Source organism: Sulfurimonas sp. HSL-1656 (assembly GCF_039645585.1).
GTDB lineage: Bacteria > Campylobacterota > Campylobacteria > Campylobacterales > Sulfurimonadaceae > Thiomicrolovo > Thiomicrolovo subterrani.
Genome location: NZ_CP147915.1, coordinates 2,497,160 through 2,553,909, shown reverse-complemented (window position 1 = coordinate 2,553,909; position 56,750 = coordinate 2,497,160). Strand labels below are relative to the sequence as shown.

The following is a 56,750-nucleotide window of genomic DNA, read 5'->3' as shown; positions in this document are numbered from 1 at the left end:
GAGTGCCGTTTCTACGGCCCGGCCGAAGATGAAGCGGCGGCGAAAGCGGCCTTCCCGAGAGATGTCGAGCCTGAATGCATCAAGTGCCTCGAAGAGAAGGGTTACAAGATCACCGAATGAGACCTGACGAACGCTTCCACGGCATCGACGACGACTTCCGTTCGCCGTTTGCCCGCGACCGCGACCGCATCATCCATTCGGGCAGTTTCCGAAAGCTCGAGTACAAGACCCAGGTCTTTCTGAACCAGGAGGGGGACTTTTTCCGGACCCGCCTCACCCATTCGCTCGAAGTGAGCCAGATCGCCCGCTCCATTACGGCGGACCTGGGGCTGCGCGAACCGCTGGCTGAAGCGATCGCCCTGGCGCATGACCTGGGTCACACCCCTTTCGGGCATGTCGGCGGCGATACCCTCGATGAGTCTCTGAAAGCCGACGGGCACCCCAACGGCTTTGAGCACAACTTCCAGAGTTTCCGGGTCGTGACGGCACTGGAAAAGCGTTACAAAACCTTCGACGGTCTCAACCTCACCTTCGCGACGCTGGAGGGGATTCTCAAACACTCCTACCCCTACAAGAAACGATTCCTGCCGGCTTGGGTCGAGGAGGCCTTCGATCTCACGCTTCACCCCTCCGTCGAGGCGATGATCGTCGACCGCGCCGACGAGATCGCCTATATGAGCCACGATATCGACGACGGCGTGCACTCGGGACTGATCTCGTATGATACGCTCCGCGAAAGCCCGCTGATCGCGGAAATCCTGCAGAAGGTGTATGATGAGGGGATCGACGAGCGCAACGACGAGATGTTCCGCTACCGCTTCAGTTCCCACTTCATCAACCACCTCGTCTACTCGATGCTGGCCTACTCGCAGCCCCGCGTGGCGGCGCTCCAATCGGTCCGCCTCCCCTCTTCAGAGCCCCTGCCGATCGGCTTCGAGCCGGCGCTGGAGACGGAGATCAAAAAGCTTAAAAAGCTGCTCTACCGCCATCTCTACCAGCACAAAACCATCCTGCGCCATATGTTTGCGGGGAAACAGGCGATCCGCGGGCTCTACACGGCGCTGATGTCGGAACCCAAGATGATGCCGGAGTATTTTTTCGCGCAGCTCGATACCCGCACGCGCCACCGGGTCGTCGCCGACTATATCGCGTCGATGAGCGACCGTTTCGCGATGAAGCTCTACAATGAACTTTACGGACGCATCTGAACGGTCAAACCCGTTTCTAACTCCTTTTTAGGTATAATCGCGAAAAATTTTCGGCGTTTTCTTCGCCTCAGAAGGACTTTCCTTTGCAAAAAATCAGAAACATTGCCGTCATCGCACACGTCGACCACGGTAAAACGACACTCGTTGACGGGCTGCTGTCACAGTCGGGCACTTTCTCTTCCCACGAGCAAGTCGATGAACGTGCGATGGACTCCAACGCCCTTGAAAAAGAGCGCGGGATCACCATTCTCTCTAAAAACACGGCAATCCGCTACAAAGATCACAAGATCAACATCATCGACACCCCGGGCCACGCCGACTTCGGCGGCGAGGTCGAGCGTGTCCTCAAAATGGTCGACGGCGTCCTGCTGCTCGTCGATGCGTACGAAGGTGTCATGCCGCAGACGAAATTCGTCGTCAAGAAGATGATCGCCCTGGGCAAGAAGCCCATTGTCGTCATCAACAAGATCGACAAACCGGCAGCAGAGCCTGACCGTGTCGTCGACGAGGTATTCGACCTCTTCGTCGCGATGGAAGCCAGCGAAGAGCAGCTGGAGTTCCCGATCGTTTACGCTGCAGCGCGCGACGGGATCGCGAAAATGGACATGAGCGACGAGGACGGCAACTTCGAGTGCCTTTTCGAAGCGATCGTCAACGAGATCCCCGAGCCGGAAGGCGACGCGGGCAACCCGGCGCAGGCACAGGTCTTTACCCTGGACTACGACAACTACGTCGGTAAGATCGGTATCGCGCGTATCTTCAACGGAACGATCAAGAAGGGCGACAACGTCATGCTCGCCAAAGCTGACGGCGAGATGGTCAAAGGGCGTCTGAGCAAGCTGATCGGTTTCCACGGTCTGAGCCGTATGGAGATCAATGAAGCCGAAGCGGGTGATATTATCGCCTTCGCCGGTTTTGAAACCGTCGACGTCGGCGACTCCGTCGTCGACCCGTCCAACCCGATGCCGCTGGACCCGATGCATATCGAAGAGCCGACGCTCTCCGTCGTCTTCTCCGTCAATGACTCGCCGCTGGCGGGTACTGAGGGGAAACACGTCACGTCCAACAAGATCAAAGACCGCCTCGAGGCGGAGATGCAGACGAACGTCGCGATGCGTCTGGAGACGATCGGCGAAGGGAAGTTCAAGGTTTCCGGCCGCGGTGAACTGCAGATCACCGTTCTGGCAGAGAACATGCGCCGCGAGGGTTACGAGTTCGGTATCGGTCGTCCGGAAGTCATCGTCAAAGAGATCGAAGGGGTCAAATGCGAGCCGTTCGAGCACCTGGTCATCGATACACCGGATGACTTTACCGGAACCATCATCGAGCGCCTCGGCAAACGCAAGGCGGAGATGAAGTCGATGGTGCCGATGGGCGAAGGGTATACGCGTATCGAGTTCGAGATCCCTGCGCGCGGCCTGATCGGCTTCCGCGGCATGTTCCTCACCGATACGAAAGGGGAGGGGGTCATGAACCACTCTTTCCTGGAGTTCCGCCCTTATTCCGGTACGGTCGAAAGCCGCCAGTACGGCGCGCTGATCTCCATGGAGGGCGGTACGGCGATGGCCTACTCGCTCTTCAACCTCCAGGACCGCGGCGTCCTCTTCATCGAACCGCAGGACAAGGTCTACGAAGGGATGATTATCGGCGAACACTCCCGCTCCAACGACCTGACCGTCAACCCGATCAAGGGCAAGGCGCAGTCCAACGTCCGCTCTTCCGGTGCCGACGAAGCGATCAAACTCGTTCCGCCGCGCGATATGAACCTCGAAAAAGCGCTGGAGTGGATCGAAGACGACGAGCTGCTCGAAGTCACGCCGGAGAATGTCCGTATCCGCAAGCGCTACCTGACGGAAAACGAGCGCAAGCGCAACGACCGCAGCAAAAAATAACCGTTTTTCCATACTTTCGCCCGGGCGTCACGCTTCCGGGCACCCCTCGATTTTTTCCGCGCAATCTCCACTGTTTTAAAGCATTTCAAACCTCACTTTCGCCATAATCATTCACTTAACAATGACGAGGAATCAGCAGCATGCAGCGCAAACAGATCTATAATCCGGATTCACACGAACACGTCAATGACCGCCGTATTTTCGGGGGTAATCCCACGGGTATTTTCGAGCTCAACAATATCAAATACCAGTGGGCGTACAACCTTTGGGAGATGATGCTCAACAATACATGGTTCCCCAAAGAGGTCGATATGACGCGTGACGCCATCGATTACAAGAATCTGACCGATGCGGAGAAGACGGCCTACGACAAGGCGCTGTCGCAGCTGATCTTTATGGATTCCCTGCAGACGAACAACCTGATCGACAACGTCAACCCCTACGTGACCGCTCCGGAAGTGAACCTGATCCTCGTGCGCCAGTCCTTCGAAGAGGCACTGCATTCGCAGAGCTACGCCGTCATGGTCGACTCCATCTCGAAAAACAGCGCGGAGATCTACGAACTGTGGCGCCGCGACATGATGCTCAAATCGAAAAACGACGCGATCGCCGCCATTTACCAGCGTCTGGCGAAGGAACCGACGGAGCGTAACTTCGTCCTGGCCTGTTTTGCGAACCAGATCCTGGAAGGCATCTACTTCTACAGCGGATTCACCTACATCTACACCCTGGCGCGTTCGGGCAAGATGCTGGGGTCGGCGCAGATGATCCGCTTTATCCAGCGTGACGAGGTGACGCACCTGGTGCTCTTCCAGAACCTTATCAACACGCTCAAGCGCGAACGTCCGGACCTCTTTACGGCGGATCTGAAAGAGGAAGTGTACGAGATGTTCAAAAAGGCCGTCGAACTCGAGACGGCATGGGGCAAATATATCACGCAGGGGCAGATCCTGGGTCTTACCGACGGCATCGTCGAGCAGTACATCCAGTACCTGGCCGACGAACGCCTCACCAAGGTCGGTTTCGAGAAGCTCTACAACGTTACGCACCCTATCAAGTGGGTCGACGACTTCTCCAAGTTCAACGACCAGAAAACGAACTTCTTCGAAGGCAACGTCACCAACTACTCCAAAGGCAGCCTCAGCTTTGACGACTTCTAAGCCGCGTCCCCTCTGCACCCTGACTTTCGGGACGCAGGGACGCCCCTACGATGAAAACCTTGCCACGCTACTCTCCCTGATCGACGACACGCCCGAGAACGCCATCGTACTGGCTCCGGAGGTCTGTCTGACCAATTTCGATTACGATACCTTCGACAGGGCCGCCGACTTCGCGATCGTCGCGGATGAAAAGCTGCGCGAAAAGAGCCGGAGCCGGACGCTGATCATTACGATGATCGTGCGGCGGGAAGAGGGTGTTTTCAACGTCGCCCGGGTCTACCACGGCGGCGCGCTGCTGCATGAGCAGGCGAAAGCGAAACTCTTTACCATCGGCGAGGAGGAGCAGTGGTTCGCTGCCGGCCCTTCGGAGGCAATCGTGCCTTTCGAGGTGGACGGCATCCGCATCGGCATACTGATCTGCTTCGAACTGCGCTTCACGGCGCTCTGGGAGCAGCTGCGCGGCGCGGAGATCATCTGCGTACCGGCCCAGTGGGGGCGGCTGCGCGCCGCGCACTACGACATCCTCGGCCGGGCGCTGGCCGTCGCTAACGAGTGCTACGTGCTGCAAAGCGACACTTCCAACGACGACACGACGGGCCAGAGCGGCATCATCACCCCTTTCGGCGAATGCGCGCGCAACGGCGGCGATGCCCTCCTGGTACAGCCCTATGAGCCTGCCGAGGTGAAAAAGATGCGCCGCTATCTTGATACGGGAATACGATGATGAATGCCATTGCCGCCATGCGCAATAAAAAACTCGCCGAAGCGATCCGCGCAAGGATCGAAATCAGTGACGGGGTGTTTGACGCCATCGCATCGACGAACCGCGAGGTCTACGTCCCCAACGGCTTCAAACAGCACGCTTTCAAGCTCGATGCACTGCCGATCGGGGCGGCGCAGTGGATCAGCTCCCCTCTGACCGTGGCGAAGATGACCGAATACCTGCAGTGCGACGGCGCCGACCGTGTCCTGGAAATTGGCTGCGGCAGCGGCTACCAGGCCGCGGTGCTTTCACACCGTTTCCGCGGCGTCTTTACGATCGAGCGGATCGACTCGCTGATGCGCGAGGCGAAAAAGCGTTTTCGGGACGAGGGGATTACGAACATCCATACCCGTACCGATGACGGCCAGCTGGGCTGGCCCGCCTATGCCCCCTTCGACCGTATCCTCTTTTCCGCCTCTGCAGACCATATCCCGCAGGCCATTATCGACCAGCTCGCCCCCCGCGGCGTCCTGGTCGCGCCGATGGAGCGCGACGGGGGGCAGGTTATCGTCCGCTATGTTAAAATAGGCGATCAGCTTATTGAAGAGGAGCTTGAAGTGTGTTCTTTTGTACCGGTACTTGACGGGGTTCAGAAATGAAAATCGGCAAGGTATGGAATGAGAAATTTTCACGGGAGGGGTTCTTGTACGGTACCCAGCCCAACGTCTACCTCAAAGAGGTGATGGATGCACTTCCCAGGGGCGCGCGGATCCTTTTCCTCGGCGAAGGGGAGGGCAGAAACGCCTGTTACGCGGCGGAAAACGGTCTTGAAGCCCACGCTATCGACGCTTCCGAGGTCGGGCTGGAGAAGCTGCAGGAGATGGCGCGGAGCAGGGGGGTCACGGTCGAGGTGAGCCATCTGGACCTTGCGCACTGGGAACCGGAGGAGACCTACGACGCGGTGCTCTGCTCCTACCTGCACCTCGAGGAGCCGCTGCGCACGGCGGTGTTCGTCAAAGCGCTTTCCATTGTCAACAGGGGCGGTGTCTTTGCCGGTGAATTTTTTGCGACTTCGCAGATTGAGCGAGATTCGGGCGGCCCGAAAGCGCTGGAACTGCTTTACGAGCTCAAAAGCTTCGAGAAGCTCAAGCGCCCCTGGTTCGACGTTGAAATGCTCGAAGCATGCAGTGTCGAACTGGATGAAGGGAAGGGGCACCAGGGGCTCGCGGATGTCATCCGTGTCTCTTTCCGCCGCAACAGCGACCCGCGCTTCAAGATCACGCTGCCGGAGCTGACGCTCAGTGCCCTGCTGGCACGCTCGACGGCTGCCTACGGGGCGCGGCCCATCCTGCGGAACGTCGACGGAAGCCAGACCCTGACTTATGCCGAGTTCGGGGAAGCGGTCGACGCGCTTAAAACACGTCTGGCGGCTGCGGGCATCAACCGCGGCGACCGCGTTGCGCTCTGCAGCGAGAACATGCCAAACTGGGGTGTCGTCTACTTTGCCGCCACGACGCTCGGAGCGGTCATCGTCCCCATCCTGCCGGATTTCCACGACAACGAGGTACGCCACATCATCGCCCATTCGCAGAGCAGGGCCGTCTTCGTTTCGGCCAAGAAGCGCGAAGCCCTCGACGAAGGTATCCTTGCTTCGATCGCGATGCTGGTCCTGACCGAGGATCTCAGCGACGACCCCACCTTCGCGAAACGGAGCCCTACGATCCTCGAGAAGGTCAAAGAGGGGGTAAAGGGCTCCAGGCATGCCGATCTCCTTTATAAGCCCTCTGAGGACGATCTGGCGGCGATTATCTACACCTCCGGTACGACGGGGAGCAGTAAAGGGGTCATGCTGACGCACCGCGCGCTGGCGTACGAGGCGCTCGTATCGCAAAGTGTCGTCGAAGTGGTCTCTGATGACCGTTTCCTCTCTATTTTGCCGCTGGCGCATACCTATGAGTGTTCCGTCGGCTTCCTGCTGCCGATGGCCAACGGTGCGAGCGTCTACTACCTCTCCAAGGTTCCGACGCCGAAGATCCTGATCGATGCGATGGCGCAGGTCAAACCGACGGTGATCCTTTCCGTCCCGCTCGTCATCGAAAAGATCTTCAAAAACCGTATCCTGCCGAACTTCCACAAGAATGCCCTCATGCGCACCCTCTATGCCGTGCCGTTCATCCGCAGGGCGCTGCACAAGATCGCCGGCAAAAAGCTCCTGGAGACCTTCGGCGGCGAACTGCGCATCTTCGGGGTCGGCGGGGCGCCGCTCTCGCCGATGGTGGAGCATTTCCTTGCCGATGCCGGCTTCCCGTACGCCATCGGTTACGGTCTGACGGAGACGGCACCGCTGCTGGCGGCGGGCGCACCCTTTAAGACGAAACTGGGGGCGATCGGACCTGCTGTCACCTCGGTCGATCTGCGCATCGTCGATCCGAATGACAAAGGGGTAGGGACCGTCTGGGCCAAGGGGCCGAACGTGATGCTCGGGTATTACAAGGACCCGGTTAAAACGGCGGAGGTCCTGCACGAAGACGGCTGGTTCAATACGGAGGACCTCGGCTACCTTGATCCGGACGGCTACCTCTTCCTCAGCGGGCGTTCCAAAAACGTTATTCTCGGCCCCAGCGGCGAGAATATCTACCCGGAGCAGATCGAAGCGAAGATCATGGAGGATGAGCTGGTCGAGGACGCCCTCGTCTATGATGTGGAAAAGCAGCTTGTAGCCCGTATTCACCTCAATTATGAGAAACTCGACGAGCATATGGATATCACGAAGCTCTCCGAGACGGAACAGCATATTGAGATCGAAAAACTGCTCGAGCGCATCAAAACAGAGACAAATGAAAGCGTTTCCAAGTTCTCCAAGATCGCACGGGTGATCGAGCAGCGCGAACCCTTCGTCAAAACCCCGACGAAGAAGATCAAACGCTACCTCTACACGAACGGCTAACGGTGCGTTCCATCCTGTTTGTCTGTCTCGGCAATATCTGCCGCTCGCCGCTGGCCGAGGCCATCCTCCGCGAAAAGGCGGCGGAAAAGGGGATGGATCTTCGGGTCGATTCCGCCGGCACGGGGTCATGGCATATCGGGGAGCCTCCCTGTGACCACTCCGTGAGGATTGCAAAGCAGCACGGACTGGATATCGGTGCCTACCGTGCGCGGCAGGTCTGCCTGGACGATGCGGCGGTTTTTGACGTCATCGTGGGGCTGGATGCGAAGAACGTTGCCGACCTGGAGCGCATGGGGATGGCTAACGTCTACAAACTCGGCGATTTCGGTTTCGGGGGTGCGGATGTGCCGGATCCCTATTTTTTCCCCGGCTTCGAAGGGTTTGAAAAAGTCTTCTCGATGATCGAGCGCTGCTGCAGCGGGCTGCTGACGCAGCTGGAAACAGATTTGGCCTGAATCCTAACAAATACTAATCTTTCACTATTATCTTTTTATTATCTAATCCGTTATACCATTAAAGTTCGGCCTAAAAAAATGCTCCCACAATTCGACACTGTTTTGACGTCTCAAACGGTATGAAACTGTTTGTTTTACCGCCGGAGATGTGCCGTGTTGTGAACCAGACAGGGACACTCTGAAACCCTCATTGACATGTCACGTACTGCAAAGAGAGGAGAGACGAAATGACGCATGTCTATCTGAACGCCAACGTCATCAAGGATGCACTTAAAGCCCGCGAGATCACTGAACGCGAGGCCAAGGAAATGACCAGCAGACTCAAAGGCTGTGAAGTCAAACGGAGCCGGGAAGGGCGCCGTCGCGAAAGAAAGGTGATCTCCTGATCACCCGCTGAAGGGTGCCTCTTCGTATTTCAAAGAGGTGCCGATCACATAGAGGGGAGCGCTTTTGAGCGCTTCCATACCCCCATAACGGCCAACGGCCAATCCCCACTGACTATTTTCAAACACCACCGTGATCCCTTCATCCGTATCGATAAAACCCAGCTGTTTGTCGTCTACCAGTTTGGCATCGTTCATGCCGCTGATTTCGAAAACAATGTCGATCCAGTCGTAACCGCGGTGTTTGTCCTGGACGGAGAGGGTGAGGGTGGCTGTGGTGGGGCCGTTAAGGGCGAGGGAACGCAGCATGGCCCCTTCGCCGTCAATGATGCGCTCCAGAAGAGTAGCGGCAGCCGAAGGGGTCGAAAGGGGCTTCACTGGCAGCCCACGCATTCCATGGAGCGGTCTTCGACGTCGTTTGTCGCTTCGGGCGACTGTGAGCGCAGGTAGTAGGTCGATTTGATCCCCAGGCGCCAGGCGAGCATGTAGATCTCGTTGAGGTACTTCCCGCTTGCTTTGTCGAGGGTGATAAAGATGTTGAGGCTCTGCCCCTGGTCGATCCACTTCTGGCGGATCGCAGCTGCTTTGACGAGGATGGTCTGGTCGAGGTCATACGCAGGTGTATAGAAGGACCATGTCTCCGGGCTCAGGTTCGGCGCACAGACCGGGATGAGGCCGGAGAGGTTCTCTTCGTACCATTTGCGTTTGTAGACCGGTTCGATCGTCTGCGTCGTGCCCGTGAGGATGGAGATGGAGGAGGTCGGGGCGATCGCCATCAGGTATCCGTTGCGCATTCCCTGTGTTTTGATTGTTTCACGCAGGCTCTCCCAGTCGTAGGCAGAGGCAAACAGCCCGCCGCGGTCGACGAGGTTGAGGACTTCGGCGTTGGCGTGGTCCATCGGCAGAATGCCGCGGCTCCATTTGGAACCTTCGAACTCGGGGTAGCTTCCCTTTTCGACAGAGAGGTTGGATGACGCCTTGATGGCGTTATAGCTCACGGCTTCCATCACTTCGTCGATCTTGTCGAAGTGTTCCTGGCTTCCCCAGCTCACTCCCGCTTCGGCGAGCATCTGCGCTTCGCCCATAACGCCAAGGCCGATGGAGCGGCTGCGGGCGTTAGTGCGTTTGACCTTTTCCAGCGGGTAGAAGTTGAGGTCGATAACGTTATCCAGCGCACGGACGGCGATCGGGACGATACGGTCGATGTCCTCCTTGGTGTTGACGCGTGAGAGGTTGACAGAGGCGAGGTTACAAACAGCCGTCGCACCGTCGACTTTCTCTTTTTCAACGATGTAGATCTGCTGTCCGCCGATGCTGTCGAGTGCCGTGACCTTCTTGGCCGGTTTCTCGATACCGCTGTCGACCTTGACGAGCTCATCCTCTTCGTAGGTGAGGCACTCACCGTTTTCAAACTTGAGTTTGATCAGGTAGTGGTTCGGCTGGGTGTTCTGGAAGATCTCCGTACAGAGGTTGGAGCTGCGGATGATGCCGTAGTGATCGTTCGGGTTAGCCTTGTTAGCGTTGTCCTTGAAACAGAGGAAAGGGCTGCCGGTTTCGAAATAGCTCGTGAGGATCCGTTTCCAGAGGTCCTTGGCTTTGTGGCGCTCTTTGAGGACGCTCTCGTCCTGCTCGAGTTCAAGATAACGTTTTTCAAACGCCTCGCCGTGGAGTTCGGAGAGCTCTTTGCATTCGAGCGGGTCGAACGTCGTCCAGATGCCGTCCTCCTGGACGCGCTTCATAAAGAGGTTGTTGATCCAGAGCGCCGGGAAGAGGTCGTGCGCGCGGCGGCGCTCTTCGCCGGAGTTTTTCTTCAGGTCGAGGAAGTCGATGATATCCATGTGCCACGGTTCCAGGTAGACGGCAATGGCCCCTTTGCGGGTCCCGAGCTGGTCGACGGCAATGGCGATGTCGTTGGTGATCTTCAAAAACGGTACAGTACCGCCGGCGGCATTCTTGTGGCCGTCGATATACGAACCCATGGAGCGGACCTGTGTCCAGTCCCAGCCGATCCCGCCGCCGAACTTGGAGAGCAGGGCCATCTCTTTGTAGCTGTCGAAGATCCCCTCGATGTTATCCGGTGTCGAACCGATATAACAGGAGCTGAGCTGGTGGCGTGTCGTCCGTGCGTTGGAGAGGGTAGGGGTCGCCATCATGACCTCGAACTTGGAGATCATGTCGTAGAACTTCTTCGCCCACTCCTGCGGATTCTCCTCGTTCTGTGCAAGGAACATCGAGACGGCCATGAACATGTGCTGCGGCAGCTCGATCGGGTCGCCGTTGCGGTCCTTGATCAGGTAGCGGTCGTAGAGGGTACGGATACCGAGGTAGGTGAACTGCAGGTCACGCTCGGGATCGATGTAGGCATCGAGGTCGTCGAGGTCGTACTTGCTGCGAAGCCCCAGCAGGATGCGCCCCTCTTTTTCCCCTTTTTCAAAATACTTTTCCAGTTTGCAGTAACCGGTAAAACCGTTGACGCGGTGGTAAAGGTCAAACAGAAACAGGCGGGCGGCGACAAACGTCCAGTTCGGTGCATCGATATCGATCTTGTCGACAGCGGTTTTGATCAGGGTCTCCTGAATCTCCCGTGACGTGGTGCCGTCGCGGAACTGGATCTGTGCGTCGACTTCGAGTTCGCTCTGGCTAACATTGGTCAGCCCGTTGACCGCTGCGGAAGTGTACTTCTGGATTTTCGTGATATCAAGCGGTTCTCTGCGTCCGTTTCGTTTGAGGATCGTGATCATTATTTGCCTTTACAGAAAGTTCATGTTTTGTATGCAAATGATAGAAAAGAGGGGAAGGCTCTTCCTACACTGTTTTATATGGATTCCTTATCGACCCTCTTGCAATAAAGAGCCAGGAAGATAAGGAAATTATATTCGAATTAGATTGTTATTTGCTAAAGACCCGTGCAAAAATTTTATCCACGTTTTTCGTATAGTAATCGTAGTTAAAACATTCGCGGATCTGCTCTTCGCTCAGACTTTTTCTCAGCTCTTCGTCACCGAGCAGGTACTGCAGATAGAGGCTCTCGCCTTTCTCGTTCAGTGCCGGTTTGCCCTGCTGCAGACCTTCCCATACTTTCATTGCGTTGCGCTGGACGATGCGGTAGGCATCTTCGCGGCTCACACCCTGTTTGGGGAGTTCGAGCAGGACGCGCTGGGAGAAGACGAGGCCGCCCGTGAGGTTCAGGTTTCTCATCATGTTCTCCGGGTAGACGACCATGTTAGCGATGACGTTATTCATACGGTGCAGCATGAAGTCGGAGGTGATGAAAGCGTCCGGCAGCCAGAAGCGCTCGGTCGAGCTGTGGGAGATGTCGCGCTCATGCCAGAGCGAGACGTTCTCCATCGCCGGGATGGAGTAGGCGCGGATCATGCGTGCCAGACCGGTGATGTTTTCGGTCAGAATAGGGTTGCGCTTGTGCGGCATGGCGGATGAACCTTTCTGCCCCTTGGCGAAGAACTCTTCGACTTCGTACACTTCCGTGCGCTGCCAGTGGCGGACCTGAACGGCAAACTTTTCGATGCTGCTCGCCATCAGGGCGAGGGAGGTCGCCAGGCGGGCGTAACGGTCGCGCTGGATCACCTGGTTGGATGCCGGTGCCGGCTGGAGGCCGAGCTCTTCACAGGTGTACTCTTCGAGCTCCAGTGGGGCATGGGCGAAGTTACCCATGGCACCGGAGACCTGGCCGACGGAGATGACCTCCATCGTCTCTTCGAGGTTTTTGAGGTGGCGGTGCATTTCGTCGTACCAGACGGCCAGGACGAGACCGAAGGTGATCGGTTCGCCGTGGATACCGTGGGAGCGTCCGACCATGAGGGTCATCTTGTGCTCTTCGGCGCGTTTCTTGATGGACTCCATGACCATTTTGACGTCGTCGATGATCAGGGCAAGGGAGTCTTTCATCTGCAGGGCTACGGCCGTGTCGATCGTATCGGAGGAGGTCATGCCGTAGTGGAACCAGCGGCTTTCGTCCCCGAGCGTTTCCGAAACGGAAGTGGTAAAGGCGATCAGGTCATGACGCGTCACCTTTTCGATCTCATCAATGCGCTCGACGCTGAAGCCGGCGTTCTCTACGATTTTCTTCGCATCCTCATCGGGAATAAGGCCCAGCTTGTTCCAAGCTTTTACGACAGCTTTTTCCACATCGAGCCAGGCCTGATATTTTGCCTGCATCGTCCATTTGGATGCCATCTCTTCTCTGGCATAGCGTTCAACCATTCTCGCTCCTCATCTGCGCGGATTTACCAGCCGGAAGCGTCGGAAAAGACACATCGTTCCTGTGATAAAATGCCGCTTTTATATAAAGTAGATAATAGCCAAGCGTCACTAATAAAGGGTTTAATTTTGCCATTCGTTCTCAAAGATTTCGTTGCCCCAAAACGCATGAAGGCTTTCCTCTTTTTAATACGCGAACTCGGCTTTACGCAGCGGGATGCGCAGCGCTATATTGCGAAGGGGCGCATCTTTATCGACGGCGAGCTGATGCGGGATCCCGCCGGCGATATCGAGGGTTTGTTTCAGTGTGTTATGTTTGAACCGGTCTCCCGTGGACTCGACCCCGTTTTTCAAACGAAGTCGTTTGCGCTGTTTGACAAACCGAGCGGTGTGCTTGTCCATCCGCAGAACCGCCATACCCCCTACAGTATGGTGGATGAAATACGCCATCGGTACGGTCCGCACGCTAACATCACGCACCGTATCGACCAGGAGACGAGCGGCCTGTTATTGGCCGCGAAGGATAAAGAGAGCGAGCGCACCCTAAAACTGATGTTTGAAAACCGTGAGATGGACAAACGCTATCTGGCCCTGGTGCACGGCCGGATGGAAGCGGACGTCGTCATCGACGCCCCGCTGATCCGCCAGCCGGATGACTCTGCACTGGTGCGCATGATCGTCAAAGTGCATGTGGAAGGGAAGCCTTCACGGACGGATATCAAAATCCTGCGCTATTTCCCTGAGCAGGATATGACCCTTGTCGAGGCGAAACCGCTGACAGGCAGACAGCACCAGATCCGGGTCCATTTGTTTCACGTGAAACATCCGATCGTCGGTGATCCTATCTACGGACAAAATGAAGAGGACGTCGTCCGTTTCCTGGACAAGGGGATCAGCGACGAAGAGCGGATAGGGAAGAGTGGGGCAAAACGTCTTTTGCTTCATGCAAACCGTCTGGCATTTACCTTTGAAGGTGTGCGCTACGATCTTATGTCGAAGACGGATTTTATTTCTGAGGCGTTTGAAGCGATGCAGTGAGTGAATGTTTCACGTGAAACATTCACTCAGTATCGATATAGCGTTTGCGTTTACTCTCTTTGATCTTGGCAACATCGACCAGAATATAGCTGTCGATACAGTTGTTGAATTCCGCATCAATCCCAAAATCCATAAAAGTGATCCCGTCTTCTTCGCAGAGTTCCGCATACTGTTTATAGAGGGTCGGTACGGTGACGTTGAAGGCCCGCAGGTACTCCTTGAGGCGGCGGAAGTCCTCGGCATAGTTGTCGCCGCAGAAGCGCGCGTTTTCATCCTCCAGGGCAAGGGCAGAGAGCCGGTAGGGGGTGCGTGCGGTCACCAGGGTGTCCCGGCTGCCGAAGTAGTGTCCGTAGAAGTGGACCAGTGCCTCTTTTGCGGCTGAGGGGTAGCTGCCGCTGATACTGACCGGCCCGATCATGTACCTGATGTGGGGGTGGTGTTTCAGGTAGGCGCCGATGCCCTGCCAGAGATAGTCCAGCGCACGGCTTCCCCAGTATTTCGGCTGGATGAAACTGCGCCCGAGCTCGATGGCATTTTCCAGGTAGGGGTCGAATGCTTCACCGAGGCTGCAGAGCTCGTTGAGGTAGAGGGCATCCTTGCTGCCCCAGGAGAGGATCCATTCACAGTCGGCAATACGGTAGGCCCCGACGAGTTCCAGGGCATCATCATCCCAGAGAATGAGGTGGCGGTAGTATTCGTCGTAGCGGTCGAGGTCGCGTTTGCGGCCGCTCCCTTCCCCGACTTTACGGAAGCTGTACTCTCGCAGGCGGCCGACTTCATTGAGCAGGGTCGGTGCCTCCTCGAAGTCGGCGAGGTAGATATGCTTGTTGTCCGAGGTCGAACCGATCCGCTGGGCGCGTTTGAGCTCCTCTTTGATCAGGTGGCGCGGTTCGGGGTGGGCGATGCACTGCTGGGTCGGGTAGAGCGGTTTACGCCCCTTGGCGACCCTGTAGAGGTGTTTGCGCATCAGCTTTGCGTGGCGCTTGTAGCTCAGCGGCATATCGTTGATGGTATCGATACCGATCATTTCACCGACGGTGAACTCGACGACGCTGTTGCGTGCGGAGAACATCTCCTTGGCGAGCAGCATGGTGGCCAGCGGGCGGTAGAGCCAGGAGGCACCGTAGAAGAGGGCGGAGTTGCGCGCCTTGATATGGATGGGGAGGATGGGGCTCTGTGTCCGCTTGGCGAACTTCATGAAGCCGCTTTTCCACTTGCTGTCGACGATACCGTTGAGGTAGGCGCGGGAGACTTCGCCCGCGGGGAAAAAGATGACGGCCTCTTCGTTGCGCAGCGCCTCGTCTACCTTTTTCATACTCTCCTTGGTCAGACGCCCGTTAAAGGTATCGACGGCGATCAGAAGGTCGTTGATCTGGTCAAAGGCGGCAAGGACTTTGTTCGCGATGATCTTGACCTTCTTGTCGTGACGGATACTGCTGACCATTTTGATCAATGTGAAGGCATCCATGGCTCCCATGGGGTGGTTGGCCACGATGATCACTTTTCCGATCGCCGGAATGTTCTGGATCTGGTGGTGGTCCGTTTTGTATGAAATATTCAGATGCTCGAGCGCCGCGTCGATGAATGCAAGGTTTTTCACTTTGCGGTGGTCGGTAAGAAAATGGTTGATCTTCTCTTCCTGAAGCAGCAGCTTCAAAAATGAGAGCGCCGGTTTCCGCACCGCCGTAGGATAGTGGAAGAAGCGCGGGTATTCTTGATGAAGTGTGCCTTCGATATTCAGCATGGGATGCTCCATAGCGGCACCTACACTGCACTGATGCGCTGCAGCGGCAATGCCGGAATTTTATGGAAAGCAGTATAGGTCTCTGAAATTACACGGCCATTACATTTTCGCTACGATGCTGTTACATCTAAAAGAGGAACGTAAAATATTCATAAGAAAATCAAATATGAAAATGTGATGTTGTTTCAAGTTATTCACGGCTTTGAACAATGTGTGAATAAAGCAACAAGACAGGCGTTTTTAAAAAGGGGTGTGGAGGTAAAAAAGAGGGGGATGTGCAAGGGGGACGAGCATCAGCTGCTCAGTCTTTTCCCTTCCCAGTACTCGTTGAGTTCGCGGCGGACCCGGGCAAGGATCTCTTCACGTGACTCGTTGTTGTCGAAGGCAAGCATTTTCGCCAGTTCAGAGGCTGAACGGCGTTCCGTATAGGTGCGCTCGATATAGTTGATCGCATTCGGATTAAAACGGTTGGCAGCTTCCATCGCTACTCTTTTGTTGAATGCAATAGTATCTGGGTAAGCATTGTTGATAAGAACGAGATATCCAATCGCTTTCATAGTACTACTTTCCGGCGGTAATTCTACAATACAGCTACAGACGGTAAAACATGTTGGGGGGAACCGTCGACATGCAGTCTGTTAGGAAACACAAAATCGCTGAATTTCATGAATTCTTATACTGCTGTATGTATTGTAAGTGCAATAGTAACAAAAAGGGAGGAAAAAATCTAGGGTTTTTTAAATTTTTTTTTGCTAGGCATTTTGCCAGATGTGGAGCCTCGTCATCACAGATACGATATAATTGCCTATCAAAAAAAAACAGAACGAGGGTGTAAAATATGTATAAAATCGTCAGTATGGGCCTTGTGACGGTTATTGGGTCGGTTTTGACGCTGTCGGCAGGGGAGGACACGGTCCACTGCGAAGTGCTCGATGACGGCGTCGAAAAGATCCAGTGTACATTTGTAACACCACGAAAAGATCGGGAACGCGAGGTCGTTTTCCACTGGCATTCGGACGAATTCCCGCAGGATGACCGTGAACACACCATTATGCTGCCGGCCCGCAACGGCTCGGTCTACGACTATCGTTACCTTTGGGGGCGTGCAGAGGGGATGTGGACGGTCACGGCTACCCTGACCGAAGAGGACGGAAGCGAGCGCGAAGCTTCCCGGCGTTTTTCACTGCAGGGCGGGAAGCTTGCCGAAGCGGCGCACTAGAAAAGTGCGTTATTTTTTTTCGTTTTTGACGACCCAGACGATGCCGCCGAGTCCGACAAGGACGACGCCGATCAAAAAAACGATCTGCACAATATCCAATCCTGTCATATCTTCACCTTCTCTTCATTTGTTTTCTCTTTGAGCTGCCCGCAGGCCGCGCTGATGTCGATCCCTTTCGAGTCGCGGATAGTACAGAGCTGTCCGTGGTCGATCAGGTACTGCTGGAACTTCACCATATCTTCGCGCTCGGGGCGCTGGTAGTCGCTGCCGGGGTAGGGGTTGAAGTAGATCAGGTTGACCTTTGCCTTGATGCCGTGCAGCAGCTTAATGAGCTTCTTCGCCGAGGCGATGTCGTCGTTTTTTCCCTTGATGACGAGGTATTCGAACATGACGCGTTTGCGCGTATCGATGGGGAAGCGGCGCACGGCATCCATGATGGAGGCGATATTGTACGCCTTGTTCATCGGGATGAGCTCCGTTCGCAGCTCGTCGTCGACGGCGTGGAGACTGATGGCAATGTGCACGCCGAGGTCCATCTGCCCCAGTTTGTCGATGCGGGTGCTGATGCCGCTGGTGGAGACTGTCTGGCGCTTGCCCGAGATAGAGAGACCGTCTTCGTCCTTTAGGATGCGGATCGCCTTGGCGAGGTTGTCGAGGTTGTCCAGCGGTTCCCCCATTCCCATATAGACAATGTTGACTCGGCGGTTCGCCGCATGGTCGTTGTCCTTTTTGACGGAGAGGACCTGGGCGACGATCTCGCCGGGGGTAAGGTCGCGGGTGAAGCCCCCCTTGGCCGTCAGACAGAAGCTGCAGCCGACCTTGCATCCGACCTGGGTGGAGACGCAGACCGTGTGTTTGGCCTCCTGGGCGAGGGAGCCGTCGTCGTTGTACTGGGCCTCTTTCATCTTCAGCCAGACGGTTTCGACCGTTTTGCCGTCGGGAAGTTCGAAGAGGTACTTGATCGTCCCGTCGGCGGACTCTTCCTTGCGCAGGATCTTGAGCGGGTTGAGAAGGTAGCGCTCGTTCAGCTCTTCGCGCAGTGCCTTGGGGATATTGGCCATCTCGTCGAAACTGTCGACGAAGCTGTGGTAGATCCAGCCGTAGATCTGCTTGGCGCGGAAGGCGGGCTTGACGGCCTGGGCAAGCTCCTCTTTGGTGAGGTCCATGATGGTCGGTTTCGGTGTGCTCATGCTGTCAACTCCTTGATACGGCGTTTGACATGGTCGCCCAGCAGTGCCTTGGCCTGTTCATGGTTCGCGACAAAATCGCTATGGGCGTCGGCGTTGCAGTAGTTGGTGACGCAGAAGACGCCGCCGGCGGGGATGCCGAACTCCTGCGCGACGCGCAGCACGGCGAAGAACTCCATGTTTTCAATGCCGATACCGAAGCGCAGAAAGCCTTTGGCAAGTTCGGGGTCGGTCGTGATATAGTTGCTGGAGTTGACGATGATCTCTTTGGTCCCCTCCGTATTGGTCGAGACGACATTGTCGATGGGGGTATAGGCTTTGTTCTGCAAAAAGGCGAGTTCGATGTTCGCGGCCGTTTTCGATTCGACGATATCGAAGATTTTCTGCTCACCGTAACTGCCGGCCGTCCCGACAAAAAGCAGGAACTCCGGCTTGTCGAAGAGGCAGAGGCGGGTGATGTTCATGGTGGTCTCGATCAGACCGACACCCATCGGGGTCGCAAAGTCGAAGGTCTCGTTATTACCGGCACAGATGATCATTGCGCTTGCATCCCTTATGAATGTGAATTTTTTTCAAGGGTATAGCCGACATCGTCGGCGATCGTATCGATCCGAACCCTCATCTCATCCAGAGCGTCGTTCAAACCCCTGTTATAAAAATAAACGCCTATCTCTTCGGCAAAAAAGTCCAGCAGAAACTCCGCGTCGAAGCCGCCGATCTCCTGGTCGAGTTCACGTGCAAAATAGGCTTTCATCTTTTCGACCATAACCGCCTTCTCTTCCGGGGAGAAGGTAATGATCTCGGACATCTCAGAGCCGTACCGGGATGCCGTTATCCTGGAGATAGTGTTTGAGCTCCATGATGTCGATCTCTTTGAAGTGGAAGATACTTGCCGCCAGGGCCGCGTCCGCACCGTGCTCGAAGGCCTCTTTGATATGGCCCATCGTCCCCGCACCGCCGCTGGCGATGACCGGCACGTTGACGAGGGAGCTGATCTGCTCGGTGATGGGGATGTCGAAGCCCGCCTTGGTACCGTCGGTGTCCATGGAGGTGAGGAGGATCTCTCCGGCACCCCGGTCGACGGCCTCTTTGGCCCATTCTACGGCGTCGATGCCCGTATCGATCCGGCCGCCGTTGAGGTAGACGTGGTAGCGGTCGCCCGTCTTTTTCACGTCGATCGCGACGACGATGCACTGCGAACCGAACCGCTTGGCCCCTTCGTTGATGAGGTCGGGGCGTTTGACTGCGGCGGAGTTGACGCTCACCTTGTCACAGCCGACGTTGAGCAGCTTGTAGATGTCGTCGAGTTTCCGGATCCCCCCGCCGACGGTCAGCGGGATGAAGACCTCTTTGGCGACCTGTTCGACGATATGGACGATGGTGTCACGCTCTTCGTGCGACGCGGTGATGTCGAGGAAGGTCAGTTCGTCCGCCCCCTCTTCGTTGTAGCGTTTGGCGATCTCCACCGGGTCGCCCGCGTCTTTGAGTCCGACGAAGTTGACCCCTTTGACGACGCGGCCGTCCTTGACGTCGAGGCAGGGGATGATACGTTTGGCGAAATAGTCCATGCGTTCGCTTTCATAAAAGGTATAAAATTATAGGGTAATGCATCTTAATGTGAATGGCTATTCGCTGTTTGTGCTACCATTAGAGGAGCAATTAATATTTATAAAGAGGGTGCCGTGGCGCGTGTGAGCAAAGCAGAACGTAAAGAGAACATTATTTCAACGGCACTGAAGCTGTTTGCGGAGAAGGGTTTTTATGTGACGACCATCCCCGATATCGCCGCGAAAGTCGGGATGAGCGTGGGGAACTTTTACAACTACTTCAGCTCGAAGGATATCCTGGCCAAGGAGCTGATTCTCTATATTTCCGAGTATCTTGGCAAACACATCCGCGAGATCAACGAAGGAGAGGGCAGCGCAAAGGACAAGATCAGCGCGATCGTGACGTTCTATTTCACGATGGCGACCGAACGCCCGGAGATGATCGAGTATTTCCTGCGGATCTACCTCTCTAACCGCGAGGTATTCGGAGAGTCGTGCGAAGGGATGGTTTGCGTCTCGCCTTTTATTACGGAGATGATGATCTTCTTTGACGACGGCGTCGCCGGGGGCGAACTCCGCGACCAGGACTTCTTCAGCGCTTTCGGTCTCTTTATGGGCTACCTCGGGGGGATGGTCTTCCTTTTCGGCGAAAAGATCCTCCCCGAGCCGTTGAGCCACTACGAGGCCTCCATCGCGGAGAATATCTACCGTGCCCTCAAGACTGTATAAGCCGACGCTGATCTGGCTGCAGGGCGTCACCTGCAACGGCAACACCCACTCCTTTTTGAACCTCCCCTATCTGCCGCAGCTCCTGGAACGTTTCGAGGTGCTCTACCACCCGCTGCTTCCCTGTACCCAGAGCCTGGCGGAGACCGCACACTGCAAACGCGGCTGTGACGTCCTCGTGTTTGAAGGCGCATTCGACCCGGAGATGGAGCGGGCCGGGACGACATTGAAACAGCTGGTGGGGCATTATGCCGGCGAGGCCGGTCACGTCATCGCGGCGGGCAGCTGCGCCAGTTTCGGCGGCATCTTCAAAGCATCGGCGCCGAACCGCAACAGCGGCCTGGCCTTTGCGGGGGAGCAACCCGACGGTCCCCTGCGCGGCAGGGTCGGCAAAGTGATCAACCTCTCGGGCTGCCCCGTGCACCCCGAATGGCTGGGGTATGCACTGATGAGTATCGCGGATGGCCGCCCCGTCGCCGTCGACCAGCTGGGGCGGCCGACGGCGCTCTACCGCCACATGGCACACGACGGGTGTCTGCGCAACGAGTATTTCGAATGGAAAGTGGATGTGGAGCAGTTCGGGCGAAAGGAGGGGTGTCTCTTCTACGAGCACGGCTGCCGCGGCCCGCTGACCCATGCGTCGTGCAATCGCACCCTCTGGAACGGCGTCAGTTCGAAAATGCGCGTCGGCACGCCCTGTTTCGGCTGTACCGAGCCCGATTTCCCGCGCCGCAACCTCTTTGAGACGAAGACGAATATGTCGATTCCCGAAGAGGTGCCGGTCGGGGTCTCCAAGCGGGCCTACCTGACGATGACGGGCATCGCCAAGAGTTTCAAGATCAAACGGCTGGAGGAGCGGCTTATCGATGATGACTAAGGCACTGATTGAACACATCGAGGGGGAGGCTTCCCTCTATTTTGATACCCGCGGGGATAAAGTCACCTGGGCCGAAATCGCTTTCCCGCACTTTCGGGGGATGGAGCGTATGCTGGAAGGGCGGAAGGCGACGGATGCGCTGGTGCTCACGCCGCGCGTCTGCGGCATCTGCGGACACGCCCACCTGATGGCGACCGTCCGGGCCATCGAGGCGGCGTACGCGGAGGCGGGCCATCCGGTCGAGCTGACGCGCAAGGCGCAAAGCCTCCGGGAGCTGACGCTGGTGCTCGAGATGATCCAGAACCACTTCAAATGGCTCTACCTCGTCATCCTGCCCGAACTCGAAAAACTGGGTGTCGAAGGCCTCGCACCGGCGCCGCTCAAGGGGGCATTCGCGGCGGCGCAGGCGACGAAGATCCTGGCGCTCTTCGCCGGGCAGTGGCCCCACAGCTCCTACATGATCCCCGGCGGCGTCACCTGCGACCCGACCCACCTGGAACGCATCCAGGCGGCAGGGCTGCTCGACGAGCTGATCGCCTTCTTCGAGAAAGAGACGGCCGGGATCGACCTGGACACGCTGCTGACTTTTGCCTCCTGCCGGGAATTCAACCCACTGCAGAGCGATCTCGGGCGCCTGGAGAAGGGGCTGATCGCTGCGGGGATGCATAAAAAGGGAATGGCATACGACCGCTTCGTCGTCCTGGGAGAACACGGCTTTACGGTGCGCGCGCGCCTGAAGCACACGCGCCCGATGAAAGCGGATGCATCCCAGGTAGCGACCGAAGCGGCGGTCTGCCGCGATGAGACAAGTTATGCCCGCAATGTCCGTTACGGGAAACATTTTTACGAAGTCGGGCCGCTTGCCCGGGCGATTTCGGCCGATAACGCCCTGATCAAAAACATGCACCGGCGCTACAAGGACAGCGTCTACACGCGTGTAATGGCCAGGGTTTACGAAACGGCCCTGCTGCTGCAGCGCGCGCGAAAGCTTCTGGAGCATCTGGAGCTCTCCGAGCCCTCCTACATACCGCCCGTGCCGCTGGAACGCATCACCGCGGCGGGGGAGGGCATCGTTGAGGCGCCGCGCGGACCCCTGATCCACCGGATGCGCCTGGAGCGGGGGATCGTTGCCGATTACAGTATCATCACCCCTACGCAGTGGAACCTCGGCAGTTCCGTGATGTCCGATCCCGCACCGGCGCAGAAGGCGATGGTCGGCGCCGCGGATATCGCCGAAGCGACCTTCATTTTCCGCAGTTTTGATGTCTGTTCGGTCTGTACGACGCACTGAGCTTCGAACAGGCGACGCACCGCGGCACTTCCAATAATTAAATCACATGTATATTATAAAAATAGATAATATAAACTGAAATTCCTCCATTTTTGACTCTCTAAACAATAGTAACCATAGTAGAATACTATAGTATGAAATTCATACAAAAAAATCCCTCTCAAAGCCCTGCTTTTCGGACTTCTTGACACGTGCCATTCCTCTTGATTTTGAAAGTAAAAGAGAGCTTCTTGACACTGAATGAATATTCATTTATAGTTTTTTCGTTCCAAACGGTTTTCCCGAAACGGATGCATTGACAGCGTCCTTCGGAAACGGAATCCGAATGACATTATGCGACCGGTCCGGCAGCGCTACTGCCCCGGTCGAAGAAAGGAGATTGGAATGAAGGTTTATGCAACGACACCCTACGGCAGCGATGCGAATCAGACCCGAGTACGGGCGGCCATCGTTGCGGCGGCCGTGTCCGCTTACCTGCATACCGGTAATGCGGCATGGCTTTTCCTGACGGCATTTGATTATGCCCTGCTGCTGCATGTTACGCAGTGGACAAGCCCGTTCGCGCTGGGTGCGCGCGCTGCAACGCGATTCATTCGCTTTGCGCGACGCGGGGCCGACGCGGCGGAAAAACGTTTCGCCGACGGAATCAAGTTCGGCGTGATCCTGGGAACGCTCGGTACGGACCTGGCGGGTTACACCAACGCCGCAGGACTGCTCGCCGGCGGGTTCGCGATCTGGACGGCGGCCGAAGCGGTGGATGACAGCTGTATGGGGTGCGCCCTCTACCGCTGGCTGAAACGGCATGAGATCGAGGTCGTGGCGCTGTAGGCCCGAACAACAACCCGTATTTCAAGGAGACGGCATGCATTACGCAAACAATGTGACGGAACTGATCGGCAACACGCCGCTGGTGAAGCTGAATAACGCTTCGGACGAAACGGAAACGACGCTGCTGGGCAAGTGTGAGTTCATGAACCCTTCCGGGTCGGTCAAGGACCGGATCGGGAAGAACATGATCACGCGGGCGCTGGAGAGCGGCCTTTTGAACAAACAGAGTGTGATCATCGAGCCGACCAGCGGCAATACGGGGATCGCGCTCGCGTCGATCGCGGCGGGGCTGGGGCTGAAGCTGATCCTCACGATGCCGAGTTCCATGAGCATCGAGCGCCGGAAACTGCTCCTAGCACTCGGGGCGGAGCTCGAACTGACCGACCCCGCTGCCGGAATGGCCGGCGCGGTGGCACGGGCCAACGAGCTTGCGGCCGCGATCGAGAACGGGGTGGTGCTACAGCAGTTTGAGAACCCGGCCAATCCGGTCGCGCATATGGTGACGACGGCGGAGGAAATCTGGCGGGATACGGCCGGGAAGATCGATATCTTCGTCGCCGCCGTCGGCACCGGCGGTACGATCACCGGGGTGGGGTCGATCCTCAAGGCATACAACCCGAACATCGAGATCATCGCGGTGGAGCCCGAGGACTCGGCGGTCCTCTCCGGCGGCAAGCCGGGGCCGCACAAAATCCAGGGGATCGGGGCGGGCTTCGTGCCCAAGGTACTCGACACCTGGGCCTACGGCGAGGTAGTGACCGTGGGCAACGACGAGGCCATGGCGTCGTCGCGGAAGCTGGCACGTGACGAAGGGCTGCTCGTGGGCATCTCTTCGGGCGCGAACGTGCTCGCCGCCCGCAGGGTGGCGGCCCGGCGGGAGAACCGGGGAAAGACGATCGTGACGATGCTGTGCGATACGGGCGAGCGCTACCTCTCAACGCCGCTGTACGACATTGCGGAAGCCGAGTAACGGCGATAACAACAGAAGGGCCGTATACGGCGGCCCCACGAAAAGTGTGGTGACATTATGCAAGAAAAAGCCTATCGGAGTGCGGTGAAAACCCTCTCCTGGCGCGCCGTCGGCACCCTGGACACGATGGTGATCTCGTTCCTGATTACGGGCAGCCTGGCAATGGCCGCCTCCATCGGTTCGATCGAGGTCTTCACGAAAATGGTCCTGTACTACCTGCACGAGCGGGCCTGGACAAGAGTCCGCATCGGTCTGCACCGGCCGACCGGCGACGATTATCAGATTTAGGAGACGGCATGCAAAAGCACATTGAAACATTGAACCGCCGTCTGGCGGGAAGCAGCGCCGATGAGGTGCTGGCGTATTTCGCGCAGCAGTACGGCGGACGGATCGCGCTGGCCTCGAGTTTCGGGGCGGAGGACCAGGTCCTGACGCATCTGCTGCAGCCGCACCGGGAGCAGATCGGGGTTTTTACGATCGACACGGGCCGGCTGCCGTATGAGACCTACGACGTCATGGACAGAACGAACCAAAAGTACGGGGTGAACATCGACGTCTATTTCCCCGACCCTTCCGATGTGGAGGCGCTCTACAAAGCGCAGGGAATCAACGGCTTTTACGACAGCGTCGACAACCGTAAACGCTGCTGCCATGCCCGGAAGATCGCGCCGCTGAGACGCGCGCTTCGGGGTATGGAGGTCTGGATCACGGGGCTGCGGCGGGAGCAGTCCCCGACCCGCGAATCGATGCGCCTGGTCGAACACGACGAGGCCAACGGCCTGCTGAAACTCAACCCGCTCATCGAGTGGAGCGAGGCGGAAGTGTGGGCACATATCCACGCCAACGGCGTGCCCTACAACCGGCTGCACGACCACGGGTACCCGAGTATCGGCTGTGCGCCGTGTACCCGGGCCGTCGTCCCGGGCGACGATATCCGCTCGGGACGCTGGTGGTGGGAGTCACCCGAACACAAAGAGTGCGGACTGCACCGAAAGGAGTAAACAATGATTGACAGACAACGTCGCACCCATCTGAGGAAACTGGAGGCGGAGGCGATCCACATCATGCGCGAAGTCGCGGCCGAGTTCGACAACCCGGCCATGCTCTACAGCATCGGGAAGGACTCTTCGGTGATGCTGCACCTGGCGCTCAAGGCGTTCTACCCGGCCAAGCTGCCTTTCCCGCTGCTGCATGTGGATACGACCTGGAAGTTCAGGGAGATGATCGCGTTCCGCGACAGCCGGATCGACGCGCTGGGGCTGGAGCTGCTGGTCCACGTCAACGAAGAGGGCGTTGCCCGCGGCATCGGTCCCTTTACCCACGGCAGCGCGGTACATACGGACGTGATGAAGACCGAGGGGCTGAAGCAGGCGCTTGAGAAGTACGGGTTTGATGCCGTCTTCGGCGGCGCACGCCGCGACGAGGAGAAGAGCCGCGCGAAGGAGCGGATCTACTCCTTCCGCGATGCGAACCACCGCTGGGACCCGAAAAACCAGCGTCCCGAGCTGTGGAACGTCTACAACGGCAGTATCCGCAGGGGCGAGAGCATCCGGGTCTTCCCGCTGTCGAACTGGACGGAGCTGGATATCTGGCAGTACATCTACCTTGAACAGATCCCGATCGTCCCGCTCTATTTTGCGAAGGAGCGCCCCGTCGTGGAGCGCGACGGCGTGAAAATCATGGTCGACGACGACCGGATGCCGCTGCAGGAGGGGGAAGAACCCCGCCTCGAGAGCGTGCGATTCCGGACGCTCGGCTGCTACCCGCTGACCGGCGCGGTCGCTTCGACGGCGACGACGCTGCCGGAGATCATTCAGGAGATGCTGCTGGCGAAGACCAGCGAACGCCAGGGGCGGGTGATCGACAGCGATCAGGCCGGTTCCATGGAGAAGAAGAAAATGGAAGGATATTTCTAATGGAAGCACAAGAGAGACTGATAGCCTCGGACATCGAGCGCTACCTGCATGAACACGAAAACAAGGAGCTGCTCCGGTTCATCACCTGCGGCAGCGTGGATGACGGGAAAAGCACCCTCATCGGCCGGTTGCTGCACGATACGAAGATGATCTTCGAAGACCAGCTCGCGGCGATCACGAAGGAGAGCCGCAAGTCCGGAACGACGGGCGAGCGGGTCGACCTGGCCCTGCTCGTCGACGGTCTGCAGAGCGAACGCGAGCAGGGGATTACCATCGACGTCGCGTACCGCTATTTTGCCACCGACAAGCGCAAGTTCATCATTGCGGACACCCCGGGGCACGAGCAGTACACGCGGAACATGGCGACGGGCGCGTCGACCGCCGACCTGGCGATTATCCTGATCGACGCCCGTTACGGCATCCAGACGCAGACGCGGCGCCATTCATTCATTGTACGGCTGCTGGGGATCACCCGGGTGATCGTCGCAGTGAACAAGATGGACCTCGTCGATTGCTCCGAGGGGCGCTTCGAAGCGATCCGGCAGGAGTATATGGCGTTCGCGGCGGGCCTGGACATCGCCGAGGTGTCGGTGATCCCGCTCTCGGCGCTGGAGGGGGACAACGTCGTGGAGCGTTCGGCACGCATGCCGTGGTACGAGGGCGCGACGCTGCTCGAACTGCTCGAAACGGCCGAACTGGACACGCAGGCCGACGGGGCGCCTTTCCGTTTTCCGGTGCAGTACGTCAACCGGCCCTCCTCCGACTTCCGCGGCTTTGCCGGGACCGTAGCCTCCGGTGCGATCCGCAAAGGCGACACCGTCAGGGTGGTGCCGTCGGGCAAACGGTCGCGGGTACGTTCGATCGTCACCTTTGAGGGCGAACTGGCGGTCGCAGAGGCGGACAACGCCGTGACGCTGACCCTTGAAGACGAGATCGATATCAGCCGCGGCGACATCCTCGTCGGCGGCGACGCCGAGATCGCGCTTGCCGGGAAGCTCATTGCGGAGCTGGTCTGGATGGACGAGACGCCGCTCGAGATCGGTAGGACCTACACGCTCAAGCGCGCGGCGACAACGGTGGCGGCACGGGTGGAGGCGATCGACCACCAGTACGATGTCAATACCCTCACGGAGCATGAAGCGTCCGCCCTCGGGCTCAACGGGATCGCCCGGGTGCGGCTTGCCCTGGGGGCCCCGATCGCGTTCGATCCGTACGAAGCGAACCGCTATACGGGCAGCTTCATTTTGATCGACCGCGTCAGTAACAACACGTCGGCCGCCGGCATGATCGTCGCGGCGGCGGAGGAGCAGGTGCTGCCGGAAACGGCGGCCGCATCGTTCGAGGCGGAACTCAACGCCCTGATACGCAGACACTTCCCGCACTGGGAAGCCAAAGCGATTGCATAGGAGGTGATGCATGGCATCCGAAACGAAAGCGCAGCGCGTGGAGCGCATCAAGCGCGAGAAGGACGGCCTGGACGTCATCGGCGCGATCGCGGAGTATGCCCGAAGCGGCAGCGACCCGCATCCCGACGATATCGACCGGTTTAAATGGTACGGGCTTTACACCCAGAACAGGAACCTCCAGGACGAGGAGGACCCGACGCTCTATTTCATGCTGCGGGTCAAGCTCGAGGCGGGGGAGGTGACGACCGATCAGCTCAAAACGCTGGGGTATATTTCAAACACCTATGCGCGGAGTACCGCCGATATCACGACACGTCAGGATCTGCAGTTCCACTGGATCGAGGTGCGGCATCTGCCGGTGATATTCGCCCTGCTCGAGCACGTCGGCCTCAGTACGAAGATGGCCGCGGGCGACTGCCCGCGCAACGTCGTGAGCTGCCCGGTGGACGGCATCGACCACGGGGCGGTCTCAGACGTACGCCCGCTGGTCAGGGCGGTCAACGCGCTGTTCCGGGACAACCGGGATTTTTCGAACCTGCCGCGCAAGTTCAAGATCGGTATCAGCGGCTGCCGCAACCACTGTATCTCCCACGAGATACAGGACCTGAGCTTTACGGCGGTCGACCACCCGTCAGGCCGGGTGCTCTTTGACGTCAGCGTCGGGGGCGGGCTGGCAAAAAACCGGCGCATCGCCTCGCATATCGGGTATGCGACGGCGGAGCAGGTCGTCCCCATCGCCGAAGCGGTGGCGACCCTGTACCGCGACGAGGGGAACCGCGAAAACCGTTCCAAGGCCCGCCTGGGTCACCTTGTCGACGCCTGGGGGCTTGACGCCTTCGTCGCACAGCTTCATACACTGCTGGGATTCGAGCTGCTGCCGCCGCAGGCCCGGGCCTATACGCCCTACGCCCTGCGGGGCCATTTCGGTGCCCATGCGAGCAGCGTCGAGGGCAGGAGCTACATCGGCTGTGCCGTGACGTCGGGGCGCATCGGCGGGGGCGGGCTGCTGCGGCTGGCCAAGGCGATGCAGCGCCACCGTGCCGAAAGGGCAAAGTTCACGACGACGCAGAACCTCGTCGTGCTCGACGTCCCCGAGAGCCGGGTCGGTGCCATGACCGGAGAGCTGGAGCAGGCCGGGCTGTCACCCAACCCCACCCCTTTCAAGGCGCGAACGCTGGCGTGTACGGGGCTGAACTTCTGTAAGTTCGCCATCAGCGAAACGAAGGAGCTGGCGCGGGAGATCGTCGACTACCTGAATGCACGGTTCCCCGACTTCACCGAGCCCGTTTCGATCAGCGTCAACGGCTGTCCGAACGCCTGTGCGCATCCGCACATCGTCGACATCGGGTTCGTCGGGACGGTGCTCAAGCGCGGGGAGCGGCGGATCAGCGGTTTCGAGCTGATCTTCGGCGGCCACCTGGAGGGGGAGCGCAGTGCGTTAGGCGAAAAGAGCGGCATCAAGGTGGCGCCCGAAGAGGCGGCCGGGATCATAGAGTGCCTGCTGCTGCAGTATCTTGGCAGTGGGTATGAAACATTCGGAGCATTTTTACGGGAGCAGGCTTATGACACAAGCGCTATTTCGGCCGTTGCTTAAACGGGGGAACCGCAAGACCTTCGTCGGGGAGCAGACCATCGGCCGCCACAAGAGGCACTATTTTGACTACACCGCGTCGGGGCTGGCGTTCGAACCGATCGAGTCACGGCTGCGGGAGGTCCTGGAGACCTATGCGAACACCCATTCGAAAGAAGCATCGATGGCGGCGGTGACGGAACATTACTATAACGGGGCCCGGGAGCAGCTCAAAACGCTGCTGGGGCTGGACGACGCCTTTGCCGTTTTGCCCTGCGGCTGCGGTGCGACATCGGCGATCAAGCGCCTGCAGGAGATTCTGGGGGTCTACATCCCGCCGGCGACGCGCAAGCGCTGCATTGTCCGGGTACGGCCCCAGAAGCGGCCGCTGGTCATCGTCGGTCCCTACGAGCACCATTCGAACGAGATCAGCTACCGCGAAGGGATTTGCGACACCGTGCGCATCGGCTTCAACGCCGAGGGGGAGATCGACCTGGAGTACATGGAGATACTGCTGCAGGCGAACCGGCACCGGGAGGTGATCGGGGCGTTCTGTATCGCGTCGAACGTGACGGGGATCGTTACCCCCTATCAGCGCATCTCGCGTCTGTTGCGGAAATACGGCGCCATGGTCTGCTTCGACGCGGCCGCATCGTCGCCGTACATGAACGTGCCCAGCAAACTCTACGATGCCATGTTCCTCTCGCCGCACAAGCTGCTCGGGGGACCGGGATCATGCGGGCTGCTGGTCATCCGGAAGTCGTTCATCGACGAGGCGGTCGCGCCGACGTTCGCCGGCGGGGGTACCGTGACGTACGTGAACCGCAGCGAGCACCGCTTCATCGACGAGAAGGAGACCCGCGAGGATGCGGGGACGCCGGGGATCCTGCAGCTCATCCGTGCCGCGCTCGCCTACCAGCTGCGTAACGAACTGGGCTTTGCCTGGATCAAAAACCGCAAAAAGCAGCTGACGGACTATCTGCTCTCCGGGCTGACCGCCGTCCCGGGCTGTACGGTATACGGGGACCTTGAAAAAGAGAACCTGGGGATCGTCTCTTTTAATATAGAAGGGATCGATCCGTATGCCCTGTGTGCCGGGCTCTCGGAAAAGTGGGGGGTCCAGACCCGTGCGGGCTGTTCGTGCGCGGGCCCGTACGGGCACGATCTGCTCGGGCTGGCGGATGATGCGGAGCTGGAGACACGCCCTGGATGGGTGCGCATCAGCATTCACTATTCGCAGGAGATCGCCGATATCGACTACCTGCTTGCATCGATCCGAAAAACAGTTCGGAGTTTGGGAGAGAAACATGAAAACGGCGTCGCTTCCGGTACTGCTTAAACCGAAGGAGGGCGGGGTCGTCCTCATCGGTGCGGGAAAAGTGGGGCTGCACAAAGCGGAAGTCCTGGCGGCCAACGGGATTGCGGCGACGGTGATTGCACCCTCCGTCCATGCCGGCTTTGCAGGCGTGCCTTTGCACAGAGTGTTACGCAAAAAAGTGACAGCCGGCGATTTGAAGAGGGCATCGGTGGTCATTGACGCTACCGGCAACAACGCCGTGACGAAGATGCTGACCGATCTGAAAGCTGCAAGGGGCTTTTTGCTTAACATTGTCGACGTCCCGTCGCTGTGTGACTTCTACTTCGCTTCCCTACTGCACTACGGGCCGCTCAAGATCGCCGTCTCGAGTGACGGGGCGAGCCCGACGCTGACGCAGTGTGTCCGGGACAAGATACGGCGCGTGCTGCCGCTGCAGCTTGAACAGCTCGCACGGGAGAAAGCCGGTGAACGTTCCGGGGGGATGGTCGATGCCGCTGCGACGCGCAAAGCAGCCGGCCGTCTGCTCGCCGGCGTCTCCCTGGTAGGGTGCGGTCCCGGGGATGTGGAACTGTTGACGCTCAAGGCGTATCATATTATAAAAGAGGCTGATGTTGTCCTGTATGATCATCTGATCAGCGAGGAGATCCTGGCCCTGATCCCGACAAAGAGCATTAAGATCTATGTGGGCAAGCGCAAGGGGTGCCACAGCCGTACGCAGGATGAGATCAACCATATGATCGTGCAGTATGCGGAGAAGGGGTGCAGCGTTGCCAGGTTGAAAAGCGGCGACCCCTATATCTTCGGACGCGGGGCGGAGGAGGCAACCTACTTGGCCGAAAAAGGCTTCCGCGTCAGTGTGGTGCCGGGCGTATCATCCGCAGTCGCGGGACCGGCGGGGGCGGGCATCCCCGTGACCGCCCGGGGGCACGCCTCCGGCTTTTCGGTCGTGTCGGCCCATGTGGAAGGGGGAAGGACGGAGCTGTCGTGGATCGACCTGCTCGGACTGCCCGGCCACACCACCGTGGTCCTGATGGGTTTGACGCTAGCGGGGGCCATACGCGATGCCGCATTGGCGCACGGGCTTGATCCGGCATTGCCGGCGGCGATCGTCTCCAATGCGACACGTCCGAACCAGCAGACACGCGTGACGACCCTCGGCGGACTTGCCGGAGCCGCCGAGGCGATAGAAGGTCCGGCCATCATCGTTTTCGGCAGTGTCGTGGCGCTTCAGGCGCTTCTGCCGGGCTATCCGGAGGGTTTAGAGACATTAGTGCCCGAAGAAGCGAACGTCGCCTGATCCGGCGGGAACGCTTTGCTGCAGGGCTTTTTATGGGATTTTTGATGCCAGAAGCAAGTCCGGAAAATATATAGGAAATTCGGCAGGAAGGGCGCTATAGCCCAACTTTAGATAAGTTTAAGTTATTGACACATAGAATGGTGAATGATCATTCACTTATGAGGAGGAAATGATGGCGGAACGAATTGATGGGGTGCGGAAGCTCTTCACCTCGAAAAGTGCCAGAGTAGATACGAACAGAGGGGATCTCTATTATCAGCAGCTGTTCGATACGTGTCGGGCGCGTCTGGACGCGCTCCGGGAACAGCCGGCGGTCAACCGGCTCGACTTCGATTCACTGCTCACGGACGAGGGGCAGGATCGCCGTGAATTCATGAAGTGGGTCAGTGCGGTGACGGCGATGCTGATGCTCCCGCCGATGTTCACCCCGCTCGTCGCGGAAGCCGCCGAACTGATGAACCGTCTGCCGGTCGTCTGGCTCGAGCTCCAGGACTGCGCGGGCAACTCCGAGGCGCTGCTTCGCAGCGACGGGCCAAAAATCGACGAGATCGTTCTCGACATCATTTCGCTCGAATTCCACGAGTCGCTGATGGCGCCCTCAGGGCACCAGGCGGAAAAGCAGCTCGAAGACGCGATGGAGCACTTCAAAGGGAACTACCTTCTCTTTGTCGAGGGCTCCATCCCGGTCGGTGCGGGCAGAGACTGGTGTACCATCGGTGCCTCCGGTGAGACTTTCCTGGATCACCTCAACCGTGTCGCGGAAAATGCCGCCGCCGTCGTGGCGGTCGGTGCCTGTGCGACCTTCGGCGGTATCCCCGCTGCAGCGCCGAACCCGACGGGCGCCGTCGGGGTGATGGATGTCGTCAAAGGCAAACCGGTGATCAATATCCCGGCCTGCCCGGCGAACCCGGCGAACATGGTCGGTGTCGTCCTGCACTATGCCCTCACCGGGCAGGTGCCGGAACTTGACTCCCTGCTGCGTCCGAAATTCGCATTCGGATACCGTATCCACGACAACTGTGAACGCCGTGCACACTTCGATGCGGGCGAGTACGTCGAAGAGTGGGGCGATGAAGGCGCGAAGAACAACTTCTGTCTCTATAAAATGGGATGTAAAGGACCGATGACCTTCAACAACTGTTCCATTGTCCGCTACAACGAAGGGGTCAACTGGCCGATCGGTGTCGGTCGCGGCTGTATCGGCTGTTCCGAACCGGACTTCTGGGACAAATATGCGTACGAACGGCCGATGGCCAACGCGAACATCAAGGCACCGACCGGCGGTGTCGAAAAGACCGTGGACCAGTTCGGTCTGGGTCTCCTGACGGCGGCGGGTATCGGTATCGGTATCCATGCGGTCGCCAGTGCAGTAGCCGGTAAGAGAGAAGAGGGAGGAGAAGGATAATGAGCAAGAGACATATTGTAGTCGACCCGATCACAAGGATCGAGGGGCACCTGCGTATCGAGGCGGTGATCGACGAGAACAACACCATCGTGGATGCCTACAGCTCCTCGACCATGTTCCGCGGGATCGAAACGATCCTCCAGGGGCGCGACCCGCGTGACTGCGGTCTGCTGGCCATGCGTATCTGCGGTGTCTGTACCGGTACCCACTATCAGCGTTCCATCGAGGCCGTTGAGGATGCTTTTGACATCACTATCCCGAAAAATGCACGGATCGTGCGCAACCTGATCCAGGGGGCGCTCTATGTGCATGACCACCTCGTGCACTTCTATCACCTGCACGCGCTGGACTTCGTCGATGTCGTCTCCGCCCTGTCGGCCGATCCGGCCAAAACGGCGGAAGAGGCGCGTAAATGGGCCGGTGTGGCCGGGGTTTCCCCCTATACGGACGGGGAGAGCGAGTTCAAAGCGATCCAGGAGCGTGTCGCGAAGTTTGTCAAACAGGGGCGCCTGGGGATCTTCGGTAACGGTTACTGGGGCAACAAGCACTACAAGCTGACCCCGGAACAGAACCTGATCGGTGTGGCACACTACCTCCAGGCGCTGGATATCCAGCGCGACCTGGCGAAGATGCAGGCGATCTTCGGCGGGAAGAACCCGCACCCGCAATCCATCGTCGTCGGCGGGGTCACCTGTGTCCAGGATATCCAGAACCCGGCGCGTATCGCACTGTTCAAGCAGCTGCTCAGCGACGGAACGAAGTTTGTCAAGCAGGCGTATCTGCCGGACGTTTACATGGCCGGTACGATGTATGCCGACGAGGCGACGGATTCCAAAGCGACGTTTACGGAACTCATCGGCGGCAAAGGGGTCGGCGGTACCGGCGGCGGGCTGCTCAACTACATGAGCTACGGCGACTTCCGCCTCGACGATACCGGGTTCTACAAAGCGCAAACCCTCTTCCCGAGCGGGATTGTTTACGGGGGCGACCTGAGCAAGGTCGAAGCGGTCGACCATGAGAAGATCGCCGAAGACGTCACGCACTCCTGGTACGAGGGGAGCGAGCCGCTGCACCCGTACAACGGGCAGACGATCCCGAAATATACGGGCCTCGACAAGCGCGATGACGGCATCGCCTACCTCAAAACCGGCGAAAAGTACAGCTGGATCAAGACGCCTATTTACAACGATACCCGCGTCGAAGTCGGGCCGCTGGCCCGGATGATCGTCGGGGTTGCAAGCAAGGATGAACGCATCACGAAGTACGTGACGAACTTCCTCAAGCGCGGCAACCTGCCGGTATCGGTGCTCTTCAGCACCGTCGGCCGTACGGCGGGCCGGGCCATCGAAACGGAACTGATGGCGGATGTGATGATGGAGTGGGTCGATGAACTCGCCGCCAACGCGGCGGCCGGCGACCTGCGCACCTGGACGGAATTCGACTTCGACAAGGTCAGTGTCAAGACCAAGGGGATGGGCCTGGCCGAAGCGCCGCGCGGTTCCCTGGGGCACTGGGTCCGTGTCGAGGACGGGAAAGTGGCAAACTACCAGGCCGTCGTCCCCTCCACCTGGAATGCCGGTCCGCGGGACTACAAAGGACGGATGGGTGCCTACGAGGCGAGCCTGATCGGTACGAAAGTGGCCGATCCGGAGCAGCCGCTCGAGATCATCCGTACCATCCACAGTTTCGACCCCTGTATCGCCTGTGCGGTGCACGTGGTCGACACCAAGGGCAAATCGCTGGGAGTTTACAAGCTCGACAGCCAGTGCAGTATCTAAGGAGGTCCCATGAAATCCGGACGTAAACAGGTAAAGCGGATGACGGGCGCCATGCGCATCATCCACTGGGCCAACGCGATTTCGATGGTGGCTGCCGTGATCACCGGGCTCTATATCGGACACCCGTATTACCAGACGCTGATCGCGGATGGTGCGGTGGATAAATACGTAATGGCGTGGAACCGCTGGGGACACTTTATCGTGGCGATCATCTTTGACGTCACCTCCATCGTTGTCGCCTATCTCTATTTTTTCAGCCGTTTCGAGAAGCCGTACAAGAAGCTCATCCCCAACGGTAAAAACGTTACCGAGTTCGGTGAGGTTCTTTTGAACCTGGTCACGCTCAACCGTCGCAAGAAATTCGACTCGACGCACAGTGACAGTTTCAATACGGTCTACTTTGCCATCTTCCACCTGCTGTTGGTGTGGATGCTCTTCACCGGACTGCAGCTCTATGTCCACGGACTTGAATCCGGCGAGAGTTCGATCGGGGCATGGTGGCCGGCAATGCTGCACCTTGTCACCGACTGGACCATCCCGATCACGGGCGGGTCTTTGATGGATGTGCGCATTTCACACCACGTGACGATGTGGCTCATCGTCACCTGGGTCGCTTTCCATATCTACTACCAGATATGGCGGACGATCTTCTGGAAAGAGGGCGACATCGCCATTGTCTTCGGCGGCAGCAAGTTCGCCAAAGAACAGGAATCCTGAACCGCGGGTTTTCCCTCGCGTTCCGGGGACCCCGGGACGTTTTCAACCTCCCAAACTATGCTAAGATAACAAGGTTTCAGCCCCGCAGCGGGTATGACAACCGTTCAAAGGACCCGGATCATGGCCTTCGTATTGGAACTGCAGAGCAGCTCGTCCCAGTTTTACCTTCGCAACTGTATCGCCGGCATCGCCCGGGAATTCGGCATACCGGCCGACATCGTTCAGTCCAGAGGGACGCTCTCCTGTGCATTTGCATCGGACCACCCCGACCTGGAGGCCTGTATCGCCGCCATCGCGGAGCGGTTGCCCGCCTCGTGGCATCTCAGCGGCAGCCGCCATTATGAGAAAGCGGGTGAGCCGCAGGCACTCCCGGAACTCATCGACGCGCCGCCGCTGGGCCTCGGACTCTGTCCCTCGTGTCAAAAAGAGCTGTTCGACCCCTCGTCGCGCCGCTACTACTACCCCTTCACCCACTGCGCACAGTGCGGCGGGCAGTACGCCTTTTTCGAAGCGTCCCCCTATACCCGCGCCAACAGCGCTTTCTCCTACGTACGCCCCTGTGCGGCGTGCGAATCGGAACAGGAGGCGCACGGCCGCCGGGAGAAAGACCACCTCAACAGCTGCCATACCTGCGGCGTCCCGGTGCGCCTGGAGAGCGGCGGACGCGAGCGCTACGCCAATGACGCCGGCAGTTTCCGCACCATGTTCGAAGTGGCGGCCAAAGCCGTCAGGGACGACAAGTCCCTTCTGGTCAAGACGACGATGGGCTACCGCCGGTTTCAAAAAAGCGCACCGGGGCTGAAAAACCCGGTCATGCTGATGATCGATGCGGGAAAGATCACCGACAACCTCGCGCTGATCGGCGAGGAGTTCAACGCGCTGCTGGGCATCGAACGCCCGGTGCTGCACGTGGCGGTCAAATCGGCGGCGCTGCAGTCGGCTGTCGGCCGGACGGCAGACGTCAAGTACCCTGACGAGGGGTTTACGATCCTGCTGGCAACGGAACTGCAGCGTCTCGGTGTGGAGTACGTCTTCTACGAGGAAACGGATGCGCGGTGCGACGCGGAGCTGCGGATGGAGTACGACCTGGAGCTTTCCGCCCAGAGCGACCAGCGCCTCTTTATCAACAAAGATGTCCGTTTCGTCGCGGCCGGTGAACGGGTGAGCTTCCCGTCGCGCATGATACCGGCGTCGCAGACCCTCGGGATGGCGCACGGCCTGGTCGGCGTCCCCGAAGGGGAGAGTGTGCTGTTCGACCGGCCGGAGCATTTTGACAGCGTCACGGTCGAGAATGCGGTCGTCCTGGAAGGAGAGACCGAGGAGCAGTGGCACACGCACCAGCGCCCTGCGGCGCAGGACGAGGCATCCTTCATGTCCGTCGTCGCAGAGCACGGGCTTTTCGGGCATAAATGCGTCGGGGCCCATTTCGACGAAGAGCCCTCTTTCCTCTATTACGACGGGCGCAGGGTGATCCGCATCGTCCCGCCCATCGCGTTTACGCCCGAGGGGTTGCTGGAAAAGATCGCGTCCCTTCGCGAGGGCTCCGACAGGCTGGTGCAGAACTTCCAAAAGCGTATGCCGGGCGCCTATGAACGCCTCGAAGCGCTGCAGACCCGTTCAGCGCCGACGCTCTTCGAAGCCGCGGCCGCCGTTTTGGAGCTTGAAGAGGAGAGTTTTGCGGGTATCAGCAAGGCGGCGCTGGGCTACTACGGGAAGGGCGGGGTGCAGGTCGATACGCACGTCAAGGACAACCGTTTCGACCACGCGGCATTCCTGGCCAGCCTCGTGAGCTACCGCCTGGCAGGGGTGGAGACGGAGATGATCGCCTACTCCATCTTCGAGTCATTCGGCGACTACTTCAACGACCTGATGCAACAGATCAAAGAGAAGACGAAGTCGGAGCACTTCATCCTCTGCGGGACGGGCTTTGCCCAGCAGTCGCTCTTCAGCCGCATGCAGCGCAATCTGAAGGCCACACCCCCGCGGATGAATATCAACTATCCGATTGGCAGAGAGAATGCCGTTGTCGGCTGCGTCTACCTCTAAACGGCTCCGGTTCCGGGTACGCGGGATCGTCCAGGGCGTCGGGTTCCGCCCCTTCGTTTACCAGCTCGCCGTGCGCGAAGGGCTGGGCGGCCATGTCCTCAACGACGGCGACGGCGTCGTCATCGAGGTCGAGGGAGCGTCGGCGGCCCTGGAGACCTTTGAGCGGGAGTTGAGGGGGGCGCCGCCCCCGCTGGCACGGATCGACGAGGTCGCGTGCGAGGCCCTTGCGCCGCAGGGAGAGGGCGCATTCGTCATCCGCGGATCGGAGAGCACGTCGGCGAAGACGATGGTCTCGCCGGACATGGCCGTGTGCGACGCCTGCTCCGCGGAGCTGCGCGACCCCGCCAACCGTCGCTACGGCTACCCGCTCATCAACTGCACCGACTGCGGCCCGCGCTACAGCATTATCCGCGCGCTTCCCTATGACCGGCCGCAGACTTCGATGGCGCCTTTTACAATGTGCCCCCGGTGTGCGGCCGAGTATAACGACCCGGCTAACAGGCGTTATCACGCCCAGCCGATCAGCTGTTTCGACTGCGGCCCGACGCTTTCGCTGACCGACCCCTCGGGCGCGGTGATCGCCGAAGAGGAAGCGTGTGTTGAAAAAGCCTCGGCACTGCTCGCCGAAGGCCGGATCGTCGCCGTCAAGGGGATGGGGGGCTTTCACCTGATGTGCGATGCGACGGACGGCGAGGCGGTGCAGCGTCTGCGCGACCGTAAAAGGCGCCCCAGCAAACCGCTGGCCGTGATGTTTCCCTCGCTGGCGATGATCAGGGAGGCGGCGGAGCTGAGCGAGGCGGAGGAGCGGCTCATCCTCTCCAACCGGCGCCCGATCGTCGTCGTGAAAAAAAAGGCGGATGCCCTGTGCACGGAAGCGGTCGCCCCGGGTATCGACCGTATCGGTGTTTTTCTCCCCTATACGCCGCTGCACCTGCTTATGATGGAGCAACTGCAGCGTCCCGTCGTCGCGACGAGCGCGAACATCAGCGAAGAGCCGATTCTGACGGATGCCCGGCAGGTGCGTGCAAAGCTGGCGCATGTCGTGGACGCTGTCCTGGATGTTGACCGCGAGATCGTCAACGCCTGTGACGACAGCGTGGCGACCGTGGCCGGAGAACGGACGCTGATGCTGCGGATGGCGCGGGGGTATGCCCCCCGAAGTATGCCGTTGTCCTTCGAGGCACCGGGCAGGATCCTCGCCGTCGGGGCCAACCAGAAGAGTACGATCGCGCTGGGGTTCGACAAAAACATCGTGCTCTCGCCGCATATCGGCGACCTCGTTTCCCTCGATGCCTTTGAGTATTTTGAACGCACCCTCGAAACCTTCAAACGTTTTTACGCCTTCGAACCCGACATCGTCGTCTGCGACCTGCATCCGGGGTATGAAACGACGAAGTGGGCGAAAGCGTTTCACGCGGCGCACCCCGACACGACGCTGGTGGGGGTACAGCACCACTATGCCCACGCCCTGGCCTGCATGGCCGAGTACGGCCTGGAGGAACAGGTGCTGGCGTTCTGTTTTGACGGTACCGGTTACGGGAGCGACGGGACGCTGTGGGGCGGGGAAGTGCTCCTGGCCGATCCGCAGTCTTATGAGCGGGCCTACCATCTCCGCCCTTTCCGGCTGCTCGGCGGGGAGCGGGCTGTGAGGGAGCCGCGGCGGGTTGCGTTATCGCTGTTATTCGAATGTTATATCCTTGACGAGGTGCTCTCCATGGCGCATCCCGCCGTCCAGAGCTTCACCGCGGCCGAGCTCAAAACCCTTCACACCATGTGGCAGCGCGGGCTGAATGCGCCCGTGAGCAGTTCCGTCGGGCGGCTCTTTGACGCGGTGGCTTCGCTGATGGACACGGCGCAGACGCTGGGCTACGAAGGGGAGAGCGGGCTGCTGCTGGAGGCGGCTGCGGCAGTACAGGCGCCGGAGCCGTTTGCGTTTGCCCTGCACGACGGGGTGATTGACTGGGAACCGCTGCTGCGCCGGATACTGGAGGCGCCCGCCGGCGCGGCGGCCGGGTTCCATGCGGCGCTCACGGAGCTTATCGTGACAATCGCCGCCCGTCATCCCGGCGTGCCGGTGGTGCTCAGCGGCGGGGTCTTTCAAAACAGGACGTTGACGTCCATGGCCTGTGCGGCCTTTGAGCGCAGAGGAATCCGCTATTATGTCCAGCGCGAAACGCCCGTCAACGACGGCAGTGTCGCGCTGGGTCAGCTTTACCATGCATGGTACCGACAAGGAGGGAGAAAATGAACCGAATTGCACTGATCGGCTCGGGGAACGCGTTTTTCAAAGATGAGGGGATCGGGCTTTATGCCGCCAAATACCTCAAAGAGAACTTTACGTTCGAACCGGGCGTCGACATCGTCGACGGCGGGACGCTGGGGTTCGGCCTGATGCCGCTGCTCCAGGAGTATGATGAGGTGCTGATCGTCAATACCGCTTCGGACGACGATCTTCCTGCCGGCACGGTCACCGTGCGTAACTGCGACACCTTCCTGGAGGGGTCGCTCATCAAAAAAACGGCCAACGAGGTGGAAATCGCGGAGATGCTGCAGATCTGTTCGCTGACGGGCAATATGGCCGAAACGGCCGTCATCAGTATCGTTCCCGAAGACATCATCTCCGTCGAGGTCGGGATTTCAGCGCCGCTGCGCGCCGCCTGGGAACGCTTTATCGAGACAATCACGGCGCGCCTGGCCGCCGCGGGGGTCGTCTGCCAAAGACGCGAAAGCGGCGGTATGACGCTGGAGACGATCCTCGAGAACTTCGCGGCCCCCAGTATGGCGCTCGGACGCGGTTTCTAGGAGACGCCGGGGGTCTGGAAGGCGCTGATGACCTCCTGCAGCGTACGCCCCGGTTCACGCCGGCTGGTCCGGATACCCGCACCCTGTAAAATGTTCAGGGCACTCTGTACATAACGTTCAAAGGCCCCTGCGAGGGGCTCCGAAAGCCCGATGCGCACTTCCACGCGTTCGGGAACGATCCCCAGGACGCTCGATTCGGGCTGGGGTTTTCCCATCAGTTCGAGCATATCGAGGCACTGGATCACCCCCACTTCGTGTGCGCCCCCGTTGCCCAGGCCGTAGCCGGTCAGTTCACAGGCGGGGATATGGTAGATGCTTCCCGCCTCGTCCTCGATATCGATCGCATCAAGGATCAGGACGCGCTCGTGCTCGATGAAGACGTCGAGGAGATTGATCCCCTCGACGCCGCCGTTGATGATGCGCACCGGCGGCTCGAAAGCGTAGTTGGCATCGAGGTAGGCCGCGGCGTAGACGGCGTGGTTGAATTTGAACTCCATCTCTTTGAGATAGAGGGGGAAGCTTTCACTGCCGACCCCGCGGTAGCGCAGGATACTCGCTTCGAAATACTCCCAGAAGCGGACGATGTTGTTATGCCGCGACGAGATCTTGATCAGGCGGCTCTGGCGCCGGAAGCGGGCGAACTCCTCCGCGTAGACGGATTCGAGATCATCTTCGATGAACTGGTTTCGAAACTGCTGCAGCGAGGGCATGACGATGGTGTAGAGGTGCCCCTCGTAGTCGAAGGTGAGGAAGTTCTGCGCGTCGAAAACGGCATTTTTGCGCCGTTTTTTGGCCCGCTCGAGGTAGAAGTACTCTTCGTATTCGCACGAGAGGTGCCGCCGCGCCTCATACTCATCCTCGCAGATGCGGGCACACAGCTGCCTGAACTGCCCGAAGTAGCGGTGGACGGAGACATAAGAGAGCCCCTTTGTATCGGCGGAGACACTGGCGTTTTCATCCCGGGCGAAGTCGGCGATGAGCGCGCGTATCTTTGCGACACGTTCGGGACTGACCTTTTTTCGGCAGCGTCCGCACTTGTACCTGCCGTCCCCGAGACGGTAGACGCTTCCTTGACAGTAGGGACATTGTTGCAGCGAAGACATCCTTTTCCTTTCCCGGTTCCAAAGATATATAAGAGTGACGACTTTTTAGGTTAATTTTACATAACAAGACTATAATTTATCTAAAACTGAATAGTTATTCATTTGTAGAAAGCGAGAGACAATAAACGGCCAAGACCTCCGAAGTCCGGAGCGTCTGTCGGTACGGCACTCAACGTCGGCAGTGAAACGGTGTATGCGGGGAGACGCTCTCATGCATTTTTTCCGGTTTCCGCGGAATACAGATGTTTTAGACCCGGTATTCCCGGGAAAGAAGGAGAAATTATGTGCAAAGATTGCGGCTGCAGTGTGACGGAGCATTCACACGGACACCATCATCATGATCACGACCACGACCACGACCACCACCATGATCATCATGGACACTCGCACGCCCATCAGGCGGCGCACGAGACGCTGCACCACAATCCGCAGCTCAATGACAAGAAGACGATCGATGTCATTACAAAGATCCTGGACAAGAATGACCACGAAGCGGGCCACAACCGTGCCCACTTCGACGACCACGGGGTGCTGGCGATCAACCTGATGAGCAGTCCCGGCAGCGGGAAAACGACCCTGCTGGAGCAGATGGCGGAGCGTGCCCCCTTCCGGTTCGGCGTCATCGAGGGGGACCTGGAGACAAGCCGAGACGCCGAGCGCATCAAGGCCAAGGGCATCCCCGCCTACCAGATCCAGACGGGCAGCGCCTGCCACCTCGATGCCTTTATGGTACACGAAGGGCTGCACGATATGCCGCTGAACGACCTGGATATCTGTTTTATCGAAAACGTCGGCAATCTTGTCTGCCCGGCCAGCTATGACGTCGGTTCGCATCTGAATATCGTGCTTGTCTCCGTCCCCGAGGGGAGCGACAAGATCGAAAAGTACCCTGTTATGTTCCGCCAGGCCGACCTGGTGCTGATCACCAAAACCGACCTGCTTCCCTATTTCGACTACGACATCGAACATGAGAAGGCGGAGGCGCGCAAGATCAAACCGGGGGTCGATATCCTGGAGGTCAGCACCAAGGACGAAGCGTCCGTGCAGCGCGTCATCGAGTGGATCGAGTTCAAACGCAGGATGAGGAACTGATATGTGTCTCTCTATCCCTTCAAAGGTCGTTTCCGTCGACCGTGAGAAAAATACCGCCGTGGTTGATACCATGGGTGTCAAGCGCGAAGCAGGGCTGGACCTGATGGAAGAGGGCAGCGTCAACGTTGATGACTATGTCCTGATCCATATCGGATTCGTCATGAACAAGATCGACGAGGAGGATGCCCTCGAATCGCTCAAGGTCTACCACGAGATCCTGGCGAAGCTGGACGAAGAGGAGCGCTCGCGTGTCGTTTTGGAGGATGACAACTGCGAGAACAGGGGTGCACCATGAGCGAATTGAAACTCAAAGATCTTTATGACGGGTTCAGAGATCCCGCGACGATCCGGATGCTGGCCGCCCAGATCGGCGAGGCCGCGAAAGCGCTGCACGAACCGCTGCGGATCATGGAAGTGTGCGGGGGGCATACGCATACGATTATGAAGTACGGTCTGCCGCAGGTGCTGCCGGACAACATCGACTTTATCCACGGTCCCGGCTGTCCGGTCTGCATCATGCCCAAAGAGCGGATCGACCACGCCATCGCGCTTGCACGGATGGACGATACGATCCTGGTGACACTGGGCGACATGATCCGCGTGCCGGGATCGCAGAGCTCCCTGGCTGTTGAACGGGCTGCCGGGCGGGACATCCGGCCGCTCTATACGCCGATGGACGCGCTCAAGATTGCGAAAGAGCATCCCGATAAAAAGGTGATCTTCTTTGCGATCGGGTTCGAGACGACGACACCGATGACGGCGGCGCTGCTGCATGCGGCGATTGCCCAGAAGGTCACGAACCTCTATTTCCATATCAACCACGTCCTCGTGCCGCCGGCGATCGATGCGATCATGAGCGACGGCCAGGCGAAGATCAACGCCTTTATCGGGCCTTCGCACGTCAGCGTCATTACGGGGGCGAAGATCTACGCGCCGCTGCCTCAGAAGTACAGCACCCCCGTCGTCGTCTGCGGTTTCGAACCCGTCGATGTGATGCAGGGGATCCTGATGGCCGTACGGCAGCAAGCGGAGGGGCGCGCCGAACTGGAGATCGAATACTCCCGTTCGGTGACGATGGAAGGCAACGTCAAAGCCCAGCAGCTTATCGACATGTATCTACAGCCGCGCAGCCACTTCCGTTGGCGCGGGATCGGGGATATCCCCGACAGCGCGTTGGAACTGAAACCTGAATTCGCGCATCTGGATGCGGAAAAAGTGTTCGCGGAGGTGCTGCCGACGGAACCCATCGACGACCATAAACTCTGCATCTGCGGCACGATCCTCAAGGGGCTCGCGAAGCCGATGGAGTGCAAGGTCTTCGGGACGGCCTGTACCCCGAACAGCCCGCTGGGCAGCTGCATGGTCAGTTCGGAAGGGGCGTGCAACGCCTACTACCGCTATGCGGGGGTGCTTGGATGAAACAGGTACAGCTGAGTCACGGCGGCGGGGGGGAGGAGACGAACAAGCTCATCCACGACCTGTTCTACCGCCATTTCAAAAACGATATCCTGATCAAGGCCGAGGATGCGGCGGTGCTGCAGACCGAGGGGAAGATCGCGTTTACGACGGACAGCTTCACGGTCAGCCCGCTCTTTTTCGAGGGGGGCGACATCGGGAAACTGGCGGTCGCCGGCACGGTCAACGACCTGGCGATGATGGGCGCGAAACCGCTCTACCTCAGTTCGGCGTTTATGATCGAAGAGGGGTTCCCTTTCGAGGAGCTGGAGCGGATCGTCGAGAGCATGGCCGCTGAGCTGGAGAAATCCGGGGCGAAGATCGTCTGCGGTGATACGAAGGTCGTACCGCGCGGGAGCGTCGACAAGCTCTTTATCAACACGGCGGGCATCGGCCAGATCATGCGCGAGGGGATCTCCTCGCAGACGATCCACGAAGGCGACGTCATCATCGCGTCGCGCGATATCGGGCGCCACGGGGCGACGGTCCTGATGGCCCGCGAGGGGCTGGAGGTCAGCGCCGATCTCGGCAGCGACTGCGAAACGCTCTGGCCTGCCGTCGAGGCGCTGATCGGGGACAACATCTCCATCAGTGCGCTGCGCGACGCGACACGGGGCGGCCTGGCTGCCGTACTGAACGAGTGGGCGGAGAACAGCGGCGTCTGCCTGGAGATCGAGGAGTCCGCGATCAGGGTGAGCGATGAGGTGCAGGGGATCTGTGAAATGTTCGGTTTCGAGGCAACGGACCTGGCCAACGAAGGTACCTTCGTCGCCGCCGTCGCCCCGATGCACGCCGCTTTCGCCGTGAGCACACTGCAGCGGTTCGGTTTCTGCAGCGATGCGGCGGTCATCGGCCGTGTGACACAGCAGTACCCCGGCAAAGTGGTGCTGCACTCCGCGTTCGGCAGCCGCCGTTTCCTCGACCTGCCCAAAGGCGAACTGCTGCCGAGGATCTGTTAGGAGTTTAGCATGCATGATGTAACGAAGTGGAATTCCGCAGGCGTAGCCGAGGACAGTATAAATATTCTGCATGGAGGTTTCCATGCATGAATATTCCGTTGTACAGGCTTTATTGGAACAGGTGGAGAAGCATGCCGCCGAGAACGAAGCGGAGCGGGTGACAAAGGTGGTCGTGAAGATCGGCGTCATGAGCGGCGTAGAGCCGCATCTGCTCGAGATCGCTTTCAACACTTTCAAAGAGCGGACCGTCTGCGACGGGGCGGACTTCGTGATGAATATCCAGCCCGTCACCCTGACCTGCCGCCAATGCGGAAGCCGGAGCGAGCTGGAGAAGGTGTGGTACCGCTGCCCCGCATGCGAAAGCCTGGAAGTCGACGTCGTCGACGGGGAAGAGATGTATCTGATGAGTTTGGAAATGGAGTGACCATGCAGGAGATCTGGGAAAACTATATGAAACCGGTTGACGGGCGTCCGGCGACCATCGCCTTCAATGCCGAAGCGGCGGATGCCCTTCCAAACGATACGCTGGGGGTTGTAGGCTTTATCAAGCTGCGGCTGCGTTCGGCGACGGAGGAGGGGTTCGTGGCCGAAAGCGAAGCGGACATGATCAAGGAGATCGAGGACCGGCTGGAGATGGAGGCCCTGCGCTACCGCGTGGGCAAGTATATCGGCCGGATCGTGACGGGTGGCGAGGTCCATTTCATCTACTACCTCAAATTCGACTTCGAGTGGCCCGACGTCGTTGCCGTCACGATGGCGGCTTTCCCGGACTATACCTATGAGTACGGCTCCCGTTTGGACCCGGAGTGGGAGGTGTACAGAAAGTTGCTCTTTCCCACCGACCGGGAGTGGCAGCTGATCCAGAACCATCATACCTGCGACCGGCTCAAGGACGCGGGCGACAACCTGCGGATCCGGCGCGCGATCGAACACCGGGCCTTTTTTGCGAAACATGAGGGGCGCGAGCGCTTTGTCGAGCGTATCAGTGCCGAGGGCTTCAAAGTGCAGGCTGATGCTCCGCCGGAGGAGGTCAGCCCGCCGTTCGGGGTCCAGTTTTACCGCATTGATGCCCCGTACTACTACGATATCGATGCGGTAACACTGCAGATTATTGCCTGGGCCGAAGCCTTCGAGGGGCAATATGATGGATGGGAAACCAGTCTGGTAAAACAGTAATACTTTCGTCAAACGGACGAAAATGTCATACAATAGGACAAAACAGAAGGAGCTACGATGGAACGCGAAGAGTTGTTTGAACAGCGCGAAGAGAATGTGCTGCTGACCAAAACAGGTATGAGCCGACGTGATGCGCTCAAATTGATGGGGATCTCCCCGGTAGCGGCGTCCGTGCTTGCATCGACCGCACCGGCGGCCTCCGCAGAGGCCGTCGATGTGAAGGGGAAGATCGTCATCGTCGGTGGCGGATCGGGCGCGATCATGGCCCTGGTGCGGCTGCACCGCGCCATTTCGGACCCGGATATCACGATTATTGCCCCCAACGAGGTCCACCTCTACCAGCCGGGACAGATCTTTATGGCTGCGGGGCTTTATACGCATGAGGATATTGTCAAGCCCAACAGCGACTTCATCCCTGACGACGTGACGTGGATCAAGGATGAAGTGGCCGTATTCGATCCGGATAATAACCGGGTGACGACCCGCGGGGGTGAAGAGGTTGCGTATGATTACCTTGTTGTCGCAACGGGTATCGTCTGCCACTACGACGCCATCAAAGGGCTCACCGAGGCCGATATCGGCACCAACGGCATTTCCAGTGTCTACCTGAACAACCCCGAAGCGGGGACTGCAAAGGGCGGAGAGATTACCTGGGAGTGGTTCAACGATCTCAAAGAGGCCGCGAAAAACGGGAGACCGAAGGTCATCTACACCCAGCCCAACACGCCGATCAAATGCGGCGGCGCACCGCAGAAGATCCTTTATCTCAGCGCCGACTACCTGAAGAAGGAGGGGCTCTCCGCGGATTATGCCTTTACAACCTCTTTCCCGAACCTCTTCTTCCTGAAGCCGATTGCCGATGCGCTGGGTGAGGCACAGCAGCGTTACGACAGCATCACCAACTACTTCAGCCATCACCTTGAATCGATCGACGTCAAGGGCAAGGTCGCCACCTATGTCCATGCGTATGACGAGCAGGTGTATGACGAGGACCTTGAAGAGTACGAGACGGTGAGCAAATCCGACCGCATCGAGATGCCGTACGACTTTATCCATATCGTACCGCCGATGAGCCCGCCGGATGCCGTCGTCAATTCCCCGCTGGCCGGCGGCGACGGATGGCTCGAAGTGGACAAATATACGCTGCAGCATCCCCGGTTCCCGAACGTCTTCGGTATCGGTGACGTCTGCGGCATCCCGATGGGGAAAACCGGAGGTTCGGCACGGCACCACGGTCCGGTGCTGCAGGACAACCTGCTGGCGGTCATGCAGGGCAAAACGCCCAAAGAGAAGTTCGACGGCTATACGGTCTGTCCGCTCAAAACCCAGTACGGCGAAATCATTATGGCCGAGTTCAATTACGAAGGATTCGCACCGACGATCCCGTTCCTGGCGCCGGAAAAACCGCGCATGCTCTGGTGGTATTTCGACGTGTACATGCTCAAACCAATGTACTGGTACCTGATGCTGAGGGGGCTTATGTAGCCGCTGCCCCCGGCACCCATGCAAAGTTAATGGAAATTGATGTATAATGTGCCATGAATAACACAAAGATTGTGGCCAAAAAACAGTTCGGCCAGAATTTTCTGAAAGATCAGAGCGTTTTGCGCAAGATCATCGAAGCGATGCCCAAGAGCGACAGACACGTTGCGGAGATCGGGCCTGGCTTAGGTGATTTAACTAAGTTTTTAGTTGATGTCAAAAGCGTCGATGCTTTTGAGGTCGATACCGATCTATGCAAGCACCTGAATGAAGTTTTCACGGATGAGATCACTACCGGTCGACTGACGCTGCACTGCGGCGACGTCCTCGAGCACTGGAAGAGTGAGCTGCTTGATGTTCCTTACGAGTTGGTGGCCAACCTGCCATACTACATCGCGACGAACATTATCCTCAAAGCCCTCGCCGATACGAAGTGCGAATTTCTGCTTGTTATGGTACAGCGTGAAGTCGCGGAGAAGTTCTCCGCTTCACCTGGAGAGAAAAACTTTGGTGCACTGAGTGTGATAGCCCAGAGCGTGGCAGAGGTCAGTATCCTCGTCCATGTCCCGCCCGAAGCGTTCACCCCGCCGCCCAAAGTCGATTCTGCCGTCCTGCTCATGAAAAAAACGGCGAATCGGGCGTCAGACGCGTTTGAACAGATGCTCAAAACCGCATTTGCCCAGCCGCGCAAGACGTTGCTCAAAAATCTCTCCACGCGCTACGGTAAAGATGAGGTCCTGGCCGCACTATCCTCTCGCGGTTATCCCTCTACCGTTCGTCCTCACCAGATCTCGACAGCAGACTATCACCAACTCTATACACAATTACATTAACAGTGACGCCCGAGGGGCGTACTGCAAGGAGTTAGGATGTCAGAAGAAACACAAGCCCCTGTCGCAGAAGCGAAACAAAATACAGAGAACAAACCGGCACAGAACCGCGACGGCTCCCAGCGCCGCCGCTCTTCCAGCCGCAGCCGCAGCCGCAGCCGCCAGAAACCCAAAGAGGGTGAAGCGAAAAAAGAGGGCGAAGGCCAGAGCCAGAACCGCAACCGCGGCGGCCGCGGCGGCAACCGCGGGGAGAACCGGGGTGAAAACCGTGGAGAGAACCGTAGCGAAAACCGCGGAGAGAGTCGTGGGGAAAACCGTGGCGAAAACCGCGGTAAAACCGGCGGCGGACGTTCCGGCGGCAGCCGCAACCGCCGCCGCAACGCGCCGGCACCGACGGAGCAGAGCCTGCTGGAAAATGCACGCCAGAACGAGGCGTCTCAGCGCGTCCGTATCAACCCGCACATGAATATCGACACGGAAGTGAAGGCGAAGGTCCGTATCACTCCGCTGGGCGGTCTCGGCGAGATCGGCGGGAACATGATGGTCATGGAAACGGATAACGAAGCGATCCTGATCGACGTGGGGATGAGCTTCCCGGACGAAGAGATGCACGGCGTCGATATTCTCGTCCCGGACTTCACCTATGTCCGCGAGATCAAGGACAAGATCGTCGGTGTCATCATCACCCACGCCCACGAAGACCACATCGGCGCGGTCCCGTATCTCTATAAAGAGATGCAGTTCCCGCTCTACGGTACGGCGCTGCCGTTGGCGATGATCGGCAACAAATTCGACGAGCATCACCTCAAAGAGTTCCGCCGCTACTTCCGCCCGATTGAAAAGCGCGTCGTCTACCAGATCGGGAACGATTTCCAGATTGAGTGGATGCACATGACGCACTCCATCATCGACTCCTCTTCTATCGCGGTGACGACGGAAGCGGGAACGATCATCCATACGGGTGACTTCAAGATCGACCATACCCCTGTTGACGGTTTCCCGGCGGACCTGCACCGCCTGGCGCACTACGGCAGCCAGGGTGTTCTGGCGCTGCTCTCGGATTCGACGAATTCGTACAACAGCGAGGTGACGCCGAGCGAGCTCTCCGTCGCCCCGGCGCTCGACCGCGTCTTCTCCAAGACGAAGGGACGCATCATCCTTTCGACGTTCAGTTCGAACATTCACCGTGTCTTCCAGGCGATCCAGGCGGGGATCAAGTACGGGCGCAAGGTCTGTGTCATCGGCCGCTCCATGGAGCGCAACCTCGAAGTGGCGATGCAGTACGAATACATCAAGCTGCCGAAGAATATCTTCGTGGATGCCGACGATGTCAGCCGCATGAACGACAAGGACGTCCTGATCGTTACGACAGGTTCACAGGGTGAGCCCAACTCGGCACTGTTCCGCACGGCGATCGGCGAGCACCGCCATATCAAGATCAAGCCGAACGACCTGATCATTCTCTCTTCCCGCGCGATCCCGGGGAACGAAGGTTCTATTTCGCAGATGCTCAACCACCTCGAGCGTGCCGGTGCCAAAGTCGCGCGGGACCGTGACCTCCACGTTTCCGGTCACGGCGGCGCGGAAGAGCAGAAACTGGTGCTGCGCCTTGTGCAGCCGAAGTTCTTCCTCCCGATCCACGGCGAATACAACCACGTTATGCGCCACAGAGATACGGGGATCGCCTGCGGGGTACCGGAGCGCAATATCTACCTGATGAGCGACGGCGAATGCGTCGAAATCGCACCGAAGTACATGCGCAAGGTCAAAACGGTCAAGTCCGGCAAGACCTACATCGACAACCAGAGCAACAACCTGATCGAGGACGATATCGTCATCGACCGCCAGAAGATGGCGACGGAGGGGATGGTGATGATCATCGCCCAGGTCAGCAAAGCGGATTCGCACCTGATCTCCAAGCCGAAGGTCAGCAGTTTCGGCCTGGTACCGGACAAGCAGGACAAAGCGTTTGCGCAGGAGATGGAAGACGTCCTGGAACACTTCCTCACCAACCTCAAACCGGGGATTATCGAAAACCCCAAAGCGATGGAGAACGATCTGCGCCAGGTCGTACGAAAGCATATCTATCGCAAAATGAAAAAGTACCCGCTGATTACACCGACTATCTTTGTGATGTGAGCACCGTAAAGAAAACGCCAACTGCTTGGCGTTTTTAGGTGCGAAACCATAGGCGATGTCCGAAGGACCGCCGAAGGATTCCAATCGATGGAGCCAACTGCTTGGTGTTTTTAGGTGCGATGCAGCGGAACGAAATTCCGCAGCATAGCGAGAGCACACAAAGCGTATTGAACGCAGTAAGCAGCTAGGCCTCCCCATCACTAGCAGAAACGACACTGTAAACGCGACGTCACGAATACTTCTAAAAGACCATTCCCCTCATTCACTCTAGCCAAAGATGCAGCAGTGATAATTAGTAAGCAACACATTACAGTAAACATATGGGTTGAAGTCATATTGTAGATACTTTTTTGAACAGCCATTGAACCCGTTTCCCCAAATTTATCCGAGGTTGACCGATGAAAAAACACACAGGTTATTCACAGTGTGATGTATAATAATTTTTAATTATATATTTTTCTATATAAGAGCAGAAGAGGGCTTAAATAAAGCTTTTTTTGAAGGGCGCGGAAAAAGAAATTTCCGGCCTGAAGGGGAGAGGTTAGTTCCCGCGCGAGCCGGGCTTGATCGCTTCGCTGCCGGCCTTGCACATCGGGCACTCCTCGGGGGCGTACATCTCGAAGTCGAAGTCCGCCAGGGCGAAGAAGGGGAGGTCGCCGGGGAGTTTGCAGTTCGGTTTTGTTTCGATGCTGCTGTGCTCGCGGCGGCAGAAACCGCGGTTGGCCAGGGCGGCAAAAGCGACAACCTTCGCACCGAGCCCTTCGACGGCAGCGGCCGCTTCCATGGCAGAGCCTCCGGTGGTAATGATATCTTCACAGATGAGGATAGTTTCACCCTCTTTGACGTCAAAGCCGCGGCGCAGGGTCATCTCGCCGCCGACGCGCTCGGTAAAGATATAGCGGGCATCCAGCGCCTGTGCCAGGGCGAAGCCGGCAATGAGTCCACCGATCGCCGGGGAGCAGACCGTATCGATCTTCACCCCGCTGGTTTTGATCTGTTCGGCCAGGGCGTTGGCCAGTTTCATGGCCGTTTTGGGGTCCTCGAGCACTTTGGCGGACTGGAGGTAGAACTGCGAATGGTTGCCGGAGCTGAGCTTGAAGTGGCCTTCAAGCATGGCATCGGCATCGAGGTAGATCTGTTTGATATCCATACCGTTACACCGTCATGATGGCTTGTTCTTTTTGCTTGATGATATCATCAATCTTTGCCACCATTTTGTCCGTGATCTTCTGGATATTGTCCTGGGCGCGTTTTGAGTCGTCCTCGGTGATCTCTTTGTCTTTCTCAAACTTTTTGATCGTGTCGTTTGCTTTACGGCGGTCGTTACGGACGGCGACTTTTGCGTCTTCGCCCATTTTCTTCAGCTTTTTGGCGCTTTCCTGGCGCTGTTCGACGGTCATCGGCGGGAAGAAAAGCTTGATCTGCTCGCCGTCGTTGTTCGGGTTGACACCGATGTTAGCCTTGGCAATGGCGGATTCGATAGCGCTGAGCAGCGGTTTTTCCCACGGGGAGACCGTAATGGTCGTCGCATCCGTTGCCAGGACCGTTGCTACCTGGGAGAGCGGGGTCGCCGCCCCGTAATAATCGATCTTGATCCCGTCAAGGACCTGCGTCGTTACTTTCCCCGTACGCAGGGTCTTGAACTGGTTTTGCATGTGCTCGAGCGCACCTTCCATATCCATTTCGCATTCTTGATAGATTTCGTCAAGCATTCTTACTCCTTTACTAAGATGATACTTTCTTGTTTCTGACCGACCCTGATAAAGACCCGGCTGCGCGGCAGCGCGAGCTTTACATCGGTTTTGACACGTATTTCGCCGTTTTCAACGGGAACACGCACCCATTCATGGCCGCTGATATAGTACTCCGCCGTGCGGTATGTCGGTGCAATTTTAGCGTGTATTTCTTTTAATCTGCCATCTTCGGGCCACCGCAGGGGGGCGATCCACTCGGTGTCCAGGCGTTCGATTTTCAGTTTCTGCGCAATGAGATTATCCCCGGTCAGTGCCGTCCGGTCGAGGTCAAGCGGGTCGCTGTTCGCGTTGACCGCGCCGCTGTTCTGGTTGAGGATGAGCTCGAACCCGTAGTCGGCGATCCCCGCCTTGACCTCGGGGTTGTATTCGCCGTAGGGGTAGGCGTAGTAACGCGGTACGCGGCGGAGTTCCTTGGCGAAGGAACGAAGCCCCCTGTCGGTATCCTCTTTGAGCCTATAGGGCTCGAGGTGGCACTCATGGCTGTGGCCGTAGCCGTGCAGGCCGAGCTCGCCGTACTGTGCCGTATCGCGGATCTGATCCCAGGTCATGAAATCGCCGTAGTGCTTGTCCGCCGCGGCGACATAGACAAAGAGGGTAAAAGGATAGCCGTACTCTTTGAAGAGGGGCAGGCCGTTTTCATAGAAGCTTTTGTAGCTGTCGTCGATAGTAAGGACGACCCACTTGTCGTCAATGGCTTCGCCCGCTTTCAGGGCTTTGGCCAGGCGGGAGAGGGGGATGACCTTGTAGCCGTTCGTCTTGAGATAATCGAATTCGGCACGGAGGGTCTCAATGGCGGTGCTGGTGGAGGCATGACGCGCATCCCCGAAGCGGTGAAAAACAAAGATGTGCGCGTCCGCGAAGAGTACCAGCGGCAGCAGCGCAGTCAGCAGGAAGCTGCGCATGGCGGGATTAGTTGGAGGCGTTGGCTTCGGCAGCCGGGGCTGCAGGGGCAACCGTACTCTCCGCTGCAGCCGGGGCTGCCGCCGTCACCGGTGTGACGATCTCATCAACGACGGATTTGTTGGCGGCCTGCGCGTAGAAGTACCCCAGGGCAATCGTATTGGCAACGAAAAGGAAGCCGAAGAAGAACGTTGTTTTTGCCAGGAAACTTCCCGGACCCTTGGCACCGAAGACGGATTCATTGGAACCGCTGTAGGCTCCCAGGCCGATGCTGGAGCTCTTCTGCAGCAGTACGACGATGGTCAGCAGGATCACCAGTACAACCTGGACGATCAGCAAGAAAGAAGTCATTGTTATCCTTAATCATTCGCTTTAAAGTGGCGAATTATAGCGAAAAAAACCCCATTCTTTAATGGGACGGGAAGCTTCGCTATAATTCGGGGAAGAAAGCCGTGGAGAGATTTTGAAAAAAGCGATCATTGTTTTGCTGGTACTGTTAATCGTTTTGGTGGTGGCCCTGGTGGTCGCCGTGCCCGCAAAAAAGGTGCAGGCCGGCAAAGCGGATGTCGTCGTGACGACGTTTGCGCTCTATGACATCGCCCGCCACCTGCTGGAGCAGGATGCCGAGGTGGCGATGCTGATCCCGTTCGGCCGGGATGTCCACACCTTTGAAGCGACGCCGCAGGATATGATCCGGGTAGAGAAGTGCCGGCTGTTTCTCTACAGCGGTGCCGGCCTCGAACCCTGGGCCGAACCTTTCGAATCCTTCGGCAACGCGAAGGATATGAGCCGGTACGTCCGGCTGCACGAAGGGGGGCATGCGCACCACGACGAAGCGGCAGAGACGCACGATGACGATCATCACGGTGCCGATCCGCACTACTGGCTCGACATCGACAATATGATAGCGCTTGTCAAGGCATCAGAACAACTGTTCACTTCGGCATTCCCCGGGCTGGATGCCGGGAAACTCCGGGAACGCGGCGCTGCCTATATCAAACGGCTTGAGACGCTTGACACCCTTTACCGCAAACGCCTGAGCGGCTGCGGGCTGGACACGATCGTCGTCAGCCACAACGCCTTCGGCTATCTTGCCGAGCGGTACGGATTCCATGTCGAGGCCGTTACCGGACTCTCTCCGGATACGATGCCCAATGCGAAAACGATGGCGCAACTCACCGATACGGTACGCGAACACGGCATCAAGACCCTCTTTTACGAATCGTTTGTCAGTGACAAGCTGGTGGCGTCGCTCGCGGCGGAGACGGGCGTGCGTGTGGATGTGCTGCAGCCGCTGGCGAACATTACCGCCGACGAGATCGGTGCGGACTATTTTCGCCTGATGAATGCCAACCTCCTGAAACTGCATGACGCATTGGAGTGTCGATGACCTTCGAACCCGCCGTTTTCGAGGTGGAACATCTGGGATACAGTGTCGGCGGGCAGACAATCCTCTCGGACGTGTCGCTGAAGGTACTGCAGGGGGAGTACTGCGCCGTGATCGGTCCAAACGGCGGCGGCAAGACGACCCTGGTCCGCCTGCTGCTGGGCCTGCAAAAACCCACAGAGGGCACGATCCGGCTCTTCGGCGAACCGCAAAAGCAGTTCCGCCGCTGGAAACAGGTGGGCTATGTCCCCCAGCAGGTGACCCAGACGGACCGCCTCTTTCCCGGTACGGTGGAAGAGGTCGTCAGCATGGGGCGCATCTCCGGGATCGGATGGGACAAGCGCTGGCACGATGACGACCGCCGCCATATCGAGCATGCCATGGAGCGGATGGAAGTGTCGGACCTGCGGGGGAAACTGATCGGCGAGCTCTCCGGCGGGCAGCGCCAGCGGGTGATGATCGCCCGCGCGCTGGCTTCGGAGCCCAAAGTCCTGATTCTCGACGAACCCAATACGGGGGTGGACCAGCCCTCGCAGCAGCGTTTTTACGCCCTGCTGCGCCAGCTGAACCGTGATGAGCGTCTGACGATCCTCTTCGTGACCCACGATGTTGGTGTGATCGCCGACGACATCGCGCGGGTCTTTACGGTCAACCAGCGGCTCTCAACATGCAACGACCCCAAGACGCTGCTCAGCTGCGAGGGCATGAGCGAACTCTACGGCATTGATGCGCACCTGCTCAGCGCGCACCACCGGCACTGACGAGGAGTATGCGATGCTGGAACTGTTCCAATACCAGTTTATGGTCAATGCGTTTCTCGCCGGGATCATGATCGCGCTGCTGGCCTCTATCAGCGGGGCCTTCGTCGTCCTGCGCCGCTACGCGCTGCTGACGGAGACCCTGGCGCATTCGGCCCTGGTCGGGGTCGCTGTCGGGATCCTGACCGAGACGAACCCGGTCTGGATGGCGGTGGCGGCGGCACTGCTCAGTGCATGGACCATCGAGTACCTGCGCAGTTTCTTTCACCTCTATTCCGATGCCGTCCTGGCGATCTTCTTATCGGGTTCGCTTGCCCTGGCCGTCATCATCGTCTCCCTGGCGGGGGCGTTCAACAGTTCGCTCTTCAGCTACCTCTTCGGTTCCATCCTCTCCGTCTCGCGGGAAGAGGTCTGGACGATCTTTGCCGTGGGGATCCCGGCGCTGGCACTGCTGGGCTACTTCTATAAAGAGCTCTACTTCATCGCTTTCGATGAGGAGGTCGCCAAAACGGGCGGCATCCCGGTGACGCTGCTGAATTTTATGCTGGTCAGTATCGTCGCGGTGATCATTGCGCTCTCCATCCGCATCGTCGGGACCCTGCTGATCGGTGCTTTGATGGTCATCCCCACCGTCGCGGCCCTGCGTTTCCGCCAGGGTTTCTCTGTTACGGTCGGACTCTCGGTTCTTTTTGCCCTCTTTTCGGTGACCGCCGGCATGCTGCTCTCCTACGCCTTCGCACTTCCCAGCGGCGCGACTATCGTCATGTGCGTACTGCTGATCTTTGTGATCTCCCTGTTGATCAACCGCCGATGAACGTTCAGAACGAATTTTCCCGTTACGCCGACCATTACGGCAGCTACAATGTTATTCAGAAGAAGGTGGCGCAAAGACTGGTCGCCGGGGTAAAGGATGCACCGCAGCATCTGCTTGATATCGGCTGTGGGCGCGGTGCCGTCGCAGAGCAGATAGCGTGGCCCTATCAGCAGCTTGTCGGCATTGATTTTGCGCCGGGGATGCTGGTGCTGCATCCCCAGGGGGAGCATATTACATGTCTCCAGGGCGACTT

57 protein-coding genes (2 of these 57 running past the window's edge) are annotated in these 56,750 nt (G+C 58.5%); 42 read left to right on the top strand and 15 right to left on the bottom strand.

From position 1 onward, the window contains the following. The 9 genes from WCX49_RS13185 to WCX49_RS13145 form a co-directional block, all read left to right on the top strand. Positions 1-120 carry the 3' portion of a hypothetical protein gene (locus WCX49_RS13185; protein WP_345985528.1) on the top strand. The gene continues 132 nt to the left of window position 1, outside the view, so 120 of the gene's 252 nt are visible here — the last part of the coding sequence; its start codon lies off the left edge, out of view; it ends in the stop codon at positions 118-120. After that, the gene (gene dgt / locus WCX49_RS13180) at positions 117-1,208 is read left to right on the top strand and encodes a dGTP triphosphohydrolase (protein WP_345985527.1); all 1,092 of its coding nucleotides are present in this window, start codon (positions 117-119) and stop codon (positions 1,206-1,208) included. Before WCX49_RS13185 ends, dgt begins: the two co-directional genes overlap by 4 nt. An 83-nt stretch (positions 1,209-1,291) precedes the next feature. Continuing rightward, the gene (gene typA, locus WCX49_RS13175; protein ID WP_345985526.1) at positions 1,292-3,100 is read left to right on the top strand and encodes a translational GTPase TypA; all 1,809 of its coding nucleotides are present in this window, start codon (positions 1,292-1,294) and stop codon (positions 3,098-3,100) included. Positions 3,101-3,240: 140 nt separating this feature from the next. Further along, the gene (locus tag WCX49_RS13170) at positions 3,241-4,260 is read left to right on the top strand and encodes a ribonucleotide-diphosphate reductase subunit beta (protein WP_345985525.1); all 1,020 of its coding nucleotides are present in this window, start codon (positions 3,241-3,243) and stop codon (positions 4,258-4,260) included. Next, positions 4,247-4,984, top strand: coding sequence for a carbon-nitrogen hydrolase family protein (locus tag WCX49_RS13165; RefSeq protein ID WP_345985524.1), 738 nt, complete (start codon positions 4,247-4,249; stop codon positions 4,982-4,984). The genes WCX49_RS13170 and WCX49_RS13165 overlap by 14 nt, the downstream gene beginning before the upstream one ends. Continuing rightward, positions 4,981-5,622 carry a protein-L-isoaspartate(D-aspartate) O-methyltransferase gene (locus WCX49_RS13160; protein WP_345985523.1) on the top strand — a complete coding sequence of 214 codons (642 nt, stop codon included), beginning with the start codon at positions 4,981-4,983 and terminating at the stop codon, positions 5,620-5,622. The genes WCX49_RS13165 and WCX49_RS13160 overlap by 4 nt, the downstream gene beginning before the upstream one ends. Further along, entirely contained in the window at positions 5,619-7,910 is a 2,292-nt protein-coding gene (locus WCX49_RS13155) for an AMP-binding protein (RefSeq protein WP_345985522.1), read from the top strand. Before WCX49_RS13160 ends, WCX49_RS13155 begins: the two co-directional genes overlap by 4 nt. A gap of 2 nt (positions 7,911-7,912) precedes the next feature. Continuing rightward, on the top strand, positions 7,913-8,365 hold the full coding sequence (locus WCX49_RS13150) for a low molecular weight protein-tyrosine-phosphatase (protein WP_345985521.1): 453 nt from the start codon (positions 7,913-7,915) through the stop codon (positions 8,363-8,365). Positions 8,366-8,592: 227 nt separating this feature from the next. Continuing rightward, positions 8,593-8,751, top strand: a complete 159-nt coding sequence (locus tag WCX49_RS13145) for a hypothetical protein (RefSeq protein WP_345985520.1) — start codon at positions 8,593-8,595, stop codon at positions 8,749-8,751. Here the strand turns inward: WCX49_RS13145 and WCX49_RS13140 are convergent, their stop codons facing one another. The 3 genes from WCX49_RS13140 to purB form a co-directional block, all read right to left on the bottom strand. Further along, positions 8,752-9,126: a hypothetical protein gene (locus tag WCX49_RS13140; RefSeq protein ID WP_345985519.1), complete on the bottom strand. Its 375-nt coding sequence runs from the start codon at positions 9,124-9,126 to the stop codon at positions 8,752-8,754. Further along, the gene (locus tag WCX49_RS13135) at positions 9,123-11,489 is read right to left on the bottom strand and encodes a ribonucleoside-diphosphate reductase subunit alpha (RefSeq protein ID WP_345985518.1); all 2,367 of its coding nucleotides are present in this window, start codon (positions 11,487-11,489) and stop codon (positions 9,123-9,125) included. The genes WCX49_RS13140 and WCX49_RS13135 overlap by 4 nt, the downstream gene beginning before the upstream one ends. 148 nt (positions 11,490-11,637) lie before the next feature. Continuing rightward, the gene (gene purB / locus WCX49_RS13130) at positions 11,638-12,969 is read right to left on the bottom strand and encodes an adenylosuccinate lyase (RefSeq protein ID WP_345985517.1); all 1,332 of its coding nucleotides are present in this window, start codon (positions 12,967-12,969) and stop codon (positions 11,638-11,640) included. A 126-nt stretch (positions 12,970-13,095) separates the two neighbouring features. On the opposite strand from purB, the gene WCX49_RS13125 reads away from it, so the two are divergent. Beyond that, positions 13,096-14,004, top strand: a complete 909-nt coding sequence (locus WCX49_RS13125; protein WP_345985516.1) for an RluA family pseudouridine synthase — start codon at positions 13,096-13,098, stop codon at positions 14,002-14,004. Between the two features lie 22 nt (positions 14,005-14,026). Here WCX49_RS13125 and WCX49_RS13120 read toward each other — a convergent pair whose 3' ends face one another. Together WCX49_RS13120 and WCX49_RS13115 are read right to left on the bottom strand one after the other, a co-directional pair. Next, positions 14,027-15,748 (bottom strand): lysophospholipid acyltransferase family protein, encoded by a 1,722-nt coding sequence (locus WCX49_RS13120; RefSeq protein WP_345985515.1) that lies wholly within the window; start codon positions 15,746-15,748, stop codon positions 14,027-14,029. Positions 15,749-16,041: 293 nt separating this feature from the next. Beyond that, entirely contained in the window at positions 16,042-16,230 is a 189-nt protein-coding gene (locus WCX49_RS13115) for a hypothetical protein (RefSeq protein ID WP_231019507.1), read from the bottom strand. A gap of 356 nt (positions 16,231-16,586) precedes the next feature. Here WCX49_RS13115 and WCX49_RS13110 point away from each other — a divergent pair, with 356 nt between their 5' ends. Further along, positions 16,587-16,967: a hypothetical protein gene (locus WCX49_RS13110; protein WP_345985514.1), complete on the top strand. Its 381-nt coding sequence runs from the start codon at positions 16,587-16,589 to the stop codon at positions 16,965-16,967. A 9-nt stretch (positions 16,968-16,976) separates the two neighbouring features. On the opposite strand, the gene WCX49_RS13105 is transcribed toward WCX49_RS13110, so the two are convergent. The 5 genes from WCX49_RS13105 to hisF are packed head-to-tail and all read right to left on the bottom strand — an operon-like array spanning position 16,977 to position 19,722. Beyond that, positions 16,977-17,075 (bottom strand): hypothetical protein, encoded by a 99-nt coding sequence (locus WCX49_RS13105; protein ID WP_231019505.1) that lies wholly within the window; start codon positions 17,073-17,075, stop codon positions 16,977-16,979. Further along, entirely contained in the window at positions 17,072-18,157 is a 1,086-nt protein-coding gene (gene rlmN, locus WCX49_RS13100) for a 23S rRNA (adenine(2503)-C(2))-methyltransferase RlmN (protein WP_345985513.1), read from the bottom strand. The genes WCX49_RS13105 and rlmN overlap by 4 nt, the downstream gene beginning before the upstream one ends. Then, on the bottom strand, positions 18,154-18,693 hold the full coding sequence (locus tag WCX49_RS13095) for a purine-nucleoside phosphorylase (RefSeq protein WP_345985512.1): 540 nt from the start codon (positions 18,691-18,693) through the stop codon (positions 18,154-18,156). Before WCX49_RS13095 ends, rlmN begins: the two co-directional genes overlap by 4 nt. 14 nt (positions 18,694-18,707) lie before the next feature. After that, positions 18,708-18,962 carry a DUF2164 domain-containing protein gene (locus tag WCX49_RS13090; protein ID WP_345985511.1) on the bottom strand — a complete coding sequence of 85 codons (255 nt, stop codon included), beginning with the start codon at positions 18,960-18,962 and terminating at the stop codon, positions 18,708-18,710. A gap of 1 nt (position 18,963) precedes the next feature. Further along, positions 18,964-19,722, bottom strand: coding sequence for an imidazole glycerol phosphate synthase subunit HisF (gene hisF, locus WCX49_RS13085; RefSeq protein ID WP_345985510.1), 759 nt, complete (start codon positions 19,720-19,722; stop codon positions 18,964-18,966). A 123-nt stretch (positions 19,723-19,845) separates the two neighbouring features. Between hisF and WCX49_RS13080 the strand changes: the two genes are divergently transcribed. From WCX49_RS13080 to WCX49_RS12995, 18 genes are all read left to right on the top strand, one after another. Next, the gene (locus WCX49_RS13080) at positions 19,846-20,430 is read left to right on the top strand and encodes a TetR/AcrR family transcriptional regulator (protein ID WP_345985509.1); all 585 of its coding nucleotides are present in this window, start codon (positions 19,846-19,848) and stop codon (positions 20,428-20,430) included. Beyond that, positions 20,411-21,304: a hydrogenase gene (locus WCX49_RS13075; protein WP_345985508.1), complete on the top strand. Its 894-nt coding sequence runs from the start codon at positions 20,411-20,413 to the stop codon at positions 21,302-21,304. Before WCX49_RS13080 ends, WCX49_RS13075 begins: the two co-directional genes overlap by 20 nt. Beyond that, positions 21,294-22,595 carry a nickel-dependent hydrogenase large subunit gene (locus tag WCX49_RS13070; RefSeq protein WP_345985507.1) on the top strand — a complete coding sequence of 434 codons (1,302 nt, stop codon included), beginning with the start codon at positions 21,294-21,296 and terminating at the stop codon, positions 22,593-22,595. The genes WCX49_RS13075 and WCX49_RS13070 overlap by 11 nt, the downstream gene beginning before the upstream one ends. Before the next feature lie 384 nt (positions 22,596-22,979). Beyond that, positions 22,980-23,423, top strand: coding sequence for a DUF4395 family protein (locus WCX49_RS13065; protein ID WP_345985506.1), 444 nt, complete (start codon positions 22,980-22,982; stop codon positions 23,421-23,423). Between the two features lie 34 nt (positions 23,424-23,457). Then, complete coding sequence (gene cysK, locus WCX49_RS13060) at positions 23,458-24,393, top strand: cysteine synthase A (RefSeq protein ID WP_345985505.1); 936 nt, start codon at positions 23,458-23,460, stop codon at positions 24,391-24,393. Positions 24,394-24,450: 57 nt separating this feature from the next. Next, positions 24,451-24,681, top strand: a complete 231-nt coding sequence (locus WCX49_RS13055; protein WP_345985504.1) for a DUF2061 domain-containing protein — start codon at positions 24,451-24,453, stop codon at positions 24,679-24,681. An 8-nt stretch (positions 24,682-24,689) separates the two neighbouring features. Continuing rightward, positions 24,690-25,394, top strand: a complete 705-nt coding sequence (locus tag WCX49_RS13050; protein WP_345985503.1) for a phosphoadenylyl-sulfate reductase — start codon at positions 24,690-24,692, stop codon at positions 25,392-25,394. A gap of 3 nt (positions 25,395-25,397) precedes the next feature. Beyond that, positions 25,398-26,309 carry a sulfate adenylyltransferase subunit CysD gene (gene cysD, locus WCX49_RS13045; protein WP_345985502.1) on the top strand — a complete coding sequence of 304 codons (912 nt, stop codon included), beginning with the start codon at positions 25,398-25,400 and terminating at the stop codon, positions 26,307-26,309. After that, positions 26,309-27,715 carry a sulfate adenylyltransferase subunit CysN gene (cysN, locus tag WCX49_RS13040; RefSeq protein ID WP_345985501.1) on the top strand — a complete coding sequence of 469 codons (1,407 nt, stop codon included), beginning with the start codon at positions 26,309-26,311 and terminating at the stop codon, positions 27,713-27,715. Before cysD ends, cysN begins: the two co-directional genes overlap by 1 nt. 10 nt (positions 27,716-27,725) lie before the next feature. Continuing rightward, entirely contained in the window at positions 27,726-29,309 is a 1,584-nt protein-coding gene (locus WCX49_RS13035) for a nitrite/sulfite reductase (RefSeq protein WP_345985500.1), read from the top strand. Then, positions 29,278-30,624 carry an aminotransferase class V-fold PLP-dependent enzyme gene (locus tag WCX49_RS13030; RefSeq protein ID WP_345985499.1) on the top strand — a complete coding sequence of 449 codons (1,347 nt, stop codon included), beginning with the start codon at positions 29,278-29,280 and terminating at the stop codon, positions 30,622-30,624. Before WCX49_RS13035 ends, WCX49_RS13030 begins: the two co-directional genes overlap by 32 nt. Beyond that, positions 30,593-31,900, top strand: coding sequence for a uroporphyrinogen-III C-methyltransferase (cobA, locus tag WCX49_RS13025; protein ID WP_345985498.1), 1,308 nt, complete (start codon positions 30,593-30,595; stop codon positions 31,898-31,900). Before WCX49_RS13030 ends, cobA begins: the two co-directional genes overlap by 32 nt. Before the next feature lie 172 nt (positions 31,901-32,072). Further along, positions 32,073-33,305: a hydrogenase small subunit gene (locus WCX49_RS13020; protein ID WP_345985497.1), complete on the top strand. Its 1,233-nt coding sequence runs from the start codon at positions 32,073-32,075 to the stop codon at positions 33,303-33,305. Then, positions 33,305-35,083, top strand: coding sequence for a nickel-dependent hydrogenase large subunit (locus WCX49_RS13015; protein ID WP_345985496.1), 1,779 nt, complete (start codon positions 33,305-33,307; stop codon positions 35,081-35,083). Before WCX49_RS13020 ends, WCX49_RS13015 begins: the two co-directional genes overlap by 1 nt. 9 nt (positions 35,084-35,092) lie before the next feature. After that, positions 35,093-35,800, top strand: coding sequence for a cytochrome b/b6 domain-containing protein (locus WCX49_RS13010; protein ID WP_345985495.1), 708 nt, complete (start codon positions 35,093-35,095; stop codon positions 35,798-35,800). 120 nt (positions 35,801-35,920) lie between these two features. Beyond that, entirely contained in the window at positions 35,921-37,846 is a 1,926-nt protein-coding gene (locus WCX49_RS13005) for a hypothetical protein (protein WP_345985494.1), read from the top strand. After that, the gene (gene hypF, locus WCX49_RS13000; protein WP_345985493.1) at positions 37,806-40,094 is read left to right on the top strand and encodes a carbamoyltransferase HypF; all 2,289 of its coding nucleotides are present in this window, start codon (positions 37,806-37,808) and stop codon (positions 40,092-40,094) included. Before WCX49_RS13005 ends, hypF begins: the two co-directional genes overlap by 41 nt. After that, positions 40,091-40,648 (top strand): hydrogenase maturation protease, encoded by a 558-nt coding sequence (locus WCX49_RS12995; RefSeq protein WP_345985492.1) that lies wholly within the window; start codon positions 40,091-40,093, stop codon positions 40,646-40,648. The genes hypF and WCX49_RS12995 overlap by 4 nt, the downstream gene beginning before the upstream one ends. Here the strand turns inward: WCX49_RS12995 and WCX49_RS12990 are convergent. Next, the gene (locus tag WCX49_RS12990; protein WP_345985491.1) at positions 40,645-41,751 is read right to left on the bottom strand and encodes a hydrogenase maturation protease; all 1,107 of its coding nucleotides are present in this window, start codon (positions 41,749-41,751) and stop codon (positions 40,645-40,647) included. The genes WCX49_RS12995 and WCX49_RS12990 overlap by 4 nt on opposite strands. 282 nt (positions 41,752-42,033) lie before the next feature. Between WCX49_RS12990 and hypB the strand changes: the two genes are divergently transcribed. The 9 genes from hypB (at position 42,034) to WCX49_RS12945 (ending at position 50,884) form a co-directional block, all read left to right on the top strand. Beyond that, positions 42,034-42,843 carry a hydrogenase nickel incorporation protein HypB gene (hypB, locus tag WCX49_RS12985; RefSeq protein ID WP_345985490.1) on the top strand — a complete coding sequence of 270 codons (810 nt, stop codon included), beginning with the start codon at positions 42,034-42,036 and terminating at the stop codon, positions 42,841-42,843. Position 42,844: 1 nt separating this feature from the next. Continuing rightward, on the top strand, positions 42,845-43,138 hold the full coding sequence (locus tag WCX49_RS12980; protein WP_345985489.1) for a HypC/HybG/HupF family hydrogenase formation chaperone: 294 nt from the start codon (positions 42,845-42,847) through the stop codon (positions 43,136-43,138). Beyond that, positions 43,135-44,262, top strand: a complete 1,128-nt coding sequence (gene hypD, locus WCX49_RS12975; protein ID WP_345985488.1) for a hydrogenase formation protein HypD — start codon at positions 43,135-43,137, stop codon at positions 44,260-44,262. Before WCX49_RS12980 ends, hypD begins: the two co-directional genes overlap by 4 nt. Next, complete coding sequence (hypE, locus tag WCX49_RS12970) at positions 44,259-45,257, top strand: hydrogenase expression/formation protein HypE (protein ID WP_345985487.1); 999 nt, start codon at positions 44,259-44,261, stop codon at positions 45,255-45,257. The genes hypD and hypE overlap by 4 nt, the downstream gene beginning before the upstream one ends. An 82-nt stretch (positions 45,258-45,339) precedes the next feature. Next, positions 45,340-45,681, top strand: a complete 342-nt coding sequence (gene hypA / locus WCX49_RS12965; RefSeq protein WP_231019471.1) for a hydrogenase maturation nickel metallochaperone HypA — start codon at positions 45,340-45,342, stop codon at positions 45,679-45,681. 2 nt (positions 45,682-45,683) lie between these two features. Then, positions 45,684-46,433 carry a DUF695 domain-containing protein gene (locus tag WCX49_RS12960; RefSeq protein ID WP_345985486.1) on the top strand — a complete coding sequence of 250 codons (750 nt, stop codon included), beginning with the start codon at positions 45,684-45,686 and terminating at the stop codon, positions 46,431-46,433. A 57-nt stretch (positions 46,434-46,490) separates the two neighbouring features. Then, positions 46,491-47,918, top strand: coding sequence for an FAD/NAD(P)-binding oxidoreductase (locus WCX49_RS12955; RefSeq protein ID WP_345985485.1), 1,428 nt, complete (start codon positions 46,491-46,493; stop codon positions 47,916-47,918). A gap of 53 nt (positions 47,919-47,971) precedes the next feature. Continuing rightward, positions 47,972-48,748, top strand: a complete 777-nt coding sequence (gene rsmA, locus WCX49_RS12950; RefSeq protein ID WP_345985484.1) for a 16S rRNA (adenine(1518)-N(6)/adenine(1519)-N(6))-dimethyltransferase RsmA — start codon at positions 47,972-47,974, stop codon at positions 48,746-48,748. 36 nt (positions 48,749-48,784) lie between these two features. Continuing rightward, positions 48,785-50,884, top strand: a complete 2,100-nt coding sequence (locus tag WCX49_RS12945; protein ID WP_345985483.1) for a ribonuclease J — start codon at positions 48,785-48,787, stop codon at positions 50,882-50,884. A 541-nt stretch (positions 50,885-51,425) separates the two neighbouring features. Here the strand turns inward: WCX49_RS12945 and pyrE are convergent. Genes pyrE through secG form a run of 4 tightly spaced genes read right to left on the bottom strand, consistent with a single transcriptional unit; the run spans position 51,426 to position 53,889 of the window. Beyond that, positions 51,426-52,034, bottom strand: coding sequence for an orotate phosphoribosyltransferase (gene pyrE, locus WCX49_RS12940; RefSeq protein WP_345985482.1), 609 nt, complete (start codon positions 52,032-52,034; stop codon positions 51,426-51,428). A gap of 4 nt (positions 52,035-52,038) precedes the next feature. After that, positions 52,039-52,596 carry a ribosome recycling factor gene (gene frr / locus WCX49_RS12935; RefSeq protein ID WP_345985481.1) on the bottom strand — a complete coding sequence of 186 codons (558 nt, stop codon included), beginning with the start codon at positions 52,594-52,596 and terminating at the stop codon, positions 52,039-52,041. A 2-nt stretch (positions 52,597-52,598) separates the two neighbouring features. Beyond that, on the bottom strand, positions 52,599-53,540 hold the full coding sequence (locus WCX49_RS12930) for a polysaccharide deacetylase family protein (protein WP_345985480.1): 942 nt from the start codon (positions 53,538-53,540) through the stop codon (positions 52,599-52,601). A gap of 7 nt (positions 53,541-53,547) precedes the next feature. Next, positions 53,548-53,889 (bottom strand): preprotein translocase subunit SecG, encoded by a 342-nt coding sequence (gene secG / locus WCX49_RS12925; RefSeq protein ID WP_345985479.1) that lies wholly within the window; start codon positions 53,887-53,889, stop codon positions 53,548-53,550. Positions 53,890-54,001: 112 nt separating this feature from the next. On the opposite strand from secG, the gene WCX49_RS12920 reads away from it, so the two are divergent. The 4 genes in view from WCX49_RS12920 to WCX49_RS12905 are tightly spaced (at most 13 nt apart) and all read left to right on the top strand, a layout consistent with a single transcriptional unit that may run on beyond the window. Beyond that, a complete protein-coding gene (locus WCX49_RS12920) occupies positions 54,002-54,928 on the top strand; it encodes a metal ABC transporter substrate-binding protein (RefSeq protein WP_345985478.1) in 927 nt (308 codons plus the stop codon). After that, positions 54,925-55,686 carry a metal ABC transporter ATP-binding protein gene (locus WCX49_RS12915; protein ID WP_345985477.1) on the top strand — a complete coding sequence of 254 codons (762 nt, stop codon included), beginning with the start codon at positions 54,925-54,927 and terminating at the stop codon, positions 55,684-55,686. The genes WCX49_RS12920 and WCX49_RS12915 overlap by 4 nt, the downstream gene beginning before the upstream one ends. 13 nt (positions 55,687-55,699) lie before the next feature. Next, a complete protein-coding gene (locus WCX49_RS12910; protein ID WP_345985476.1) occupies positions 55,700-56,497 on the top strand; it encodes a metal ABC transporter permease in 798 nt (265 codons plus the stop codon). Next, on the top strand, positions 56,494-56,750 hold the 5' end (the start) of the coding sequence (locus tag WCX49_RS12905) for a methyltransferase domain-containing protein (protein WP_345985475.1). The gene runs 427 nt beyond the window's last position; 257 of the gene's 684 nt are visible here — the first part of the coding sequence; it begins with the start codon at positions 56,494-56,496; the stop codon falls past the right edge of the window. The genes WCX49_RS12910 and WCX49_RS12905 overlap by 4 nt, the downstream gene beginning before the upstream one ends.

Excerpts from the sequence above, each read along its gene's own strand:
- dgt (WP_345985527.1), top strand. The coding sequence starts at position 117 with ATGAGACCTGACGAACGCTTCCACGGCATCGACGACGACTTCCGTTCG.
- WCX49_RS13170 (WP_345985525.1), top strand. The coding sequence starts at position 3,241 with ATGCAGCGCAAACAGATCTATAATCCGGATTCACACGAACACGTCAAT.
- WCX49_RS13160 (WP_345985523.1), top strand. The coding sequence starts at position 4,981 with ATGATGAATGCCATTGCCGCCATGCGCAATAAAAAACTCGCCGAAGCG.
- WCX49_RS13155 (WP_345985522.1), top strand. The coding sequence starts at position 5,619 with ATGAAAATCGGCAAGGTATGGAATGAGAAATTTTCACGGGAGGGGTTC.
- WCX49_RS13145 (WP_345985520.1), top strand. The coding sequence starts at position 8,593 with ATGACGCATGTCTATCTGAACGCCAACGTCATCAAGGATGCACTTAAA.
- WCX49_RS13135 (WP_345985518.1), bottom strand. The coding sequence starts at position 11,489 with ATGATCACGATCCTCAAACGAAACGGACGCAGAGAACCGCTTGATATC.
- purB (WP_345985517.1), bottom strand. The coding sequence starts at position 12,969 with ATGGTTGAACGCTATGCCAGAGAAGAGATGGCATCCAAATGGACGATG.
- WCX49_RS13120 (WP_345985515.1), bottom strand. The coding sequence starts at position 15,748 with ATGCTGAATATCGAAGGCACACTTCATCAAGAATACCCGCGCTTCTTC.
- WCX49_RS13115 (WP_231019507.1), bottom strand. The coding sequence starts at position 16,230 with ATGGAAGCTGCCAACCGTTTTAATCCGAATGCGATCAACTATATCGAG.
- WCX49_RS13110 (WP_345985514.1), top strand. The coding sequence starts at position 16,587 with ATGTATAAAATCGTCAGTATGGGCCTTGTGACGGTTATTGGGTCGGTT.
- WCX49_RS13105 (WP_231019505.1), bottom strand. The coding sequence starts at position 17,075 with ATGACAGGATTGGATATTGTGCAGATCGTTTTTTTGATCGGCGTCGTC.
- rlmN (WP_345985513.1), bottom strand. The coding sequence starts at position 18,157 with ATGAGCACACCGAAACCGACCATCATGGACCTCACCAAAGAGGAGCTT.
- WCX49_RS13095 (WP_345985512.1), bottom strand. The coding sequence starts at position 18,693 with ATGATCATCTGTGCCGGTAATAACGAGACCTTCGACTTTGCGACCCCG.
- WCX49_RS13090 (WP_345985511.1), bottom strand. The coding sequence starts at position 18,962 with ATGTCCGAGATCATTACCTTCTCCCCGGAAGAGAAGGCGGTTATGGTC.
- hisF (WP_345985510.1), bottom strand. The coding sequence starts at position 19,722 with ATGGACTATTTCGCCAAACGTATCATCCCCTGCCTCGACGTCAAGGAC.
- WCX49_RS13070 (WP_345985507.1), top strand. The coding sequence starts at position 21,294 with ATGATGACTAAGGCACTGATTGAACACATCGAGGGGGAGGCTTCCCTC.
- WCX49_RS13065 (WP_345985506.1), top strand. The coding sequence starts at position 22,980 with ATGAAGGTTTATGCAACGACACCCTACGGCAGCGATGCGAATCAGACC.
- cysK (WP_345985505.1), top strand. The coding sequence starts at position 23,458 with ATGCATTACGCAAACAATGTGACGGAACTGATCGGCAACACGCCGCTG.
- WCX49_RS13055 (WP_345985504.1), top strand. The coding sequence starts at position 24,451 with ATGCAAGAAAAAGCCTATCGGAGTGCGGTGAAAACCCTCTCCTGGCGC.
- WCX49_RS13050 (WP_345985503.1), top strand. The coding sequence starts at position 24,690 with ATGCAAAAGCACATTGAAACATTGAACCGCCGTCTGGCGGGAAGCAGC.
- cysD (WP_345985502.1), top strand. The coding sequence starts at position 25,398 with ATGATTGACAGACAACGTCGCACCCATCTGAGGAAACTGGAGGCGGAG.
- cysN (WP_345985501.1), top strand. The coding sequence starts at position 26,309 with ATGGAAGCACAAGAGAGACTGATAGCCTCGGACATCGAGCGCTACCTG.
- WCX49_RS13035 (WP_345985500.1), top strand. The coding sequence starts at position 27,726 with ATGGCATCCGAAACGAAAGCGCAGCGCGTGGAGCGCATCAAGCGCGAG.
- WCX49_RS13030 (WP_345985499.1), top strand. The coding sequence starts at position 29,278 with ATGACACAAGCGCTATTTCGGCCGTTGCTTAAACGGGGGAACCGCAAG.
- cobA (WP_345985498.1), top strand. The coding sequence starts at position 30,593 with ATGAAAACGGCGTCGCTTCCGGTACTGCTTAAACCGAAGGAGGGCGGG.
- WCX49_RS13020 (WP_345985497.1), top strand. The coding sequence starts at position 32,073 with ATGGCGGAACGAATTGATGGGGTGCGGAAGCTCTTCACCTCGAAAAGT.
- WCX49_RS13015 (WP_345985496.1), top strand. The coding sequence starts at position 33,305 with ATGAGCAAGAGACATATTGTAGTCGACCCGATCACAAGGATCGAGGGG.
- WCX49_RS13010 (WP_345985495.1), top strand. The coding sequence starts at position 35,093 with ATGAAATCCGGACGTAAACAGGTAAAGCGGATGACGGGCGCCATGCGC.
- WCX49_RS13005 (WP_345985494.1), top strand. The coding sequence starts at position 35,921 with ATGGCCTTCGTATTGGAACTGCAGAGCAGCTCGTCCCAGTTTTACCTT.
- WCX49_RS12995 (WP_345985492.1), top strand. The coding sequence starts at position 40,091 with ATGAACCGAATTGCACTGATCGGCTCGGGGAACGCGTTTTTCAAAGAT.
- WCX49_RS12990 (WP_345985491.1), bottom strand. The coding sequence starts at position 41,751 with ATGTCTTCGCTGCAACAATGTCCCTACTGTCAAGGAAGCGTCTACCGT.
- hypB (WP_345985490.1), top strand. The coding sequence starts at position 42,034 with ATGTGCAAAGATTGCGGCTGCAGTGTGACGGAGCATTCACACGGACAC.
- WCX49_RS12980 (WP_345985489.1), top strand. The coding sequence starts at position 42,845 with ATGTGTCTCTCTATCCCTTCAAAGGTCGTTTCCGTCGACCGTGAGAAA.
- hypD (WP_345985488.1), top strand. The coding sequence starts at position 43,135 with ATGAGCGAATTGAAACTCAAAGATCTTTATGACGGGTTCAGAGATCCC.
- hypE (WP_345985487.1), top strand. The coding sequence starts at position 44,259 with ATGAAACAGGTACAGCTGAGTCACGGCGGCGGGGGGGAGGAGACGAAC.
- hypA (WP_231019471.1), top strand. The coding sequence starts at position 45,340 with ATGCATGAATATTCCGTTGTACAGGCTTTATTGGAACAGGTGGAGAAG.
- WCX49_RS12960 (WP_345985486.1), top strand. The coding sequence starts at position 45,684 with ATGCAGGAGATCTGGGAAAACTATATGAAACCGGTTGACGGGCGTCCG.
- WCX49_RS12955 (WP_345985485.1), top strand. The coding sequence starts at position 46,491 with ATGGAACGCGAAGAGTTGTTTGAACAGCGCGAAGAGAATGTGCTGCTG.
- rsmA (WP_345985484.1), top strand. The coding sequence starts at position 47,972 with ATGAATAACACAAAGATTGTGGCCAAAAAACAGTTCGGCCAGAATTTT.
- WCX49_RS12945 (WP_345985483.1), top strand. The coding sequence starts at position 48,785 with ATGTCAGAAGAAACACAAGCCCCTGTCGCAGAAGCGAAACAAAATACA.
- pyrE (WP_345985482.1), bottom strand. The coding sequence starts at position 52,034 with ATGGATATCAAACAGATCTACCTCGATGCCGATGCCATGCTTGAAGGC.
- frr (WP_345985481.1), bottom strand. The coding sequence starts at position 52,596 with ATGCTTGACGAAATCTATCAAGAATGCGAAATGGATATGGAAGGTGCG.
- WCX49_RS12930 (WP_345985480.1), bottom strand. The coding sequence starts at position 53,540 with ATGCGCAGCTTCCTGCTGACTGCGCTGCTGCCGCTGGTACTCTTCGCG.
- secG (WP_345985479.1), bottom strand. The coding sequence starts at position 53,889 with ATGACTTCTTTCTTGCTGATCGTCCAGGTTGTACTGGTGATCCTGCTG.
- WCX49_RS12915 (WP_345985477.1), top strand. The coding sequence starts at position 54,925 with ATGACCTTCGAACCCGCCGTTTTCGAGGTGGAACATCTGGGATACAGT.
- WCX49_RS12910 (WP_345985476.1), top strand. The coding sequence starts at position 55,700 with ATGCTGGAACTGTTCCAATACCAGTTTATGGTCAATGCGTTTCTCGCC.